Below are 57,671 nucleotides of genomic sequence, written 5' to 3'. Positions count from 1 at the left end.
GATTAGGAGGGCCGACCCATCGGTCTCGACCAGCACGTAGTTCATGTCCGGGTGCAGGGCCACGGCCACGTTGGCCGGGAGGGTCCACGGAGTGGTGGTCCAGATGACCACGCCGGCCTCACGGTCCTCGTGGCCGGGGATGGGATCAAGGAGGGGAAACTTCACGTAGATGGAGGGGGAGGTCTTGTCGTGATATTCGAGCTCCGCCTCGGCCAGGGCGGTCACGCAGCGGGGGCACCAGTGAATGGGCTTACGACTGCGGTACACCAGCCCCCTCCGGACCAGCTCGCCCAGGACGCGTATGTTGACCGCCTCGTAGGCGGGCTTCAGGGTCAGGTAGGGGTTCTCGAAATCGCCCCGTACTCCCAGGCGCTGGAACTGGGAGGACTGCCGCTCCACGAAATGCAGGGCGTAGTCACGGCAGCGCCTGCGGACCTCCATGACGTCCAGCTTTCCCCTCTCCTCTCCCAGCCTCTTCTCCACCTCGTGCTCGATGGGCTGCCCGTGGCAGTCCCAGCCGGGGACGTAGGGGCAGAAATAACCCCGCATGCTCTTGTACTTGACGATGATGTCCTTGAGGATCTTATTCAGGGCCGTTCCCAGGTGAATATCACCGTTGGCGTAGGGAGGCCCGTCGTGAAGGATGAAGGACGGCCGCCCCCGGTTCTTCTCCAGCACCCGGCGGTAGATATCCATTTCCTTCCAGAAGCGCTGTATCTCCGGCTCGCGGCGCGGCAGGTCGGCCTTCATGGGGAATTCCGTGCGGGGCAGGTTAAGCGTCGATCGGTAGTCCATGCCGTCCTCACTCCGTGTCCTCCGTTTATTTTGCTCCATTATTATCACGCGGACTGCCGTGGCGCAACAGACGTCCCGCGACCGGACGCGTGGAGCGCGGCACTTTTCTTCCGGGCTCGATACTCCGCCGCTCGAGCGCCGGCGTCCGGAAACCCGACCTGGCGCACGCAACGTGTCGACGGTCATAGAATGTGCATTATGGACCGTTCTCCATCCGTGCCGACGCTTGCTTCACCGTTTCAAAACCGAGAGGCGGACCGCTGGGGCGTATCGGATGGCCTATAATCAATCCATGGCACGAGGCGATTCTCCTCTCCGGCCTTCCAAGCGGGGTGCCCTCCTCGACTTGAGGGTGCGCCCCGGTTCCTCCCGCAGCGGGGCGGTGGAGGTGCGGGAGGGAAGGCTGGTGCTGGCCGTGCACGCGGCCCCCGAGGCCGGAAAGGCCAACCGCGAGGCGCTGAAAATACTCTCCGGGATGCTGGGGGTGGCGGCGTCGGAACTGGAGCTGGTACGTGGGGCCTCCTCCCGCAACAAGACCGTGTTGCTGAAGGGCATGACCCTCGAGGAGGCCGAAATCCGGCTTTCAAAATATTTTACTATTAAATAGTTAATATGAAACTATAGGGAAGTGCCGGTCCGCAAAAGGCTCCCCCCGTCCGCCGGGTTCTACGCTCGCTTCCGTCACCGCTCGAGGTGGAAGTCCATCTTCCCCGTCTCCGGACAACACGAAAAGCCCCCGGATGCACGCTCCCGGGGGCCATTTTGCGTCCTATCAGGCTGCAAGGGATCGTCGATGACCCACTGTCCCTCCCGACGACTCCGAGTCCTCACTCCCAGAAGAAATGCTTCTCCTTTTCCTCCCGCGACGGAGGCTCGGCCGCCGGAGGAGGCGTCTCCTCCCTTTCCTCCCTCCTGAGGGAACGCTCCAGGATCTCCATCTCTTGCTCCGGGGTCACCGCGGGTCCGGCCGGCGGGAGCTCGAAGCGCGGTTCCGGGGCCACTTCCGGTTGAGAGGCCGGTGCCGCGTAAGCGGGGGCAACCCTTTCTCCGGGAGCCGCAGGTCTCTCCCCACCGGCAGGCGCCTGCAGGGCCGCCTCCACCACCGGCGGCACGGACGGCGTTTCCGCTACTCTCCGGGCCGGCCCTTCCACCACGCCGGGCTCCGTCACGCCGGCGGGTGCGGCCATGGGCTGTACGGACGCCCCGGCGGGCTCCGCCGCGGCGGTGGGAGACCTCTCGGGGACCGGCTCCCGGATCTCGACGGATGCCAGGCGCGCTTCGTATTCCCGGATGAGTCCCTGGTTCCTGTCCAGCATCTCCCGGATGGTAGCGATGTACCGCAGCACCTGCTCCCGTATCCCGGCATAGGACTGCAGGATACGCTCCCTCTCCGTCTTGGCCTCCTCCAGGATGCGCAGGCTGCGCTCCTGGGCCTCCTTGAGCTGCGCTTCCGCCTGCATCCTGGCTTCCTGGACGATGTTGTCCGCGCTCTTCTGGGCGTTTATGAGGGCGTTCTGGAGGGTCTGCTGCATGGAATCGAACTGGGCCACCTTCTCCCGCATGCTCTCGATGAGCTCAGCCTGTTCCTGGTTGCGGTGAAGGAGCCTGTCCAGCTCGTCCGCCACCATATCCAGGAAGGAGTCCACTTCCTCCTTGTTGTATCCACCCACACGTACGGTACTGAATTCCTTGTGATGGATATCCATGGGGCCGATAGCCAATTCAACCGCCTCCTTCTTCAACCGCCTTGGGTTTCCCGTTTCCGGGTCTTCCCGATATCCCGAAAACCGCCTCTCGCCAAAAGCTTCCGAGTATCTATATCGACGCCTCGCCTCATCTAAATAACACCGAAACGACCCACTGCAGGAGGGCGATGATGCAGATGGCCACGAAGGGGGAAGCATCCAGGGCCACCCTCCCGCTCATGGGTATGGCTGGTATTATCCTTCTCAATGTGGATAGCATCGGCTCCGTGAGGTCGTAGATCAGCACCACCAGGGAGCGCAGTCCCCGCGGCCAGCGTACCGGAAACCAGCTTATAAGCACCCGGCAGACGATCAGCCACATGTAGACGAAGAGTATCCACCACAGGACCTCCCCCAGGAGCCGCAATTCACACCTCCCTGGCCCGGCGATAGGCCGCTTCCACGGCCTTGAAGAAAGCCGCCCGCACACCTCCCTCCTCCAGGGCCTCCAGAGCCATGATGGTGGAGCCGCCGGGCGAGGCCACCATATCCTTCAGGCGCGAGGGTCCGTAATCGAAGAGGCGGAGCATCTGGGCGGCGCCCAGCATGGTCCCCGCTACCAGCCTGAGGGCCAGCTCCCGGTCCAGCCCCAGCTTCACCCCGGCGTCGGCCAGGGCCTCGGCGATGAGGTAGAAATAGGCCGGTCCGCAACCGGAGAGGGCCATAGCCGCGTCCTGGTAGGCCTCATCGACGCGGTAGACGTCACCCAGCCGGCTGAAGATGTCCGCCACCCGCTCCATGTCCTCCTCGCGGGCATGCCTTCCCGGGCTGATCACCGATACCGCCGCCCCGGCCATGGCCGGGTTGTTGGGCATGACCCTGACCACCGGTATGCCCTCCGGAAGCCTCTCCTCTATGTGGCGGGTGGATTTTCCCATGGCGATAGAGATCAGCAATTGGCCCGCATGGACCGTTCCCGCTATCTCCTCCAGCACCTCGTCGAACTGCTGCGGCTTGACCGCCAGGACGAGCGTCTCCGATCCGGCCGCGGCCTCCCGGTTATACGTGGTAATCCCGACTCCGTACTCCGCTGCCAGTTCCTCGAGTCTATGCCGGTCGACGTCGGAAACCAGGACCTCCTCCCCCCGGCACCAGCCGGAGGCGATGAGTCTGGACAGCATGGCCCCGGCCATCCTCCCGCCCCCGATAAAAGCTATCCTTGCCATGCGCACCTCGTCTTGAGATCACCCAAAAACCCCGGCCAAAGCTGCGCTCAGAACCCTTGCCCTTCAGGGGTCATCGAAACCCCCCGGGCAACGGACATTAGAACTGGTTGAAGAAGCCCCTTTCCCGGAGCCAGCGTTTGTCCTCGGCGGAAACCTCCACGTTGTGCGGGGTAAGAAGGAAAACCCGGTCCGCCACGCGCTGTATGCCTCCGTCCAGCCCGTAGGTGAGGCCGCTGGCGAAGTCTATGAGCCTCTTGGCCAGCTCGGGGTCCGCCTGCTGGAGATTGATGATCACCGGTATGTCCGCCTTGAACTTCTGCCCGATCTGTTCGGCTTCGTTGAAGGACTTCGGCTCCACCATGTGTACCCTCACCTGCCGGCTGGATACCGGCTGCAGGGAGGAGACTTTGGCATCCTCGAGCAGGGCTCGCCGGGACGGAGGAGCTTCCGGAACCTCGGACTCCTCGTATTCCATCAGCTCCTCGAACTCGTCGTCCTCCACCAGCCCCAGGTAGATCAGGGCCTTGCGAAAGAACCCAGCCATGGCATACCTCCCATGAAGATTTTAACCCGAGAAGACGGCCGTGCCCACCCGGACCAGATCCGCTCCTTCTTCCACCGCGACCTCGTAATCCTGGGTCATGCCCATGCTCAGGTGATCCAGGCACGTCTCCGGGAAGGACCTCCTCAGCTCCTCCCTCAACTCGCGCAGGCGCTGGAAAAAGGGCCGGGCGGATTCCCCCTCCGCCCAGGCAGGGGCCATGGTCATCAGCCCCTTCACCCTCAATCCCGGAAGTGCGGCCAACTTCTCCAAAAGCTCCTCCGCCTCCCCGGGGGCGATGCCGAACTTGCTGGCCTCCCCGGAGACGTTCACCTGCAGGAGCACCTCCTGTACCGTTCCCAGCCTGCACGCCCGGGCGGAGACGACCTCCGCCAGCCTCAGGCTGTCCAGGGAATGGATGAGCCTCACCTTTCCCACTACCATATTAACCTTGTTGGTCTGCAGATGGCCAACGAAATGCCACTCCACGTCATCGGGAAGCGCGGCCATCTTCTCCCGCAGCTCCTGGGCCCGATTCTCTCCCAGGGACCTGTGTCCCGCCGCAAGGACCTCCTTTATCTCGCTTACCGTTCTGCCCTTGCTCACCACCACCAGCTTAACCTCGCCGGGATCCCTTCCCGCCCTTTCGGCGGCCCGGGCTATGCGTTCCTTCACCCTGAGCAGGTTGTCCCTTATTTCCATATCCCCCCTCGTCTCACGGCGAAACGTTCATTCCTCGAAACCCACCCAGGTCACGCCGGAAATTCCGCTCAGCTCGTCCACCACCTCGAGGACGTCCACCTTTCCGGAGACGGTGGCCCGGAGCAGGATGACGCATTCCCCCTCTCCAGCCCTGCAGCTTTCCATCCTCAACAGCACGTGGGGTATGCGGCGGGCATCCAGTACCTCCCGCACCTCCTGCACCAGACCCTCGCGGGGTGTGGAGCGGACGGTGAAGTACAGCCTCCTCCTCAGGAACCGGGAGATGACCCGGGATTCCACCCAGGGTAGGGCGAGGAGCACCAGGAGGATGATCCCGGTGCAGTATCCCGCGGTCACCAGGTACCCGGCCCCGGCGGCCATGCCCACCGCCGCCGTGGCCCACATGGTGGCCGCCGTGGTGATGCCCACCACGTGGGTGCCCCCGTAGATGACGATAACCCCGGCGCCCAGAAAACCTATACCCACCACTATCTGCGCCGCCACCCGTGCGGTGTCCGCTTCGGGGAAGGCGGTGAGGGAGAGCAGGGTGAAGAGGGCGGCTCCGAGGGAAACCAGTATGTAGGTGCGGAACCCGGCCGGGCGGTCCCCGCGTTCCCTTTCCACGCCGATGATCCCGCCGCAGGCGGCGGCCACCAGAAGGCGCAGAATTATTTCCGTCTCCTTCACCAGCCCATCCTCAGTAACCGTAGGTGATGCGGAAGTCCTCGAACTCCCCCCGGTATTCCTCCCAGGCCACCTCCACGTCGGTGACCCGCGAGGACGGGGAACCCTTCCAACACCATTCCACCATCTTCCGCACCGCCTCCTCCTCTCCCTCGAAGACCGCCTCCACCCGACCGTCGCGGATGTTGCGCACCCATCCCTTGACGCCCAGCCTCCGGGCAGCGTCCTGGGCGTAGGAACGGTAATAAACACCCTGAACCCGCCCGCTCACCCACACATGAGCCCTCGCCTTGGCCATCTTACCCTCTCCGTGACTTCCTTTCCCTTATCAAGACTCACTATGGACGATGTTGCGGCGGCGCGGTCCGCGCCTCCGGTCTACTTCCATCCCGGCGGGCACAACCACTAGCATTCCTCAGGGGAGCAGGAATACGAAGGCACCCTGCCTCCCCGTCACCCCCTCCCTCCGGAAGGAGAAGAAGTCCTCGTCACAACAGGTGCACCCTCCTACCCGAAGGATATTTTCCTCCCGCAGGCCCGCCCGCAACAGGTTGATGCGGTTGGCGCGGAAGAGATCCAGGCGGCGCTCCCCGTCACCCGTGACTACCCCGCTCTCCTCGCCATATTTTTCGACGAAGAGGAGGGCTCTGCCTTTATCCACGCGGTAGCAGCAGGGGCCGATGGCCGGTCCCATGACCGCGCGCACCTCCTCGGGACGCACCCCCAGGGAGCGCAACCTCCGGAGGGCCTCCCCTGCTATATCATTGAGTGTACCCCTCCATCCCGCGTGGAGCATGGCCACCCCTCGCGGGGAGGGGAACCCAAGGGCCAGGGGCACGCAATCCGCGGTCAGCGCCGCCAGCACTAGCCCGGGTCGGGTGGTGAAGAGGCCGTCGGCGGCCGGGACGACCCTCTCCCTCCGCCTTCCGCCCCCGAGCACCCGGCGTACCCGGGTCCCGTGGACCTGGCGCATGAAGACCACGTCCCGGAGCTCCACCCCGAGACGCTCCGCCACCCGGGAGCGGTTCTCCAGGACATTACGGGGATCATCCCCGTTGTTCACGGAGAGGTTTAGGGAGGCGAAGGGCGGCGGGCTCACGCCTCCCCAACGGCGGGTGAAATAAAGGGCCATGCCCTCCCCCAGAAGGCGGCCCGCTTCCAGCCAGTCCGCGTTCCCTTCCTTAATCCCCTTCCCCTCCGCTTTCCTCACGGTCCAGCACCTCGAGGAGAACCTTGGCGATGCGCCTCCCCACCACCTTCTGGGCGGTCAGCCGCAGGTTCTCGAACTCCACGGATTCCCCTTGCTTGGGAATTTTTCCCATGAGGTTGTACATGAGGCCCCCGAGGGTATCCCACTGGTGTGCCGGTAACCGGATCCCCAGCATCTCGTTGAGGTCGTCGATGGAGATGCGGGCGTCGAAGGTGTACCGGCCGTCCCCCAGGCTCTCGTAGAGCTCGCGTGCGCTGTCGTATTCGTCGAATATCTCCCCCACGATCTCCTCCAGCAGGTCCTCGATGGTCACCAGCCCCGAGGTCCCGCCATACTCGTCGAGGACGATGGCCATGTGGATGGTGAGGGCCCTCATCTCGTTGAGCAGTTCGCTCACCCGCTTGGTCTCGGGGACGAAGTAGGCCTCCCGCAGGAGGTCCCTGGGACGGGCATCGCTCTCTCCCCGCTTGAGATAGGGAAGGAGGTCCTTGGCATAGAGCACCCCCACGATGTGGTCGAAGTCGCGCCGGTAGACGGGGATGCGGGAGAAGCCGGAGCTCATGATGACCTCCAGGGCTTCCTCCATGCTCGCCCCTTCCTCCAGCATGACCATGTCCGTGCGCGGGATCATAACCTCCCTCACCAGGGTGTCTCCGAACTCGAAGATGGAGTGGATGAGTTTCTTCTCCTCCTCCTCGATGACCGCCTGTTCCTCCGCCGCGGTGACCAGGGCCTTGATGTCCCCTTCGGTCACGAAGGGTCCCTCCCGCATGGTCTTCCCACCGCACAGCCTGATCAGGCCGTTGGAGATGGCGATGAGGAACCGCACCAGGGGATAGAAGATGGCGGAGAGCACTCTAACCGCCGGGGCGACCAGAAAGGCGGTGCTCTCGGGATGGTTGGTGGCATAGGTCTTGGGGGCCATCTCGGAGAAGATGAAGATGAGAAAGGTCATCACCCCCGTGGCGATGGCCGTGGGGCCTGGCAGACCCAGTCCCAGGGCCAGCCCGGTGGCCAGGGCCGAAGCCCCCACCTGTACCAGGAGGGTGAGTATGAGGATGGTGGAGAGGAAACGGTTGGGCTGCTCCAACAGCCTCTCCAGGCGCTCCGCCCTCCGGTCTCCCTCCTCCCGCCTGGAGCGCACCCGGTAGCGGTTCACGCTGACCAGCGATATCTCCGCCATGGCCAGGAAAGCCGCCGCCAGGAGCAGTCCAACCAGCACCGCCACCCTCCAAGCAATAGCCCCGCCCGTGAGGGATGCGGCAGTCAAGGGATAGGGGGCCGCCTGGCTCACCGCCGGGCCTCCTCCTTCAAGCCCAGGATCTCCCGGGCCTTGCGGTCCATGAGCATCGCTTCTTCCTCGCTTTGGTCGTCATAACCCAGAAGGTGCAGGACGCCATGCACGGCCACCAGCTCCAGTTCCCTTCCCTCCTCCACTCCGTATCGTTTCCGGTGGCGGCGCACGAAGGCCGGGCATATAAGTACGTCCCCGAGGAGAAGGGAGCCTCCGTCGGTCTCTCCCAGGGGGAAGGCCAGGACGTCGGTGGGGCCCTCCCGGCAGAGATATCTTCGATTGTAATCCGCCATCTCCCTCTCGGTCAGGGCGGTGAGCGATACCACGCATTTCCCTCCCGCCCCCTCCGAGCGCAGGGCTTTCAGGCAGGCCCTGCGCAGGGCCTCCTCGTCGAAGGCGGAGCGGCTGCGGCGATTGACCAGGACCCGCATTTACGCCCCCTCCTCCTTCACCAGCGCCGGGTATTCCACCCGCACGTGGTACATGCCGCACAGGACGCGGGTGAACTCCCTGGTTATTTTTTCCAGATCGGCCAGGGTCAGCCCCGATTCGTCCAGCTGCCCGTCGTCCAGCCTCTCCCGGATCATGTTGCGCACCAGCTGTTCCAGCTGGACCGGGGTGGGCCGGTCGAGGGCCTTGGCCGCGGCCTCCACGGCGTCGGCCAGCATGACCACCGCCGCCTCCTTGGTCTGCGGCTTGCGTCCCGGGTAGCGGAAACGGGCCTCGGTAACCTTCTCGGCGGGGCCCTTATCCTTCAGCGCCTGGGCATAGAAATAGCGCACCAGGGAGGTCCCGTGGTGCTGGCGTATGATCTCCATCACCTCGGACGGAAGCCGGTATTCCCTGGCCAGCTCCACCCCCTCCTTGACGTGGGCGGTGATCACCAGGGCGCTGAGGTTGGGCTTCAGCCCGTTATGCCCGTTGAATCCCTCCGGCTGGTTCTCCACGAAGAAGGAGGACCTCTTCACCTTCCCCACGTCATGATAGTATGAAGCCACCCGGGTAAGGATGGGATCGGCGCCTATGGCCTGGGCGGCCGCCTCGGCCAGGTTGCCCACCACGATGCTGTGGCTGTAGGTTCCCGGGGCCTTGCTTATAAGGAGCTTCATCAGCGGGTGGTCTGGCGAGGCCAGCTCGAGCATGTGCATGGGGGTGAGGGTACCGGATATCCTCTCCATCACTGGTATGGCCCCCAGGGTAAGAAGCACGCAGAGAGCCCCGTTACCCAGGCCGATGGCGCCGGAGAGGAATACCAGGCGCAGCTCCTTGAAAAGGGAAGCGGTCAGCATGGCGGCGAGGGCCAGGAACAGCGAGATTCCCATGCCCGCTTTCAGCAGCATGTCCCTCTTCCTGAGGCGCCCGATGGCCATGGCCCCGGCCATCCCGGAGAGCAGCACGTATACCGCCAGGGGGAAATTGCCCTTGAGCAGGATGCCGCCCACGATCCCGGCCGTCACCGCCGTGAACAGGGCGGTCAGGTTATCCAGCACCGCTGCCAGGGTCAACCCCACCAGCGCCGAAGGCACCAGGTAACCCCACAGAGGGTTCTGGTCCGCGAAGAGGGCGAAGAGGCGCGCCAGGAAGACATAGGCCAGGAAGAGCAGGCAGAGGGCGGCCATGGACCTCCACTCCGCCAGCTCCGCTTCCCGGTAACGGAGAAAGAAGAAGGCCGCTCCCAGGTAGACCAGGACGGTGATGAGCGCCACCCCCACCACCTGCTGGTAGCTGCCCATGGGCGACAGGGCCCCGACCTCCCGCAGGGAGGCCAGGATGAGGGGGGTAATGATCTCCCCCTTGCCCACTATCTTCTGCCCGGCCACGTAGCGGACGTAAACCGGCGGCACGGCCCGGGCGGCCTCCTCCACGTCCCGCATAACCGCCTCCGCCGAATAGGCCGTGTTGATGGCGAGAAAAGCGGAGGCGAGTTCGGCCGCGGCCCTGCGGAACTCCTCCACCAGCGACAGGGACATGGCCTTTTCCGACGCCTCATTCCTGACCTTTTCCAGGTTGTCGTAGGAGACCGGACGGGACATGGCCTGGCTCACCAGCTGGGAAACGGAGGCGTGGAGTAATCTCGCGTCCTCCGGTGAGGAACCCAAGAGCACCTTCAGGGTACCCTCGCTCATGCCGGTACCGAACTCCTGGCGCAGGGCGGCTATTTTCTCCGCTTCCGCCGTCTCCGCGTCGCGCAGTTCGGCCACTTGCGAGAAGAAGCTCTCCAGGCGCAGCAGGGCCCGGTTGAGGGCCTCCCGGTTGACGAAGATGTCCTGGACCCTCCGTCTCTCCTGGTCACGTAAAAGCTCGGTGCCTTCCTCGTCCAGCACCTCGAAATCGCGAGGGGAGATGATCGTCTCGGTGCTCGGCTTGCCCACCTCGAAGCGTGCCGGCCTGGGCAGATATTCGAAAACCAGGACGGCGAGCAGGATAAGGAGAGCGGCGAGAGAGACCAGAAGTGACCTGACCTTTCCCGAGGCGGGAAACCTTGCTTTCCGTCCCTTCCGGGACCGTTTTGAACCTTCCTTGTCTTCCATGGCTCTTATTTTTCTATTATACACCAGTCGCAACCCCGGAACGCGTTGAGCTGGGGTCCCAGGTTCTTCCAGCGGATCGACGGAGGGTGCCGGTCACTTGCTTCCTTCCTCGCTCCTCCCGGAACGCAGGTCGTAGAGGCGGTAGGCCTTGACGATCTCCTGGACGATCTTGTGCCGCACCACGTCGCGTTCGTCCAGGTAGACGAACTCGATGCCCTCGATGCCGGTGAGTATCTCCCGCACCACGTTCATCCCCGAGGGCTGCCCGCCGGGAAGGTCTATTTGGGTGATGTCCCCGGTCACCACCGCCTTGGAGCCGAATCCCAACCGGGTCAAGAACATCTTCATCTGCTCCGGGGAGGTGTTCTGGGCCTCGTCCAGGACGATGAAGGAATCGTTGAGGGTGCGCCCCCGCATGTAGGCCAGGGGCGCGACCTCGATGATTCCTTGCTCCATGTACCTGGTGAATTTCTCTACCTCCAGCATCTCGTAAAGGCAGTCGTAGAGCGGGCGCAGGTAGGGGTCCACCTTCTGGTACATGTCCCCGGGCAAAAACCCCAGTTTCTCCCCTGCCTCCACCGCGGGCCGGGTCAGGATTATCCTCCCCACCTCCCTGGAAAGGAGGGCCTTCACGGCCATGGCCATGGCCAGGTAGGTCTTACCGGTTCCCGCCGGACCGATGGAGAAGACGATGGTGTTGTTGCGGATGGCCTCCACGTATCGCTTCTGGTTGGGGGTCTTGGGGCGGATGGCCTTACCTCTCCGGGAGATGATGATGTCCGAGAAGACCTCTGTGGGCTTGAGGTCCTCCTCCGCCAGGACCATCTCGATGGCCCGCTCCACGCTCTCGGGAGTGAGGTCAATACCCGAGGTGAGCAGCATGATGAGCTCCTCGAAGAGCTTGGCCAGGGCCTCAAGTTCCTCTTCCTCCTCGCCGGAAATGATGATCTCGTTGCCGCGTACCAGGATGCTGCTGCGGAAGGACTTCTCCACGATCTTCAGGAGCTCGTCCCTCTCCCCCAGCAGGTTGACCATGGGCTGGTTGCCCGGGACGAGTATCTTGAGCTCCCGTCTGCCACCCTCGGCTTCCCGCGTTTTGTTATCCTGCGACAAGTTCCTCTCTACCTCCTCCGCTCAGCCCGGTGGCCAGAGCATCTGCCTCCCTCCCAGGACGTGGAAGTGGAGGTGAAAAACGCTCTGCCCCGCGCCCCTCTCCACGTTGGTGAGGATGCGCACTCCCGTTCCGGCTATGCTTTCCTCCTCGGATATACGCTGGATGACCTTGAAGATGTGGGAAAGCAGATCCCCGTCCTCCTCCCCCAGGTCGAAGGCCGTGCGCAGGTGCTTGCGGGGGATCACCAACACGTGCACGGGGGCCTGGGGATTGATGTCCCGGAAGGCCACCACCCGGTCGTCGGAATAGACGATCTCGGCGTCCATTTCCCCCTCCGCTATGCGGCAAAAGATGCAGTCCTCCATCTTCACCTCCCCTTGTGCTCCCCGATGTCTCTCCTCTTGCCCTCGACGTCATAAAACGGGTGTCACTACCGCCCTGCCTCCAACGCCTTCTCGCTCCCCTATTTCTCCTTACCCACCAGACTTCCTCCTCCGCCCGCCGGTACCGCCAGTGCCCTTCCATCAACCACGCCCTCCAACCTCACCCGTACCAGGGAGCCCGGAACCGGGGCGGAGTTCTCCCGGCGAAGCAGGGCCTTCACGTAATCCTCCGTGGTACCCAAAAAGACCTTCTCTCCGTCCCGGAGGGCTTCTCCTTCAACCAGCAGGTCCCGTTCCTCCCCCAGGTGGCGGCGGATGTATTCCAGCCGCCACCGCTCGGCCAGCAGGCGGAGGTGCTCCGACCTTTTTTCCGCTTCCTCCGCGTCCACCTTTTCCCTCCTTTCCCAGGCCCGGGTACCGGGACGCGGGGAGAAACGGAAGACGTGAACCCTGGAGACGCCCGCCTTCCGCAGGACCTCCACCGTACGCTGGAAGGCCACGCGGTCCTCGCCGGGATAACCCACTATCACCTCCGTGGTCAGGGCCGCCCCGGGCCACAGGCGGCGCAGCCTACCCGCCATCTCCAGGAACTGCCAGGAATCGTAGCCCCTGCCCATTTCCCGCAGGATGCGGTCATCGCCGCTCTGCAGCGGGATGTGCAGGTGAGGGCAGACCCTCTCTTCTCGGGACCACTCCTCCAGCCATTCCGTGCGCAGGTCCTCGAGCTCGATGGAGCTCAGGCGGACCCGGAAACCGCCCTCCAGCCCGAGGATCTCCCTTACCAGGGTTCCGAGGTCGTAACCTTCATCCTTTCCATATCTTCCCAGGTTCACCCCGCTCAGCACCAGCTCGCGGCATCCCCTGTCCAGGAGACGAGCAGCGACCTCCCGGACCTCGTCCAAAGGGCGGGAACGCTCCGGGCCGCGGGCAAGGGGAACCACGCAGTAGGAACAGTTCCTCTGGCACCCGTCCTGGACCTTGATGAAGCCCCGGGAACGCCCGGCCCGGTACTCGTCCGGCTCCCGCGGAGGCGGCAGCATGGCGTGTATTCTCTCCGCCCAACCGTCCTTTTCCCGGTTGGGTATCAGGGCTACCACGCCCGGCATCCGGGAGAGCGACTCCGGATTCAACTCCGCGTAGCAGCCGGCCACCACCAGGCTGCAGGCTCCCCTCCGGGCCAGGCCCCGGATGAGCTTGCGACACTTGCGGTCGCTCTCCGCGGTAACCGTGCAGGTGTTGACCACGCACAAATCAGCCTCTGCCGGATCCCTTACCAGGCGGTGGCCGAGCCGTGCAAGTTCCATGGCCAGTTCCTCGTTCTCCGCCTGGTTTACCTTGCACCCCAGGGAATAAACGGCCACCTTTCCCATCTTCCACCAGCGTCTTCCATTCCAACCGGTCCGTTGCGGCACGGGTTTTTCAAAAAACTCTACAAGAGCCCGAAAAAGGCCCTTCCCGCGGCAAGCATGACCGCGCCCGCCGACTCCGCACGCAGGTTGTACCTGCCCAGGGTCACGGAGACGGCTCCCGCCTTGAGGAGCTGTTCCCTTTCCTCAATCTCGAATCCGCCTTCCGGCCCCACCAGCAAGGCCACCTCTTCCTCCATCCCGCGAAGCGCTTCCGCAACGCGGATACCGCCCCGCTCATCGGCCAGCAGGGTCACGGGCGAGGAGGAAACGCATCCTATCAACCCCTCCCAGGTCAGGGGCTCCTCCACCCGAGGCAGGTAAGCCCTGCCGGCCACCCGGGAGGCATCCCGGACCACCCGACGCCATCTCTCCAGCCTTCCGGGGTCCGGAAGGGGGCGCGAGCGCCGGGAGAGGAAGGGGATAACCCCGCCGACCCCCAGCTCAACGCTGCGCCGCAGCGCTTCCTCCATGCGGGAGGAGGGAAGCGTTGACTGGTAGAGGAGGAAACGCGGCCTTTCCTCCTCCTCCCGGCGTCGGTCCAGGATCTCGAGCCTGGTGCGGCGGGGCGTTATCTCGGCCACCACCGCGCGGTAGACCATCCCCCTGCCGTCCAGCAGAAGGGCCTCCTCGCCGCGCCTTAGGCGCAGGACCCGGACGTGATGATGCTCCTCGTCCTCAAGATAGACGCAGTCCGCGGTTTCCGCGAGATCCTCGAGGTAGAACCTGGCGATCGTCAATGCTGGGGCCTCATCGCCTTTCTCAAACGTTCCCGCCAGCCCTGCCCTTTGCGTTTCTCGGATTCCAATCTCTGGAATTCCCCCAGGAGCCTCCTCTGTTCCGCCGTGAGGTCGTGGGGCACCTGGACGTCCAGCACCAGGTACAGGTCGCCTCTGCCCCGGGAACGTAGGCGAGGCATCCCCTTGCCCGGGAGTCGGAAGACCTGGCCGGGCTGGCTGCCGGCGGGAATGGTGAGCTTCTCCGTCCCGTCCAGGGTGGGTACCTCCACTACCGTGCCCAGGGCGGCCTCCGCCATGCCCAGTTCCACCACCGCTCGGAGGTCGTTACCCTCCCGTTGCAGGAACTCGTGTTCCGCCACGTGCACCTCCACGTAGAGGTCGCCGGGTGGGCCTCCCAGGAATCCCGCCTCGCCCTTTTCCGGCACGCGTATGCGGTCCCCATCGTCGATACCCGCCGGTATCTCCACCTCCACGGGGTCCACGGCCTCCACCGCCCCCGATCCGCCGCAGCGGGGACAGGGGTGGGTGTTTATCTCCCCCTGGCCCCCGCAGCGCCGGCAGGTGGTAGAGGAGGTGAAGGTGCCGAAGGCGCTGCGCCGGATGTGGGTTATCCTCCCCTCCCCTCCGCACTCCGGACAAAGGTCCATGGCGTAACCGCTCTCCACCCCGGTCCCGCCACAGGAATCGCAGGTCATGTGGCGGGGGACCTCCACCACCTTGTCCACGCCCCGGTAGGCTTCCTCCAAGGTTATCTCCACCACCGCCACCAGGTCGCTTCCTCTGCGAGGGGCGTGAGCCGTGCGGGTGCGCCCCCTTCCGAAGAAAAGGTCGAACAGGCCATCGAAGGGATCTCCGAAGCCCTCGAAGCCGCGCTCGAAGACGGAGGGCGTGCCGGAGGCGTCCCCGTAGAGGTCGTACCTCCTCCTCTTGGCGGGATCACCAAGGACCTCGTAGGCCTCGTTTATCTCCTTGAAGCGCTCTGCGGCCTCGCGATCGCCGCGGTTCACGTCGGGGTGGTAGCGGCGAGCCAGCTTTCGGTAGGCTTTCTTGATCTCCTCCTGATCCGCGTGCCGGGAAACGCCCAGAACCGCATAATAGTCCTTCATGATACCCACACTTCACCCCCTCAACCCCTCAGCATCTCCAGGGTGCGGCTGAGGGATTTGGCGATGAAGTCCACAGTGGGGATCACCCTGGCGTAGTCCATGCGCGTGGGTCCCAGGACGCTGACCGTCCCCATGGTCTCCTCGCCCACCGCGTACGGGGTGGCCACCAGGCTGAAGTACTGCAGCTCCTTGAAGACGTTCTCGTCCCCGATGCGCACGGTGAGCTCCTTGGCCCGGATGACCTCTCCGAGCAGGTTGAGGAGGAAATACTGTTCCTCGAAATGCCGGAGCAGGCTTTCTATGCGGCTCCTGCCCTCCTCGTCCAGGTAGCGGAGCAGGTTGGTGGTCCCGCCCACGTAGATCTTCTCGTACTGGTCCTGGGTGAGGATGTCCCTTATGGTCTCCACCACCCTCTCGGCCAGCCGCGCGGCCCTGGGGTCGCGCATGCCCTTTCTTGCGCGGAATTCCCGCAGGTCCTCGGAGCCCTTTCCCTGCAGGTGGCGGTTCAGATATCCCTGCACCGCGTCCAGGTCCACTTCCTGTTCCCCCGTTTCCAGGTCCAGGAGCTTCTTCTCCACGCGTCCGGTGTCGGTGATGATCACCAGGAGCATAGCCTCCCCGGCCAGCCTCACCAGGTCGACATGCTTGATGAGGTTGCGGCGGAGGGTGGGGGCTATGACCATGGCCGCCGTGCTGGTTAGACGGGAAAGCAGGTTGGTGGTCTCCTGGAGCAGGTCCTCGAGCTCCTTGGTCTTGCTGGAGAAGAGGGTGAGGATGGCCTCCTTCTCCTCCTCCCGCAGGCGGGTGCGTCCGATGAGGGAATCCACGTAGAAACGGTATCCCAGGGGCGTAGGCACCCTCCCGGCGGAGACGTGGGGCTGGTAGAGATAGCCCATCCCCTCCAGCTTGTTCAGCTCGTTGCGTATGGTGGCCGGGCTGATGCCCAAATTTAGGCTTTCCGCCAGGGACTTGGAGCCCACCGGGACCCCGGTCATTATATACTTGTAGACGACCGCCTTGAGTATCTTCTGCTGCCTCTTGTCCAGCATTAGCACTCTCCTCCTTTGAGTGCTACTCAATAAATAAGTTACCCGCAGCGGCAACGGCCCGTCAAGCGCACATGAGGTCGGCGATCACCGCGTTGGAGAGCAACATCCCAGGCGGGGTGAGAAACACGCGCCTCCCGGTTCTGCGCAGCAGTCCCAGGGATTCCATTTCCGCTATCTTCTCGGTCTTCCCCAAAAGACGCTCCGGCACTCCCCTGGATGTACGCAGCCCGAGCATTATCCTCTCCTCCCGGATCTCCTTCCCCTCCAGGTTCTGTTCTTCCGCCACGGGAAGTTCTCCTTTCCGGAGGTCATTGAGGTAGCCCAGGACGCTTTCCCGGTTCCGGAAGCGCCGTCCCCTCCACAGCGAATGGGCGCCCGCTCCCACTCCCAGGTATTCTTCACGCCTCCAGTAGGCCATGTTGTGTCGGCACTCGTGTCCCGGAAGGCAGAAATTGGAAATCTCGTAATGGAGGTATCCGGCCTCCGCCAGAATTTCCCTGGCCATGAGGTACTCATCCGCCACCTCGTCCTCGTCGGGTAGGAGAACTTCCCCGCGTAGCACGGCGTCCGCCAGAGGCGTACCGGGATGGAGGGTGAGGGCATACAGGCTCAGGTGATGGGGCGAGAGCTCGAGGGCCCTTTCCAGGTCTTTCCCCAGGTAGCCGCCCCAGCCGAGTGGAAGACCATAGAGCAGATCCAGGGACACGGAAGGTATGCCGGCGCGGCGGGCATTCTTCACCGCCCTCCGCACCTCTTCGGAATCGTATAATCTTCCCAGTCGACACAGGCAACCATCCTCCATCGACTGGGCCCCGATGCTCACCCGGTTCACCCCCGCGAGCCGCGCCCGCCGGAAGTCCTCCATCCCCCAGGTGGCGGGGTTCACCTCCACGCTGATCTCCGCATTCCGCCGGAATCCGAACAACCGCCCCACCAGGGACACCAGCTCGCCCACCTCTCCGCCGGACAGGGTGGACGGCGTTCCGCCGCCCAGGTACAGGGAGCGTAAGCCGGCTCCCCGACGGATCCCACCGGCGCGTATTTCCAGTTCCTTCCTGAGAGCCACGGCGTATTCTCGCATGAGGCGACGGTTCGCCGTGCGGGCCACGAAATCACAGTACGGGCAGCGGCGGTGGCAGAAGGGCCAGTGGACATACAGCCTCATCTTGGCCTCTCCTCCCTTCCCATGCGGAGGGCGGAGATGAAAGCCTCCTGGGGGATCTCCACCTTCCCCACCATCTTCATTCTCTTCTTGCCTTCCTTCTGCTTTTCCAGGAGTTTCTTCTTGCGCGTCACGTCACCTCCGTAACATTTGGCCAGGACGTCCTTGCGCCGGGCCTTGATGGTCTCCCGGGCCACCACCCGGCTGCCCACCGCCGCCTGCACGGGCACGTCGAAGAGCTGGCGGGGGATGAGCTCCCGCAGCCTCACCACCACCCGCTTCCCGAACTCGTGGGCTCGCCCCCTCTCCACGATGGAGGACAGGGCGTCCACCGGCTCGCCGTGAATAAGGATGTCCAGCTTCACCAGGTCCCCGGGAAGGAAGCCCAGGTGCTCGTAGTCCAGGGAAGCGTATCCCCGGCTTCGCGACTTGAGCTGGTCGTAGAAGTCCACCACCATCTCCGCCAGGGGGAGGCGGCAGCGGAGTTCGACGCGTCGCCCCGAGAGGTAGGTCATGTCCTGGTATACGCCCCGCCGCTCCTTGACCAGCTCCAACACCGGTCCCACGTAATCCGGGGGAACCAGGATGGTGGCCTGTACGTAGGGCTCGCGTATCTCGCGCACCACGGCCATGTCCGGGAGCTCGGAGGGGCTGTGGATGTGGATGACTTCGCCGTTCCTCTTTTCCACCTCGTAGACCACGTTGGGCGCGGTGATCACCAGGTCCAGGCCGTATTCCCTCTCCAGCCGCTCCTGGACGATCTCCATGTGCAAAAGCCCCAGGAAACCGCAGCGGAAGCCGAACCCCAGGGCCTTGGAGTTCTCCCGGGTGAAGGTGAGGGCGGCGTCGTTAAGCTTCAGCCTCTGCAGGGCCTCTTCCAGCTCCTGGAAGTCATCGGAGTCCACGGGATAGATGCCGGCGAAGACCATGGGCTTGGGCTCGCGGTAGCCGGGGAGGGGTTCCGCGGCCGGGCGGTCGTATCCGGTGACCGTATCCCCCACCTTGATGCGGCTCACATCCTTGACCCCGGTGATGATGTAGCCCACGTCCCCTGCTTCCAGTTCCTGGCAGGAGGTCATGTCGGGGGAGAAATAACCCACCTCGTCCACCTCGGCCCGGGTTCCCGAGGCCATGAACAGGACCCGGTCCCCCTTGGCTACCCTTCCCTCCATCACGCGGATGAAGGCCACCACACCCCGGTAGGTGTCGTAGGAAGAGTCGAAGACCAGGGCCCGCAGGGGAAGCTCCGGGTCTCCTCCCGGGGGAGGGACCTCCTCTACCACCCGGCGCAGGAGCTCCTCCACCCCCTCGCCGGTCTTGGCCGAAACCCCCATGACCTCGGCGGGATCGACCCCCAGGAGGTCGGCCAGCTCCATACTTGTTCCCTCCATGTCCGCCGCGGGCAGGTCTATCTTGTTCACCACCGGAATGATGGAAAGGCCCGCCTCCACCGCCAGGTAGGCGTTCCCCACCGTCTGGGCCTCCACCCCCTGGGCGGCGTCCACCAGGAGGACGGCTCCCTCGCAGGCGGCCAGGCTCCGGGAAACCTCGTAGGAGAAGTCCACGTGCCCCGGGGTGTCGATGAGGTTGAGGCGGTAGACGTCACCCGGTTCAGGAGACCATTCCATGCGCACTGCCTGGGCCTTGATGGTGATGCCCCGTTCCCGCTCCAGCTCCATGCGGTCCAGATACTGATCGGCCATTTTCTGCCGGGGGACGGTCTCCGTGATCTCCAGGAACCTGTCCGCCAGGGTGGATTTGCCGTGGTCTATGTGGGCGATGATGCAGAAGTTCCTAATCCTGTCCCTTTCCATGTCATAAACACCGAGGTAATTATATCAGCCGTCACGCTGCGGACAGGCCCACGCCGTTCCGTCAATCCCTTTGCCAGGCACGCAGGTTGTGCTAAAATGGGCGCTGTTTGAGGAAAGGAGGAATGGCCCTTGCCCAACATCAAGCAGCAGGAGAAGCGCATGCGCCAGGCCGCCAAGCGCCGCCTGCGCAATCGTTCCCGCAAATCGGAAATCAAGACCTATATCCGCAAGTTCGAGGCCGCTCTGCAGCGCGGCGACCGGGAGGAGAGCGAGCTTTACCTCAAGAAAGCGGTGAAGGCCCTGGACAAGGCGGCGGGTGACGGCATCATCCACAAGAACAACGCCGCCAACCGCAAGTCGCGCATCATGCGCAAATTCAACCGCGCTTTCCTCAGCCAAGCGGAGGCCTGAACCGGAGGCTTCCCGAGGACCTCTTCGCCTCACCTCAAGGTGTCCCTTTATCGTAAAAGGCGGAAAGGGTGAGTCATTCTTCTGCGTGGGTTCGGCGGACGTGGGCACCGGCCTCGGGTCGGCGCAGGCGGGTTCCCAGTCCTCACAATGACCGTTCTCGCACCTTCACCATCGTATCCGGTGGACCATTTTACGCCGACGAGGGGAGGCTCACTCCATGCTCATCCGCGCCAGCCCGGTGGTCGTGGTCCTAGGGTGGCGGGTTCAGCGGAGGCGGGCGCCCAGCCTCTCTCCCAGCGCCTTCACGATCCTCTCCACGACCTGGTGGGCTTCCTCGTCCCGGAGGGTCCTGTCCAAGGCGTAGAAGACCAGGGCGTAGGCCAGACTCTTCTCTCCCTCGGCCAGCTGCCCGCCGCGGTAGAGGTCGAAGAGCCGTACCTCGCGCAGCAACTCTCCTCCCGCCTCCCGGATAACCCCCTCCACTTCCGCGGCGTCCACTTCCTCGCGCACCACCACCGCCAGGTCCATCTGCACGGAGGGGAAGCGGGGGATGTCCCGGTAGGGAGGTACCGTCCGCGCCGCTTCCACCAGGGTGGAGACGTCCAGCTCCATTACCTCTACCCCGTTCTTGATGTCCAGGGCCTCCACCAGCCGGGGGTGAAGGGTTCCCAGGTATCCCGCCACCCTGTCCCCCAGCATCACCTCCGCGCTCCTGGCCGGGTGCAGGAAGGGGTACTCGGACCTCCGCAGGGACCATTCCTCCACGTGCAGGGCACGTGCAAGTGTCTCCAGGATCCCCTTCAGGACGAAGAAATCCGCCTCCACCGGCTCCTGGTCCCAGTCCTTGGGCATCCACCTGCCGGTCACCAGGCAACCTAGGAGCAGGGGCTCACGGGGCAGGTCTCCCTCTTGTTCCGGCACGAAGACCCGCCCCATCTCGAAGAGATGGACGTCCGCGATCCGCCGGTTGAGATTGAAGCGCGCTGCTTCCAAAAGCCCGGGGAGCAGCGTGGAGCGCATCACGGAAGCCTCCTCGCTCAACGGGTTGCGCAGGCGCAGGGGATTCTTCGGCAGGCGCTTTCCCTGCGGGTCAAGCAGGTCCATCCACCAGGAGGGGATGAAGGCCCAGGTGATGGCCTCGTGCAGACCGCAACCCACCATGATCCGGGCTATCTCCCGGCGCAACCTCTGCTCCCGGGTGAGGAAGCCCACGTTGTTGGGGGTGCGGGGCAGGGTGGCGGGTACCCTCTGGTAGCCGTAGATGCGGGCCAGCTCCTCCACCAGGTCGATCTCCCTCTCCAGGTCCGGCCGGAAGGTAGGCACTTTAACCTGCAGGACCTCCCCGCCTCCCGCCGTCCCGGCAACATGCGGGGGAAGCGAGGACCCTTCCTTTTCCCCGCCGGCGGAGGCCTCCCCGCTCTCCTCCCCCGGGTATACCTCCAGCTCCAGCGATTCGAGTATCCTGCGGGCCTCGGACGCGGAAAGGGATATCCCGATCAGCCTTGCGGCCCTTTGTACCCTCAGGCGCAGCTCCCGCAGGGCCAGCACCTCCGGCCTGGCCACCACGTCCACCGCCCCGGGACGTACCTTGCCTCCGGCGATCTCCCGCATGAGGAAGGCGGCGCGGTCGGCGGCATAGAGGCAACCCGCGGGATCGACCCCTCTCTCGAACCGGTAGGCGGCCTCCGAGGAGAGGTCGTGCCTCCGGGAGGTAAGCATGATGCCCGGGGCGCTGAAGTGGGCTGACTCCAGGAGAACCTTCACCGTGCCCGGGTTTACCTCGGTGTTCTCCCCGCCCATCACCCCCGCCAGGGCTACCGGGCCATCGGGGTCGCAGATGAGAAGGTCCTCGGGGTGGAGCTCCCTCTCCACCCCGTCGAGGGTGGTGAGGCGTTCGCCGTCCCGCCTGCAGCGGACGATGATATGCCCCTCCCGCAGGAGGTGATAATCAAAGGCGTGCAGCGGCTGCCCCAGCTCGAGCATCACGTAGTTGGTGACGTCCACCACGTTGTTTATGGGGCGCATTCCGGCGGCGCGCAGCCGGTTCCTCATCCACCAGGGCGCGGGGCCGATCCTCACCTCCTCGATGAGCCGGGCCACGTAGCGCGGGCATCTCTCCGCTTCCAGGATCTCCACTTTCACCTCGGCGGCGGTGGGCTCGCCCTCTTCGACCAGGCTGAACTGCGGCCGGCGGACCTCGCGCCCGGTGAGGGCAGCCACCTCCCGAGCCACGCCCAGCATGCTCAGGCAGTCGGGCCGATTGGGAGTTATTTCCAGGACGAGGACGATGTCCTCCACGTCCAGGGCCTCGGAAAGGTCCCTTCCCGGCTCGAGCCCCTCGTCGAGCTCCATGATGCCGGCGGCGTCGTCGGATATGCCCAGCTCCCTCTCCGAGAGCAGCATTCCGGAGGAGACCACCCCCCGTATCTCCGCTTCCCCGATGGCCGTCCCGTCGGGCAGCCTGCTGCCAGGGAGGGCCACCGGGGAGATCATCCCCGGCCGCACGTTGGGGGCGCCGCAGACGATGTCCCTGGTCGCTCCCCCCACGTCAACCCGGCACACGATAAGGCGGTCGGCGGAAGGATGAGGCGAAACCTCGAGAATCCTCCCCACCACGCACCCCGTCCATCCTCCGCTCACCTTCTCCACTCCCTCCACGGAAGTACCGGAAGCGGTGAGGAGTTCCGCCAGCTCCTCGGCGTCCAGAACCAGGTCCACGTACTCCGCAAGCCACTTCAAGGGAACGCGCATCCATCTCCACCCCCTCAGTACTGCCTCAGCAACCGCAGGTCGTTGTCGAAGAAGTAGCGGATGTCCGGCACGCCGTACTTGAGGAGGGCGATGCGTTCCACGCCCATGCCGAAGGCGAACCCGCTCCACTTCTCCGCATCGTATCCCACGTAGGCGAAGACGTTGGGGTCCACCATACCGGCGCCCAGGATCTCCAGCCATCCCGTTCCCTTGCACACCCGGCACCCGGCTCCCCCACACATGTTGCAGGACACGTCCACCTCCGCGCTGGGCTCGGTGAAGGGGAAGAAGTGGGGACGGAAGCGGACCTCCCGGTCCTCCCCGAACATCCTCTTGGCAAAGGTTACCAGGGTACCCTTGAGGTCCCCCAGGGAAAGGCCCTCGTCCACGGCCAGTCCCTCCACCTGGTGAAACATGGGAGAGTGGGTGGCGTCCGGGACGTCATGCCGATAGGCCTTGCCGGGGGCGATGATATAAATGGGGGGTGGGGTGGATTCCATGACCCTTATCTGCACTGGCGAGGTGTGAGTGCGCAGGAGCACGTCCCGCCGCTCGCTCCCGGGGACCTCCACGTAGAAGGTGTCCTGCAGGGACTTGGAGGGATGCCAATCCGGGGTATTGAGGGCCTCGAAGTTGTAATAGTCCAGCTCCACCTCCGGCCCTTCCGCCACCCGGTATCCGAGGCCAATGAAGATGTCCTCTATCTCCTCGATGATGGAGGAAAGGAGATGACGGGTGCCGTAGGGTATGCGTCTCCCCGGAAGGGAGATGTCCAGCCTTTCCCGGCGCAGGGATTCCTCCATCTCCGCCTCCCGGATGCGTTCCAGACGGGAGGCCAGCTCCTCCTCCAGCCCCTCCTTGAGCAGGTTGCCCAGCCGACCCGTGCTCCGTCTCTCCTCGGGGGGCAGGTCCTTGATGCCCTGCAGCACGGCGGTGACCGCGCCCTTCCTGCCCAGGTAGGCGACCCTTATTTCCTCCAGGCTTCGACCGTCCGCCGCCCTCGCCAGGTCTTCCTTCAATCTCCTGTACACCGGCCCCAGGCGGGGATGGGCCAGCATCTCCTCCTCCAGCTCCTCGGGGATCATGGCTTCACCTCTCTTGAGAAAACTCGTTACAACGAATTCATCTCCACCTCTTGCGCAGTATCTCGTAGAGGATGACCGCCGTGGCGGCGGCCACGTTGAGGGACTCGGCCCGGCCGGTGATAGGCACCCTCACCCGGCCGTCCGCCATCTCCTCCTCCTGCTCCGGAACCCCCCAGGCCTCGTTCCCCATCACCAGGGCCGTCCGCTCCGGCCATTCCACCTCCCAGACCACCGTGCCTTCCCGGGCATCGGCCACCACCAGGGCGTATCCGGCTTCCTTCAGCGACTTGAGCACCGTTTCCGCTTCCAGGCCCACGCATACCGGGAGGTGAAAGATGGAACCCGCCGTGCTGCGCACCGTCTTCGGGTTGTAGAGGTCCACGCTCTCGGAGCAGACGATCACTCCTCCCGCACCCGCGGCATCGGCGATGCGCACCATGGTTCCCAGGTTGCCGGGGTCCCGCACCCGGTCCGCCACCAGGAGCACGGGCGGCCCGTCGGCCAGGAATTCCTCCAGGGGCTGGTGCAACATGGGGCATACGGCGACCACTCCCTGGGGGGTGACCGTGGAGGTGAGAAGCTCCATGACCGCAGGGGCGGCCTGGAAACAGGGGACGTTCCTCTTTTGCAGGTAGTCGGAATAGGCTTCCAGGGCCCGCAGCCCCTTTTCATCGCAGATGATACATTCGGGAGGAAGGGAAGCCTCCAGGGATTCGGCCACCGCCTTCATTCCCTCGGCCAGGAACCGTCCCTCGCGGTAGCGGAAGGTACGCTTGAGCAGGCGGCGGTAACGCCTTATGCGTTCGTTCTTCGGGCTCTCTATGATTCCCGCCAGGCGAACCCCATCAGGCACTCGCCTCCTTCGCCTCCGTTTCGCTCTCCAGATGCTCCCTGGCTATCCTTACCAGCTCGGAGAAGGAGGCGGGATCGTTCACCGCCAGGTCCGCCAGCACCTTGCGGTTCACCTCTACCTCCGCCAGCTTCAACCCCCGGATGAAGCGGTTGTAGGACATGCCGTTCAACCGGGCGGCGGCGTTGATGCGGGTTATCCACAGCCGGCGGAAGTCCCTCTTCCTCGCCCGCCGATCTCGGTAGGCGTACTGCAGGGAATGCATGACCTGCTCGTGGGCGCTGCGGAAGGTGCGGCTGCGCGCCCCCCGATAGCCCTTGGCCATGGCCAAGATCTTCTTCCTTCTCTTCCTCCTGGCTACGGAGTGCCTGGTTCTGGACATGGTCCACCATCCCTTTCCAAATGAGATCGGGTAGAGGCCGCCGCCCCTCAGCCCAGCCGCAGGAGCTTCCTCACGTTGAAGGCATCGTGCGGAGAGACCTCCTGCTTCACGCGATAGGTGCGCTTTCGCCGGGAACTCTTCTTCACCAGCAGGTGGCTTCCGTATCCCTTCCGTCGCCTTATCCTGCCGCTCCCGGTTATCTCGAAGCGCTTGGCGGCGCCCCTGTGGGTCTTCATCTTGGGCATGTTCTCCTCACTTCCTTCTTCCTATATCTCTCATCCGTTCCGGGGGCACGAGGGCTCATCCCTTCCTGGCCGGATTCACCGGGGCCAGGATCATCTGCATGTTCCTCCCCTCCAGCTTGGGCTCCGACTCTACGGTGCCCAGCTCGGACACCTCCTCGGCTAGCTGCTGGAGGAGCCCCAAGCCCTTCTCGGTGTGGGTCATCTCCCTTCCCCGGAACATCACCGTGACCTTCACCTTGTGGCCGGCCTTCAGGAACCTCTCGATGTGCCTCTTCTTTATCTCGTAGTCATGGCGGTCTATCTTGGGGCGCATCTTCATCTCCTTGAAGCTGACCACGGCCTGCTTCTTGCGCGCCTCCTTCATCTTCACGGTCTGCTCGTAGCGGTACTTCCCGTAGTCCATGATCTTGCAGACCGGGGGATCCGCCAGGGGGGCCACCTCCACCAGGTCCAGGTCCATCTCCTCGGCCAGGCGCAGGGCTTCCTGCAGCGGCTTTATCCCTATCTGTTTTCCGTCCGGTCCCACCACCCGGACTTCCCTGGCCCGGATCCCGTCGTTCACGCGCACGTGTTTTTCTATAGGACATCCCTCCCGCGCCAAACGAAAAGGATAGCGGTTTCCCCGCTATCCACGGGCTCTCCCAAACCCTGTGAGCCGGTGGCCCAGGGTGAGAAGCGAAACCGCTTCTACTTGCATCTTCTGTTGTTCGAGGCAAAAGTATAGTTTATCCTTTCCCCCAAGGCAACAGGCATTTAGCCCCGGGTCATGAAAAATCCGAAGGCGTACTTCCTGGACCGGGAACCAAGCGCCTGCCTTCACCAGGAACACGGGGAGGATCCACGGAGATCGGCTTGGAATGCATCCGGATGAGGCGCATTCTCCTCTTTTTCCCGTAAGGGGAGTAAGCGTAGTAGGTGTAGCCGGAGAGGGGGTGCCGGCGCTTTACGATCCCGATTCGCCCGTCCCCTCCCGTCCCGTCTCCGCCTTCACCGGATTCGCCCCATCCCATAAGGGTACGGTGAACTTGAAGGTGGTGCCCTTCCCCTTCTCGCTCTCCGCCCACATCCTGCCCCCCTGGGCGGTGATCAACTCCCGGGATATGGAAAGACCCAGCCCGGTACCGCTCTGGTGACGCGTGGACGAGGAATCCACCTGGTAGAACTTGTCAAATATCCTGGGCAGGTCCTGGGGGGATATACCGATACCGGTGTCCTCCACCTCCACCAGGCATTCACCGTCCATCTCCCGGGCCCGCATGTGAACCTTGCCCCCGGAAGGGGTGAACTTCAGGGCGTTGTGGATAAGGTTGGTGAAGACCTGTCTCAGGCGCTCCGGGTCCCCGGCGACGGGCGGGAGCCCTTCGGGCATCTCCAGGTACACCTCCACTCCCTTCTCGCGGGCAAGGTTCTCCAGCCCGATCATCACTCCCTCCGCCACCCCGCGCAGGTCCACCTTCTCCCTGCGCACCTCGATTATCCCTGCCTCGATCCTGGACAGGTCCAGCAGGTCCTCGATGATCTTGGTCAGGGATTCCGTCTGCTGAAGCACTATCTCCAGGTAACGGCGCTGCTTCTCGTTCACCGGCCCCACCCTGCCGGCATCCAGCAGGCGCACGAAACCCTTGATGGAGGTCAGGGGCGTCTTGAGTTCATGGGACACCATGGAGATGAAGTTGGACTTCATGCGGTCCAGCTCCACGAAATCGGTCACGTCGTGGAGGATGACCACCGCCCCGATGACACCGCCCGTTGAATCGCGGAGCGGAAGCCACATTACCTGGAAATATATGGCGCTCTCGGCCTTGAGGACCATCTCGTTCTTCACCTGCCGGCCCTCGAGCAACACCGAGCGAAGGGCCTCCTCCAGCCCGACCTCCCGGAACTCGACCTCTCCTTCCGCCCGCCTCAAGGTCCTCCCTATGGGCTCCTCCGGGGCTCCAGTCCACAGCCCGAAGAGGCGCAAGGCGGTGGGGTTGGCCAGCACCACCTTCCCTTCGCGGTCCAGCACCAGGAGGGCGTCGGTCAGGCTGTTGATGATGGTCTCGATCTTGCTCTTGTCCTCCAGGGTGGTCCTGTACAGCCCGGCCTTCTCCAGGGCCAGCGCCGCCTCGCTGGCCAGGGTGAGCAGGACCCGCGCGTCGTCGTCGTCGTAGGCCTCTTCCAGCCGCGAGAGGCAGGCCAGGACCCCGATCACACTGCTGCTGGCGAAAAGGGGCACGCAGATCATGGAGGAGAAACCCACCTCCCTCATGTAAGGGTCGAAACGGGGATCCTCGTCGGCCCGGGTGATGGTCACCGGAAGGACGGCCGAGGCGGCCACGTACAGGGGGTTGGCCTCCGGGGGATGGGAGAGGAAGGCCTCGCCGTCCCGGAGGTTTCGGGAGGAACGCAACCGAAGGACCTCCCCTCCCTCGTAAAGGCAGACCAGCATGGCGTCGGCGGGGACCAGGTTGCCCGCCTTCTCCTCCAGGACCTCGATTATCTCCTCCGGGTTCAGGGTGGAAGCGAAGCGGATGGAGGCCGCGTAGAGCTCGGAGAGTTCGCGGTTCTTGCGGTCCGCCCGGTCGATGATGTCCGAAAGTTTTTTCTTTTCCCTTTCCTGCTCCCTGGCCTTGCTGATGACGAAGAAGCCGCTGAGGGCGATGAGGAAATACACCGGCACGGACATGGCCATCTCCTTCAGGGTGGCGAGATCCATCCTCTCGTAGAGGAAGGGCGCGAAGTAGACGGCGGAGGTTACGGCGGTGAAAAGCAGGGTCTCCAGGAGGTCGAAGTAAGCGGAGGAGAAGATGATCACGGTCAGGTAAAGCAGGGACAGGCCGCTCCGGCTTCCTCCCGTGAGGTAGACCATCATGGCCACCAGGGCGTCGGTGGCCAGGAGCAGGAGGGAGAAGGCCCAGGGATGGTATCCCTCGTAGGGGAAGAAGCGGTGTCCCAGGTAGACGACGATGGACATGGCCACGAACCAGGGGAACACGGGCGAGGTGTTGCGCTCCGAATAGGGAAGGACGAAGAGCATGGTGGCCACCACGATGGTCAACCAAAAGAGGGAGGCCACGAAACGGGTGGAGGTCAGAAGGAGCCGGACCTCCACCCGTCCCACGTGACCCCCTCTCCGCGCCAGGGGCCGCAGGGCCATGCGTCTTCCTTGCACCGTCCTAACCTCCGCTTTCGGCGCCACGCTCCGGGTCACTCCCTTCTTTCCAGCCGGCGCCGGGCAACGGGCCGGAGGCGGCCCACCAACCAGGAGCCGCCGGGCGGGATCTCCGAGGCGTTCCTTCCGCCGTTCCCCTGGCCCGGCTTCCCCGCGCCCCCGGCTCGCGCTCCCCGTTCCGCTCCGCAGCCGGGTCCACTACGCTCCGGATTCGTCCCTCCTTCCGCCCCGCCGGGGATCAGTCCCGGCGGCGCCGGTCGAAGATGAAGTTGCTACCCGGCATGGTCTTCACGTATTTCTTAAGCTCGGCGGCGATCTGGGCCACCTTTCCCGGGTGGTCCAGTTCCCGGTAGGTGTTGTGCACCACGGCTATGCTTATGGACATGATGGGAAAACGCTGCACGTTACCCCGCCGGTCCGTGCTCACGATGTACCCCCTCTCCCGGTCCTCATCCTCGTAGTGGCAGGGGATACGGGAATCAAAGAGGCGGATTATCTCCTGGGAGATCAGGGGAGCCCTCTCCATCTCGGTGACCACGATGAAGTCGTCCCCACCTATGTGGCCCACGAAGTCGCTCTCCTCCCCGTACTTGTCCAGGGCCTCCAGAATGCACTGGGCGGTCATCTTGATGACCTCGCTCCCGGCCACGAAGCCGTAACGGTCGTTGTAGGCCTTGAAGTCGTCGAGGTCCACGTAACATACGGCAAACTTGCACCTCTTCAGGATACGGTCCTCGATGACCTCCTCGATGGCCCGGTTGCCGGGCAGTCCGGTCAGGGGGCTGGCCTCACCGTCGCGGATGGACCTCCTGAGGTGCATGTTGATGCGGGCCTCCAGCTCCAGGGGATCGAAGGGCTTGGTGATGTAATCGTCGGCGCCCGTCTCCATGCCCCTGATCTTGTCCTCGAGCATCCCTTTGGCGGTAAGGAGGATGATGGGAATGTGGCTGGTGAGAAGTTCGTTCCGCAGGCGGAGGCACACCTCCAGCCCGTCCAGGTCGGGCATCATCACGTCCAGGACCACGATGTCCGGTCTCTCCCGCTCGCAGAGCTCGAGGGCCTCCTTCCCGTCCCGCGCCTCCAGGGGGTGGAAGCGTTCGGTGTTCAGCGTCTCCACGATGAGTTCGCGAATGTTGGGGTCGTCGTCCACCACCAGCACCTTGAACTTCCTCCCCCCATCCTGGTCCCGGGAGGAATCGCCCCTCAGGATTTCATCGAACAAAACTCCGTCACCTCCCCATGCCGCCCGTTTCCCGGGCCGCACCGGCCTTCTCCTCCGGCGTCCCCACCGCCGGCAGCCGCCCCCCGCTCCCATCCCCCCCTGGGGGCTCTTCCCTGGGGATGGGATCGCCGCCGTGCCTGTCCAGGATGCCCAGGAAGACCTCCACCACCCGAGGATCGAACTGGGTGCCCGCGTTGCGCACCAGCTCCCTTCGGGCCTCCTCCAGGGGAAGCGCCTTGCGGTAGGGACGGTCGGAGCGCATGGCCTCGAAGGCGTCGGCCACGGAGAGGATGCGGGCACAGAGGGGTATGTCCTCGCCCTTCAGCCCGTCCGGGTACCCCTTCCCGTCATAACGCTCGTGATGGTGGAGGATGATGGGCCTGGGTTCCTGGAGGAATTCCACCGGCTCCACGATGCTGTCCCCCAGGATGGGGTGGGTCTTCACGTGGGTGTATTCCTCCTTGGTCAAGGCTCCCGGCTTGTTGAGCACCCTCCCGGCGATGCCTATCTTGCCGATGTCATGCAGGGTGGCGGCATACTTCAGCTTCTGCTTCTCCCTCTCGTCGAGACCCATGGCCTCGGCGATCATCAGGGCGTAGGTGGTCACCCTCTCCGAATGTCCCCGGGTGTAGGGGTCCTTCACCTCGATGGCCTTGGCCAGGGCCTGCACGGTGGAGAAATAACCCCGCTCTATATCCGCGTACAGGGAGGCGTTCTCCACCGCCAGGGAGGCCTGGGCGGCCACGGCCTCCGCCAGCTGTCTTTCCTCCCAGGCCTCCTCCTCATCCAGGCGACCGGTGTGAAAGAGGGCCAGAAAGCCGACCGTCTCGCCCCGCGCGCGCAGCGGCTGCAGGAGTACCTCCTCCACCCCGTGCTCGGCGAGGATGTTCCCGGAGAGGAGATTCCCCACCTCCCCGACCGGAAGGGTGACCGCCCTTCCTTCCTCGAGGGCCCGCCTTCCTTCCTCGCCAAGGTCGGCAAGGCTGACGCTGTCGCCCCTATCCCGTCCCCTCGCGAACTCCTCGATGAACCCCCGCCAGGCCCGGGGACGGAAAACGCCGTTCTCGCCCAGGTAGGCGGCGCACAGGGTCACCGGGCAGACCTCCACCACCATCCCCACCACGCGGTTTAGGATCTCCTCCAGGTCCAGGGTGGAGCCGACCACCCTGGCTATCTCCAGGAGGGCCAGAGTCTCCCGGATCTTTCTCTGCTCGCGCTCGTGCAGCCGGGCGTTCTCCAGGGCCACGGCCAGCCGCCCGGCGAACCTTTCCGCCGTTTCCAGATCCAGGAAACCGCCGTCCCCCGGCCCCTTCGACATGACGCGCCCTAGGAGGAGCCCCCCGGTGACCCGTTTCCGCACCACCAGGGGAACCAGGGCGCCTCCCTCCCATCCCTCCCCCAGCTTCCGTCCCCCGCATTCCTCCAGCAGCCCGACGCTTATCGTCCCGCGCCCCTCCAGGAAGCGAGCGGCCGCCTCCCCGTCCAGCTCGACCGGGCCGGCTATACCGGCCGTATCACCGGCCACGGGGACCATGTGGCCTCCACGGTCCAACTCCAGTAGCGCAGCCCTCTCCAGGCCCAGCAACGTTTTCAGGCGCTCCAGCCCCTCCCTGGCCAGGGTCAGGGGATCGACCACCGCAGCCAGGGTATCCGGGAAGTCTTCGATCTGCCGCCACTTCTCCGCCATGAACCGCAGCCTGCGCTCGCAGCCTCGGAGGCAGGCCTCCAGGAAAAGGCACTTTACCTCCAGGAGCGCCTTTTCCACTTTCAGGCGCGCCTCGGTGGAGGAAAGGACCTTCATCTCCTCCCGGAGTGAAACCTCGGCCTGCGCGCGGAGCTCTTCCATCCACTCCCGGGCCCCGGGATCCCGTCTCGTCCATTCTTCCACCAGGGAGGCGAGCTCCTCCGGACGCCCTTCATCTCCGCTCAGGCGTGCCCGGACCAGCTCCATGTACCGGGCCAGGAAGAGCTCGGATGCCGATTCCCGGGCACGGACCCCGCCGAGGTCAGGAAGGGCGCATTCCGGCTGGATGGCCTTCCGCATCTCGTCTTCAGGTTCACGCGCCTTTTCCCAGGTGAGTTCGCTCGCCAATCCCGTCCTCCCGGGGGTCCTCGACCAAAAAAGGGCCGCCGTCTTCATTTATCGGCAGCATGATGCGCCCCTTTGAGCAGGGGGAGAGCACGCTCCGGGGAATCCGGGAAGGAGGAGCTGCACGGGGGACATCAAACCCCGCGAGGGTATCCACAGGAGGGAGAGAGGAGTGAAAGGCAGTGGTTGAGGCGGCGCTCGAACGCGGGTGAGCAGGAAAGGTAGTGAGAAAAGACCCTGGGCAACCTGGAGCCTCATGGGATGGAGCAGGACGGGGAAGATGCAGGAGGCTGAATCCAACTCGCAAGAAGAGGGTTACACAGCCTCTCGAAGGCCAGCCGCGGTAAATCTCTATCTCCAGCCTCGCATGGCGTATGAAGACGGCGCGGGAAGCCCGGGACGGCAGGGGATATGGCAGAGCAAGGCGTCATGGGGGTGGATATCCTTCCCTCACCCGGTCTCCCCAACCAGGCAGTTCCCAGGAACGGGGAAAGGTATCACGGGCCTGCTGGGCCGGATGCCCTGAGAACGTATTTCAGGAGGGGATCTCCTTGAGCAGGTTGGCCATCTCCACCGCAGTGAGCGCCGCCTGCCAACCCTTGTTGCCCTGCTTGGCGCCCGCCCTTTCCACCGCCTGCTCGATGCTGTCCGCGGTGATGATGCCGAAGGCGGCGGGGACCCCCTTCTCCAGGTTGACACGGGCTATTCCCTTGGAGACCTCCGCAGCCACGTACTCGAAATGCGGGGTGGAACCGCGGATCACCGCCCCCAGGCAGATGATGGCGTCGTACCTCCCGGACTCCGCCAGCCGGGAGGCCACCAGGGGGATCTCGAAGGAACCCGGCACCCAGGCCACGTCCACCAGGTCCATGTCCGCGTCGTGGCGCTTGAGGGCGTCCAGGGCGCCGTCCAGGAGCCGGGTGCTTATGAACTCGTTAAAGCGACTGACTACGATGGCGAACCTCAATCCCCTGGCCACCAGGTGGCCTTCGTAACTGGCCATATCCCTTTCTCCTTTCCTCGCTCGTTCCCTCAGATATCCAGAAGGTGGTTCAGCTTCTCCTTCTTTGCCTTCAGGTAGGCGTAATTCTCCTCGCAGGGCTCCACCACCAGAGGTATACGCTCCACCACCTTCAGGCCGTATCCCTCCAGCCCCACCCTCTTGGCCGGGTTGTTGGTCAGGAGGCGCATGGTGGTCAACCCCAGGTCCTGCAGTATCTGTGCGCCGATGCCGTAATCCCTGGCGTCGGGAGGGAATCCCAGCTCCAGGTTGGCCTCCACGGTATCCTTCCCCTCCTCCTGCAGCTCGTAGGCGCGCAGCTTGTGAGGAAGGCCGATCCCCCTCCCCTCATGCCCGATGATGTAGAGAAGCACCCCCCGCCCTTCCTCCTCTATCATCTGGAGGGCCTTGCGCAGCTGCAACCCGCAGTCGCAGCGCAGGGAACCGAACACATCCCCGGTCAGGCATTCCGAATGCACCCTTACCAGCACATTCTCCTGCCCAGCCACCTCGCCCTTCACCAGGGCCAGGTGGCACCTGCCGTCCACCAGGGACTCGTAGCCTATGGCCGTGAACTCGCCGTACTGGGTAGGCATGCGCACCTCGGCCACCCGGCGCACCAGCTTCTCCTTGCGGTTACGGTAGCGGATCAGGTCCTCGATGGTGATCATCTTCAGGCCGAAGCGCTTCTTTATCTCCACCAGCTGGGGCACGCGGGCCATGGTCCCGTCTTCGTTCATGATCTCGCAGATCACACCGGCGGGATACAGCCCGGCCAGGCGGGCCAGGTCTACCGCGGCCTCGGTGTGCCCGGCACGGCGCAGTACCCCGCCCTCCCGCGCCCTGAGGGGGAAGACGTGACCCGGCTTGGAGATGTCCTCCGGGCGGGTGTTGGGGTCCAGGACCGTTTTGATGGTGACCGCCCGGTCGTAGGCGGAGATGCCGGTGGTTATCTTCCCCTTGGCGCCGATGGACACCGTGAACGCCGTCTCGTGGGTGGAGGTGTTGTCGGCCACCATGGGGTGGATGTTCAACTCGTCCAGCCGGGAGGCGATGCAGGGCATGCAGATCAGGCCCCGGCCGTACTTGGCCATGAAGTTGATGGCCTCCGGGGTGACCTTCTCCGCGGCCATCACGAAATCGCCCTCGTTCTCCCGGTCCTCGTCGTCCACCACGATGATGATCCGGCCCGCCCGGATCTCCTCGATGGCCTCCTCTATGGTGTCGAAGGGTCTCTCCTCTCTTTCTTCCTCATCCGCGATCACGGTCTCGCTTTCCCTCTTCTCCATCGCCCGATTCCTCCTTCTCGTGCTTCATGGGGTCTCGATATCAGATGAAACCGCCTTCCACCAGCTTGCGGTAGAGATCTCCGCCCCCGGACCGCGCGTCCCCCTCCCCCGGCGAGGACATTCCCCGCTCCAGGTAGGAGCGCACGTACTTGGCGATGATGTCCACCTCCAGGTTCACCGCGTCCCCCACCCGGCGTCGTCCCAGGTTGGTGACCGCCAGGGTGTGGGGGATGACCGCCACGCTGAAGCTCGTCCCCCGCAGCCCGCTAACGGTGAGGCTTATACCGTCCACGGCCACCGATCCCTTCTCCACCAGGTAGACGGATATATCCTCGGGTGAGCCGATGAAGAAGGTGCGTCCCCTGCCCTCCTCCCGTATCTCCTCTATCCTGCCCACCCCGTCCACGTGCCCCTGCACCAGGTGCCCGCCCAGGCGGGAATCCAGGCGCAGGGCCCTCTCCAGGTTGACCACCTCCCCGTGGCGCAGGCCACCCAGGGTGCTCCGCTGCAGGCTCTCCGGGGAGACGTCCGCAGCGAAGGTGCCTTCACGGGTGTCCGTCACCGTAAGGCACACCCCGTTGACGGCCACCGACTCTCCCAATACCAGTTCCTTCCATAAACCTGGGCAGGAGATGCGCAGGGTCCCCCCCTGGAGGGAGAATGCGGCCTCGACTACCGTGCCCGTTTCCTCGATGATTCCCGTGAACATGGCTCAATCGCCTCCTCCCGCCGCCTCCGCACCTCCCGGCTTCACTACCTCCGCCTCCAGCAGGAGGTCCTCACCCACGCGCCTCTGGCGCGTCCACCGGAGGGGTAACCCCCGCGAGGGATCCTCCACCCGCAGCCCCTCCACCCAGGACCGGGCCTCGCGGTCACCGAAGACCCGGGGCGCCAGGAAGAGGGCCAGCCGGTCAGCCAGTCCCTCCCGCATAAAGGAGGCCAGGAGAGAGGGCCCTCCCTCCACCAGGAGGTGCGCTACCTCCGCCCTTCCCAGGGCCTTCAGGAGTTCCAGGAGGTCCACGCCTCCATCCGGGGAGGAATCAAGGACCCAGACCTCCACCCCCCGCCGGCGCAATTCCTCCGCCTTCGCCGCGTCGTGTTCCCGCGTGGTGGCCACCACCACCTTGGGGATGCCCCCGCGGGCCAGCTTGCGGTCCAGGCTCATGGAGAGGCGCGAGTCCACCACCACGCGCAGCGGGTGGTGGGCTCCCCGCAGGGGCACGTGCCGCACGGTCAGCTCCGGGTCATCGGCCTCTACGGTCCCCCGCCCCACAAGTACCGCGTCGCTGGCCCGCCTCATCTCGTGTACCAGGCGGCGGGCCGCCTTCCCGGTTATCCAGCGTGAAAGGCCACCCCGCGCGGCCACCTTGCCGTCCGCCGTCGCGGCCACCTTCAAGGTGACCAAGGGAAGGCCCGTGGTCACGTACTTTACGTAGGCCGCGTTCAGTTCCTCGCTCTCCTTCTGCAAAACGCCCGTAACGACCTCAACTCCTGCGGAGCGCAGCCTCTCGGCTCCGCCTCCCTTCACGCCGGGGTTGGGATCGGGGGCGGCGATCACCACCCGGGCCACCCCTGCCCGCAGCACCGCCTCCGTGCAGGGCGGCGTCCTCCCGTGGTGGTTGCAGGGCTCCAGGGTGACGTAGAGCGTCGAGCCAGCGGCCCTCTCGCCCGCCTCGGCCAAGGCCACCACCTCTGCGTGAGGGGTGAAGGGGCCGCGATGGTAACCCTTGCCCACCACCTTGCCGTCCCTGACCATCACCGCGCCCACCATGGGGTTGGGATGGGTCATGCCCCTACCCCGGGCTGCCAGGGACAGGGCCAGCCGCATGTACCTTACGTCCTCCTCAGTGCCTGGATGGGACACCGTTATGAATACACCTCCACCGGGGCCAGGTTCCCGGCCACACCTCCTCCCGGGTGAGGGTGGTTCCTTCTTCCTGCCGGCGCCTTCCCCTTCCTCCGTCACCCGCATGTCGTGGGAGCACAATAAAAGGCGCCGGGAGAAAACCCGGCGCCCGCTTGCGGACACCGCCAGGCCTTCTCCCATCCGGACTATCACCGTCGGTGCCGGAATTCCACCGGCTCTGCCCTGAGGCTCGCGGACTTTCACCGCCGGTCGGGATTTTCACCCTGCCCCGAAGACCTCGCTGGAAAAATTATATTTCCTTCCCGCCTTCTTGTCCATGAGGGATAGGGACTCAGTCGTCCAGGAGGCGGCGGATCTCCTCCGCCGCCCGGCGGGGATCGGGGGCCGCGTAGATGGAGGAGCCCACCACCACGATGTCCGCCCCCGCTTCCTTGACCCGGAGTAGGTTCTCGGTCTTCACCCCTCCATCCACCTCCACCTCCACCTCCAGGCCCAGGCGGGCTGCCTCCCTTTTGATCTCCCCCACCTTTTCCAGGGTCTCCGGTATCATGGCCTGGCCCCCGAAGCCCGGCATGACCGTCATGACCAGGACGTAATCGCAGAGCTCGAGGTACTCGAAAACGCGTTCCGCGGGAGTCTGCGGATTGATGACCATGCCGGCCCTCTTCCCGAAACCGCGGATCATTCCCAGAATTTCCCCGGGATACCTGGTCACCTCGGCGTGGAAGGAGATCCAGTCCGCCCCGGCCTCCACGAAATCCTCCACGAATTCGGCGGGGTGGGCGATCATCAGGTGCACGTCCAGGGGAAGCTGGGTGATCTCCCTCACCGCCCGCACCACCAGGGGGCCGAAGGTGATGTTGGGCACGAAGTTGCCGTCCATCACGTCCAGGTGGACCGCGTCCGCCAGCCCCTCGATGTAGGACACGGCCCCGCGAAGGTCGGCGAAGTCGGCGTTGAGGAGGGAGGGGGCCAGCTTAATTCCGGTCACGGCACTACCTCCCCAGTTCGAACCGCCTCAGTGGCACGTAGGTGGGGCCTTCCGCGGAGAGTATGCTACGATAGAGGGTTATATCTTCCACTCGGAAGTCCATCTCCTCCAGCCCGGCGAGGTCCTCCTCGAGAGAGGCCAGCCAGGAGGAGCAATCCGCGGGATTCCTTAGCCGTGCCAGGGTGAGGTGGCCCCGGAAAGGGCGCGTCTCCCTCTTCACCCCCGCCTTCGCCAGGCCGGCGTCTAGCTCGGCGGCCAGGGCGGCCGCCTCCTTTTCCCCCTTCTCCATCCCCACCCAAATGACGCGAGCCCTACCGGGGGAGGGAAAACCACCGCAACCCCTCAGGGAAGCCGTGAACGGCTCTTTTTTCGCCGTCTCGCCCTCCACGATGGTCACCAGTTTCTCCACCTTCCTCCCGGGATATTCTCCGATGAATTTCAAGGTCAGGTGCAGGTTTTCCTTCCTCACCCAGCGGGCCTGGGGAAGGAGCCCGGCGTGCTTTCTCGCCGCCGTCACGATCCTCTCCCGCACCTCCTCCGGAAGGTCTAGGGCTACGAAGAGCCGTATCCTTTCGCCTTCCTCCGCCTTCTTTCCCATGCTCCGCGATCCCCGCCGTCGCTCTTCGATGCCCGGCCCCGGACCCCCGCGTCCTCAACGCAGCCTTTCCACCTTCACGCCCCGCACCCGGAAATAGGCAAGGGCCAGGGCGATGTTGGCGGCGAAGGTGCGCACCATCTCCCGGTTCCCGGGAAGGCGGTACTTGAAGGCCGAGGTCTCCTTCCCATCCACGATGGCCAGGGCCACCGTGCCCACCGGTTCCCTCTCCCCTCCCTGGCCCGGGCCGGCCACCCCGGTCACGGAGAGGCCCAGGTCCGCGCCCAGCCTCTCCCTTACTCCCCTGGCCATGGCCGCGGCCACCTCCTCGTTGACGGCCCCCTTCTCGCGCAACAAAACGGCGTCCACGCCCAGAAGTTCCTCCTTGGCTTGATAACTGTAGGCCACCACCCCGCCCCGGAAATAGTCCGAGCTTCCCGACACCCGGGTTATCCTCTCCCCGATCATCCCGCCGGTACACGATTCGGCCACCGCCAGGGTCAGTCCCCGCTCCCGCAGCTCACGTCCCAGGTTTCCCTCCAGGCTCTCCTCGCCCTCCGCCACCACCCAGTCGCCCAGCACTTCCCTTACCCTCTTCATCCCCTCCTCCACCAGGCTCCCGTCCTCCGCGGTGAGGCGCACCTCAACCTGCCCGGTCAGGGCCCGGTAGGATACTTTCAGGCCCTCCAGTTCCCCGAGGACCTCGCCCACCAGTTCCCCCACCTCGGACTCCGGGCGGGCGGCCACCAGGAGAACGGCGGCGGCCATCTCCCCTCCCGGATACCTTTCCCTCAGGCGAGGAATCACGTCGTTATCCAGCATGTCCCGCATCTCCCGCGGAACCCCGGGGAGCAAAACGATGATCCTGCCGGATTCCTCTATCCACTGCCCCGGCGCCGTCCCCAGGCGGGCGTGCAGCCACTCCGCTCCCCGCACCCGGTCCGCCTGCCTGGCGTTGGAGGGCGACATCTCCCTACCCATGGTGGAGAAGAAGGAGCGCAGCCTCTCCTCCACCTCGGGGTCCCTCTCCAGTTCCCGCCCCAGGGACCGGGCCACCGCCTCCCGCGTCAGGTCGTCCCCGGTGGGACCCAGCCCTCCGGTCACCACGAGGAGGTCGCAGGCCTCCAGGGCGAAGGCCACGGTGGAGGAAAGTGTTTCCAGGTCATCACCCACCTCCGCGCGCAGCACTACCTTCCACCCCAGGGGCAGGAGACGGGAGGATATGAAGTCGGAGTTGGTATTGGTGATCCTGCCGTCGAGGAGCTCATCGCCCACGGCCAGGAGGGCACACCTCTTCACGCCTCACCCTCCTTCCGCAGGAGGCAGATAGCGCCTGGCCTTGAGCATGTAATCCAGCCCGGAATAGACGGTGAGGGCCACCGCCCCGGCCACAGCGGCATCGCGCAGCGCTCCGGGCCTCTTCCCCTGTTCCTCCATTATCACCGCCAGAAGGGCCAGAAGCTGTGAATTGGTCTTCAGTTTTCCCCATACGCTCGCCGGCACCGAGCCCCCCCGGCTTCCGGCGTACACCCGGAAGAGGGTGATCAGGGCCTCGCGGCCGATGATCACCCCCGGGACCCAGCCGGCGAGGCGGCCGCGTCGAGCCAGCATGACGAAAACGGAGGAGATGCATATCTTGTCCGCGAGGGGGTCCAGGAACTGCCCCAGCCTGGTTTCGTTACCCTGTCTCCGAGCCAGGAAACCGTCCAGGAAATCGGTGAGGGCCGCCACGCCCAGCGCCGCCGCCGCCAGGCGGTTCCTGCGGCGGCTTTCCTTCAGGAGAAGGGCCACGATCAGCGGGGAGATCAGGATACGCGACAGGGTAAGGGCATTGGGCAGGTTCCATTCATCCGCGCCGGAAACCCCCACCTTCTCCTTCCACTTGGCAATAACTGGTATGGGCAAGGAAACCTTCCTTTCACCGAGAACCCCGCGGGGCCTGCTCTCCTTCACCGGCCGGGACGAATCCCCTCCCGGTGTTCTTTGCATCCCTATCGGCCGGGAGGGGTATCGTCCTCTCCCGTTCCTCGAGTCTTCCCCTGGGGACGGCGATGACGTCGATGCCCTCCGCGGCGGTTATCCGGACCTCGCACCACTCGCCGGCCTTCAGGTCCCCACCGTGGGGTATGAAGACCACTCCATCCACCTCGGGCGCTTCTCGATAGGAGCGGGCCTCCCAGTAACCGGGCGCCTCGTCGCTCTCCCCCTCCACCAGCACTCGAAGGTCCCTCCCCACCGCCTGCTGCGCCCTGTCCCGCATTATCTCCTCCTGGAGCAGGGAAAGCTTCCGCAGGCGATCCCCTTTAACCTGACGCGAAGAACCCTTTCCAAGGGGATAGGCCGGGGTACCTTCTTCCTGAGAATAGCCAAAAAGACCCAGCCAGTCAAAACGAGATTCCTCCACGAAACGGTACAGCCGCTGGAAGGAAGAGGCATCCTCGCCGGGAAAGCCGACCATGAAGGTGGCCCTCAAAGCCGCCTCCGGGAACTCCCGGCGTATGGTCTTCACCAGTCTGCGGCAGGAATCGAGGTCACCCCTTCTGCCCATGGCCCGCAGCACCACAGGGTCCACGTGCTGGAAGGGCAGGTCGAAGTAGGGATAAATCCTGGGGTGGTCCATGGCTTCCAGGAGGGGTTCTTCCACGCCGTCAGGGTGCATGTACATGACCCTGATGCGGAAATCACCATTCAGCGAGGAGAGCTCCTTGAGGAGCGAGGGAAGGCGACCCTTTCCTTCCCGATCCCTCCCGTAGGAGGTGGTATCCTGCCCCACCAGGACTATCTCCCGCGCTCCCCGGCGGAGAAAGAAGGATACTTCCTCGATTATCTCCCCCTCGGGGCGAGAGACCAGGGGCCCCCGTATGCGGGGTATGGCGCAGTAGGAACAGTGGCGGTGGCATCCCTCGCTCACCTTCACGTACACGTAACCCCTGTGCAGGGTGGAAGAGTAGGCACGCGCCGCAGTTTCTCCGGGCCGTTCCTCCGCCTCCGCCATCGGAGAGGGCCTGGTGTGCTTGGTGGAGGTGCGCGCTTCCACCTTTCCGGTTCGCTCCCGCGCCGGGTCATGCCGTCCTTCCAGGATGGAGAGAACCCGAGGATATTCGGCCGGGGAAAGAAAAAGGTCCACCTCCGGCAACAACCGGGCCAGCGTCTCCGGCCCGTAGCGGGACACCAGGCACCCCGCCACCATCAGCAGGCCGCCTCCCTCGCGCGCCTCCGCCAGCTCCAGGACCGCCTCCACGGACTCCTCCACCGCGGGCACGATGAAGGAGCAGGTGTTCACGATGACCAGGTCCGCCCGGGATGGATCTTCCTGAAATTTCCATCCGGCCCTCAGGAGCAGGCTGGCCAGGTAGTCCGAATCCACCTGGTTCTTGGGGCACCCCAGGGTGGTCAGGTGAAAATACATGGTACTCGTGCACCTTCCCCGCAGGGGTAAGGGAACCGCGGTTTCCGGAAGTGCGCCAACAGGTGGCGGGTACATGGGTCCGCGCCGCGGCCTGGGGTCAAATCCTCAGGGACTTGATCTTTTCGGCCACCCCGCTGCCCACTTCCCGGCCGGAGAAGAAGGAGACCGACCTCTCGATCTTTTCCGCAAGTGCCGGGAGATGCTCCATGGTGAGCTCGTCCGGTGTGGTCCCGATAAGTTCGCAATTCTTCTTCACCGTGGCCTTGGCGATGAAGTCGCCCACCGCCGCGGAGAGTATCTTTTCCACCTCCATAGCCAGCTTGTTGGCCAACTCCCCCTCCCGTTCCCCCATGAAAATTGTCCTCGCCTAAGAACCGGTTACCTCCAAATATGTTCGGCGACGGTCCCCGATATCGATTATAGCAAACCTGTCGAGCTGCTCCTCAATGCCTCCCCGTTACGCGTTCCAGCAGCAACGATGTATTTTCGCTCTTCCGCCTTTGGTCCGGATTTCCATTCTTTGTCTGAAGGCGACCCGGAGCCTCCACGTCGAACCACAAGCTCGCGGTCCCTTTCCGTGCCCGCAGGGTGACCGCAAAGGCCCGCCTACGCAAGGCTCCAATTTAATTTCTGTTCCCAACCTCCGGCAGCCTTAAACCGGGCGTGCACACGGTTTTCGCACCGGTCAGGCAGTCCTCTCCCGGTAATGGCCGTAGGCTGCGGGTTCCTTGCCAACGTCGACATCAACATCGTCTTCCCGGAGAGGGTCTGTCTTCTCGAAAGGTAGAAAAGGGCTGGAGAGGCCAGGTGATACATAATGGCCGGGGAGGCTAGGTGATGCCGCCTGCCGTGGAGGGCTCGCCCCCGGCTTCCCGAGACCTCTCCCGGCGGCGCTTCATCTCCTCCAGCTCCTCCTCGGTCATCAAGACGGCACGGGGCTTGCTGCCCTCGAAACCGCCGACGATACCCAGGTCCTCCATGATGTCCACCAGCCGCGCGGCGCGAGCGTAGCCCACCCGGAGCTTCCTCTGCAGAAGGGATGCGGAGGCCATCCCGGAGCGCACCACGATCTCGATGGCCTCGTCCAGGAGTTCGTCCTCGTGTTCCTTCTCCCTCTTCTCCCCTCCCGCCTCCTCCATGATGTCCTCGCTGTACTCGGCCCGTTTCTGGCGCTTGATGTACCCGGTTATGGCGGCGATCTCCCTCTCCGAGACATAGGCGCCCTGCACCCGCAGGGGCCTGGAGGTCCCCGCGGGGAGGAAAAGCATATCGCCGTGCCCCACCAGCTTCTCCGCCCCGCCCACGTCCAGGATGACCCTGGAATCCGCCTGGCTGGCCACGGTGAAGGCAATGCGGGAAGGCATGTTGGCCTTGATCAGGCCGGTCACCACGTCCACCGACGGGCGCTGGGTGGCCACCACCAGGTGAATCCCCACCGCCCTGGCCATCTGAGCGATGCGGGCGATGGAGTCCTCCACCTCCGCCGGGGCGACCATCATGAGATCCGCCAGCTCGTCAATGACCACCAGTATGTAGGGCATGGCCGGGAAGAGCGGCTGGCCGTTCTCGTCCCTTTCCCGGCTCAGCCCTTCCTTCAGGGCCGCCAGATAGGCCACGATGTTCTTAACCCCCGCCCTGGAGAGCACCTGGTAACGGTACTCCATTTCCCTCACCACCCAGGCCAGGGCGCTGGAGGCCTTCTTGGGATCGGTAATCACCGGCGCCAGAAGGTGCGGGATACCGTTGAAATGGCTCAGCTCGACGTACTTGGGATCCACCAGAATCATGCGCACCTCGTCGGGCGGGGCGGTCATGAGCACGGAGGCGATTATGGCGTTGATACAGCAGCTCTTGCCGGTTCCCGTGGCCCCAGCCATCAGGAGGTGGGGCATGTCCCGCAGGTCGATGAGCACCGGATGCCCAGAGACGTCCATACCCAGCCCCACCCGCAGGGGGGAATCCGGCTTCCTGGCCCGGGGAGCGGATAGGATGTCACCCAGGGTCACCAGGTCGCGTTCCCGGTTGGGAATCTCGATACCTATGGCCGACTTCCCCGGAATAGGAGTGATGATGCGTATATCCGGGGAGGCCATGGCATAGGCGATGTCATCGCTCAGGTTGAGCACGCGGTTAACCTTGACCCCGGAGCCCAGTTCCACCTCGAAGCGGGTCACCGTAGGTCCCCGCGTCACCCGGGTCACCGCGGCATCCACGCCGAAGTCCCTCAGGGTGCGCTCCAGCACCGCTATGCTCTCGTTCACGCTCTTGTGGGAGATGGAAGATCTTTCCGAGCGCACCAGGAGCTCCAGCGGCGGCAGCCGGTAGGGCTTGCCCGGCTCCTCCCTGACCTCCAGGGCCACCTGGCCGCCCTCCTCGATCACCAGCGCGGGAGGGGTAATCTTTTCCGGGCGCGGTCGCGGGGGGCTGACTTCCCCGGGTACCGTTTCCTCCGCCGCTCCCACCTGTACCGGCGCCGGAGCCTTTTCCTCCGCCGGCGGGGGAACGGGTGCCTTTCCCTTCTCCGCACCCTTGGGCTTCAGGGCGGCGCGCCGCATTCGCCTGGCCTTCAGCCTCTTCTCCACCCTCTCCTGAAGGTACTGGGAAAGGGTCAGGCCGGTGAGGAGCAGGAATCCCACCATCAGCATCCCCACCACCATAACGTAGGCCCCTGGCCGGCTCAGCAGCTTGACCAGCGGCCAGGAGAGAGCCGCCCCCACCAGTCCGCCGCCGTGAAAGAGGTTGTCCAGAACGAACATCTCCTCCGGATCACCCACCCGGAGGTGAAATAGGGCACAGGCCCCCATGAGCAGCACCGAGGCCCCCGCCAGCTCCACCCAGGTCACACTCCATTTCCCCTCCTTTGCCCTCTCCATATCCCCCAGCCGCCCGAGCAGCAGGGCAAGCCCTACTCCGGTCACCAGGAAGGGTACCGGGAAACGCATGTAACCCAGGATGTAGGAGAAGAACCACTCCAGGCCCCTGCCCACCGGGCCCAGGGCGGAGAAAAGGGCCAGGAGGAGGAGAATCCCCGCCACGATCAGGGAGACCCCGTATATCTCCCGGAGGTTGCGGGGCAGTCCTTCCTGCCGCCCGCGCTTGTTCCGGCGCCTCGAGGGTGCGGCCCTTCGGGCCCCGGAGGCTTTCTTTCTCCCCTTCCTGCCGTGTGAACCGGACACTTTCACCTCCGGCCCGGAAAAACGGGCATCCCGACAGTTGATCCCACGCAAGATCTCCGCGTGCAATCTAATACAAAATTAACTTCCACCACCGACACCTTCATACCTTCCGTCCGCGCCGCCTTCCAGTACGTTGCGAAATCGTCGTAGCAGGCGAAATCCTTGGAAGGCGAACCTTTCCGCGAGGAGCGACGCGGGTCCCTCGCCGCCCCGCCCTCCCCGATAAGCGGACCTCCGGGCGCGCTCGCGGACTTGAGTAAGCCGGATTGTGGAAACACCGTGCAGGTCAACGACCTCTTCCAGCCCCGTGCCGCACCGGAAGGGTACCCGCCCTGCGCGCGGCCGGCAATACCCGGGTATCGACTAAAGGTCCATGACCTTTTCCAGCCCCAGGACCAGGCCGGAAAGGGCACCCACCTTGCGCACGGCCAGCAGCACCCCCGGCATGAATGAGGTGCGGTCCAGCGAATCGTGGCGTATGGTGAGCACCTGCCCCTTCCCCCCGAAGATGACCTCCTGGTGGGCCACCAGTCCGGGAAGTCGCACGGAGTGGATGCGTATCCCGCCCACGGACAGTCCCCGCGGGCCCTCCTCCCTCTCCTCCACCTCCCGCTCTCCCCGTGCCTCGAGCACCAGGCGCGCGGTGTTCCGGGCGGTGCCCGAAGGAGCGTCCAGCTTGGCCGGGTGATGCAGCTCCACTATCTCGCATTCCTCCAGGTACCGGGCGGCGCGCCGGGCGAAGTCCATCATCAGCACCGCGCCTATCGCGAAATTGGGAGCCACCAGGCATCCCACCCCTCCCTCCGCGGCCGCCCGTTCCAGCTCCCCCAGGTCCTGCGCGGTGAACCCCGTGGTCCCTACCACGCATGGGATACCCTCCCGCAGAACCCGCGGCAGGTTGGCGCGGGCCGCCTGCGCCACGGTGAAATCCACCATCACCTCCACTCCGGCCTCCGCCATGGCCCCCACATCTCCCCGGACCAGAAGGTCGGTATCCAATCCGGGGACCAGCTCCGCGAGCCTCTTCCCCTCGAAGGCCGGGTCCACCGCGCATACCAGATGGAGGTCCGCCTCGTCGCTAACCGCCCGGCAGACCTCCCTTCCCATGCGACCCCCCGCACCGCACACGCCAACCTTCATGACCTCTTCCCTCCTACCAACGTCCCGGCATTCGACACATCCTGTCCTTCCTCAAAGTACGCTGATTACCCCGGTGAAAGTTGCTAAATACCGAACCCCTGCGGTTGTGGTCTTTCGCTCCGTCTTCCTGCCCGCGCCGCCGGGCACCCGGTTACCCAAGTCGTGCAGCGCCGCCGGCCGGGCGTTGCCCCCTCGTCGCCCACGCTTCAGCGGGACTCCCTACTGGCCCTCAGAAGAGGTGGGCCTGGAATTCCCGGTCCCCGAAGGGACCGATGATCACGGCTACCAGCCGCCGGGAGCCGAAGAGTTCGTGGGCCAGCTTCTGGACGTCGTCCACGGTCACCTCTTCCACCCTCCGCAGCAGCTCGTCCAGGCTCAATATCTCGCCCCCGCTTATCTCTGCCTTTCCCAGGCGGGTCATGCGGCTTCCGCTGTCCTCCAGGCTGAGGACCAGGTTCCCCTTGATGTGGCCCTTGGCGCGTTCCAGTTCCTCCCCGGTGATCCCCTTCTCCAGCAGCAGGTCGATCTCCTCCTTGATCAGCTCCATGACCGCGGGGGCGTTCTCCGGGCTGGCGCCGGCGTATATCGCCACCAGGCCCGTCTCCACGTACATGGAATGGTAGGAGAAGATGGAATACACCAGGGACCTTTCCTCCCTGATCTTCTGGAAAAGCCTGGAACTCATCCCTCCTCCCAGGATGTTGTCCAGGACGGCCAGGGCAAAGCGGGACGGGTGGCGCCTCGGGAGCCCCTGGGTTCCCATGACGATGTGGGCCTGCTCCGTGGGCCGGTCGTAGACCACGGTATGGGGCCTTACCTCCGGGACCACGCAGTGGCGGACATGCCGGCCGCGTCCCCCATCCACGGCCATCAGCCCCTCCACCATCTCCACGATGTCCTCGTGTTCAACGTTCCCGGCCACGGCCACCACGATGTTCTCCGGGTAATAGTACTTGTCGAAGAAATCCCTTATGTCCTCGCTATGCAGGGTGCGTATGACGTTCTGGTTGCCCAGCACGCTCTGTCCGAGCGGATGGGACTCCCACAGCGCGGAGACGAAGAGGTCGTGGATGATGTCGTCGGGCGAGTCCTCGTGCATGGCTATTTCTTCCAGGATGACCTTGCGCTCCGCGTCGACGTCCCGAGGAGAGAGGCGCGAGTGCAGGAGCATGTCCACCATGATGTCCATGGCCTGCCCCAGGTTTTCGTCCAGTACCTTGGCGTAATAGCAGGTGTACTCCTTGGCCGAGAAGGCGTTCAGCTCCCCGCCAATGGCATCGAACTCCTCCGCTATGCGCCGGGCGGAGCGCCTCTCGGTGCCCTTGAAAAGGAGGTGTTCGATGAAATGGCTGATGCCGGAGAGTTCCTGGGGCTCGTCCCTCGAGCCCACCCCCACCCAGAAGCCGGTGGTTACGCTCCGCAGGTGGGGCATCTTCTCGGTGAGGATGCGTATGCCGTTGGCGTTCTCCGTGCGCAGGTACCCGGTTTCCCTCATGGAGGCAGCGGTCCCCTTACCAGTTTCTCCTGTCCTGCTTGAACCGGTTGCCCTCCCCCTTGCCCCGGTTGCGCGGGGACTGCCGGCCCTGGGAACCCGGGGAATGGCGGGGCTGGGAGCGGGTATCCTTGAACCCCTTGGGCTTTCCCTCCTCCCTCGCGGCTCCCGCCACCACGGTCTCCTCCGGAACCTTCAGGTCTAAACCGCGCAGGTTCACCCGACCCAGCTTGTCTATCTCCATGACCTCCACCCGGATCTTGTCACCCACGTTGAGCACGTCCTCCACGCGGTCCACGCGCCTGTCGGACAACTTGGAGATATGAATGAGACCCTCCTTTCCGGGCAGGTACTCCACGAAGGCGCCGAAGCTGGTGGTCCGGGTGACCGTTCCCTCGAACTGCTCGCCCGGCTGGGCCTCGCGGATGATCTGTTCCACCATCTTCTTGGCCGCCTCCGCGCTGGCCAGGTCCTTGGCGGTGATGAATACCCTGCCGTCGTCCTCTATGTCCAGCTCCACGTCGTGCTCGGTGATGATGCGGTGGATGACCTTGCCGCCGGGGCCGATGACCTCGCGTATCTTGTCCACTGGGACCTCGAAGGATATCACCCGGGGGGCGTAGGGGGAGAGCTCGGCCCGGGGTTCGGCGATGGTCTCCCGCATCTTCTTCAGGACGTAGAGACGGGCTTCACGGGCCTGTTCCAGTGCCTTTTCCAGGGTCTCCACGGAGATGCCGCGAATCTTCATGTCCATCTGGAGGGCCGTTACCCCATCCTCGGTGCCGGCCACCTTGAAGTCCATATCCCCGTACTTGTCCTCGATGCCCTGGATGTCGGTGAGCACCACCGTGCGGTCCTCCTCCTTGATCAGCCCCATGGCGATGCCCCCTACCGCCTTCTTGTCCTTGACAGGCACGCCGGCGTCCATGAGAGCCAGGCTGGAGGCGCATACCGAGGCCATGGAGGTGGACCCGTTGGAGGAGAGGACCTCGGAGACCAGGCGTATGGTGTAGGGAAACTCCTCTTCGTCCGGGATGAGGGTGACCAGGGCCCTCTCCGCCAGGGCCCCGTGCCCGATCTCCCTTCGCCGCGGACCCCGCAGGATGCCCGTCTCCCCCACGCAGAAGGGCGGGAAGTTGTAATGGTGCATGAAGCGCTTGCTCTCCTCGGGGGAGAGGTCGTCGATGCGCTGCATGTCGCTTATGGGCCCCAGGGTGAGGAGGGTAAGCACCTGGGTAAGTCCCCGGGCGAAGAGGCCCGATCCGTGGGTCCGTGACACCAGCCCCACCTCGCAGGTGATGGGCCGAATATCCTCCGGGCGCCTGCCGTCCACCCGCAGATCTTCCTCCACGATCATGCGGCGCATGGCCTTTCCCACCAGCTGGTCAAAATATTCCTTGAGGGAGGCCAAAAATTCCTCAGTGGTTCCTTCGATCTCCGCCGCCAGCGTGAACTCGTTAAGGAGATTCTCCAGGGCCTTGTCCCTCTCCGGCTTCTCCAGCTGGTTGCGGGCAATCTCCCGCAGGAGGTTCTCCACCTTGGCCCTCATGTCCGGAAAGCGTTTCTCCACCGCCTCGAAGTCGTACTTGCGCAGGTTCACCTCCCGCTTGGGCTTGCCCACCTCCTGGATCATTTGCTGCTGGAGGCGGATCATCTCCCGTATGCCCTGTTTAGAGAACTCCATGGCTTCCACCAGGTCGGCCTCCGAGACCTGGGAGGCCCCCGCCTCCACCATGATGATGTCCACCTCGTTGCTCTCCGGGTCCAGGACCCCGGCCACCACCAGGTCCAGGGTGCTCCTCTCCATCTCCGGGATGGTTGGGTTGATGGCCAGACCCTCCGGGAAGAGGCCCACCCTGACCGCGCCTACCGGCCCGTTGAAGGGGATGTCGGAGATGCAAAGGGCCGCCGAGGCCCCGTTAACCGCCAGCACGTCGGGGTGATTTATCTGGTCCACGGAGAGGATGGTGGCTATAACCTGCACCTCTATGCGCATCCCCTCCGGGAAGTTGGGCCGCAGGGGGCGGTCGATAAGCCGTGCGGTCAATATGGACTTTTCCGAAGGGCGGCCCTCCCGGCGGAAGAACCCCCCGGGGATCTTCCCCGCCGCGTACATTCTTTCCTCTACGTCCACCACCAAGGGAAAGAAATCGCGGTCCACCTCGTTCTTGGAACCCATGGCGGTCACCAGGATGTCCGTTCCTCCGCAGGAGATCACCACCGCTCCGTCGGCGAGGCTGGCAAGTTTTCCCACCTCGAAACGGACGGTCTTGCCGAACAGTTCGGCCGAGAACCTCTTCACTTCTCCGTTGGTCATTCTCTTCTCATCTCCATTCGTAAATAAAGTCCGGTCCGGCGCGTGGCCGTCCGCGGGCTACCGCCGAAGCCCGAGCCGTTCGATCAGCTGCCGGTACCTTTCCACATCCTTCTCCCGCAGGTAGTTGAGCAGCCTCCTCCGCTTGCCGACCATCTTCAAAAGTCCCCGCCGGGAATGATGGTCCTTTTTGTGCACCTTGAGATGCTCGGTGAGCTCTTCGATGCGCTTGGTGAGGAGAGCTATCTGGACCTCCGCGGAGCCCGTGTCCTTTTCGTGGGCACGGAATTCCTGGATGATGGACTGCTTCTCCTCGCTGGAGAGGGTCATGCCTTTCACCTCCTCGATCCCCGTAGGCCCAAGAAGGGGGCGGCAACCGCCCTCCCTAGGCCTAGGTTCGAGCGGGGCGTGCCCGCCCAACCGCTCAAACTTCCTTACATCTACTCGATGATAGCACAGCGGCGGGAGGCGGGTAAATCGGGAGGGACCCGTGGCGAAGGAGGGAGCGGGGATCGGTCCCGACCTCGCCAAGGTAGCCGCAAAGCGATTCCGAGGAGCGAAGGGGTCTTTCGGAGAAGGTCCATGGGAGGCTCCTCGTTGACCGGCACGTCCAACAACCATCGTGGAGAAGAGAAGCGATCCGTTGGGAAAGCATAACGGCCGTCCTCGCCTATCCCCTCATGGCCTCTCGGACATCCCTGGCTATCTGCTCCCGGAGGGCCTCCGGGCTCTCGAAGGTCATCTCCCCCCTCAGCCTCCTGCGGAAGGAGACGCCCAGGTAGCGCTGGTAGAGATCCTCGCCCTTCCAACCCGGCATGTGCACCTCTACCCTGCGCCGGGAGTCGGGGTGGGCGAAGGTGGGCGCCCGGCCGATGTAACTCACTGCGGGCATGACCCTGCCCTCCAGGTGGGCTTCGCCCGCGTACACCCCGTTGGCGGGGATGCAGCGGTCGTCATGGATCTCGACGTTGGCGGTGGGGAATCCCAACCTCCTGCCCCTTCCGTCCCCCCTAACCACCACGCCCTCCACCAGGTAGTCCCACCCCAAACGACGGGCGGCCTCCTCCACCCTTCCCTCCTCCACCAGCCGGCGGATGGAGGTGCTGGAGACCACCTCTCCGTCCACCCGGAGCAGGGGCACCGGGGTCACCCCTATCCCGTAATGCGCCCCCAGGGACACCAGGAGGGATATATCCCCCTCACCCCCCCTTCCGAAGCGAAAGTTCTCCCCCAGGACCACCTCCCGCGCATGGAGCTTTTCAGCCAGGATCTCGGAGACGAACCTCTCCGCGGTGATGTCCGCGAAGGCCCGGTCGAAATGGACCATGAGCACCAGGTCCACGTCCATCTCCTCCAGGAGGCGCAGCTTCTGGGCGCTGGAGGAGAGGAGCCGTGGGTGCTTGCCGGGACTGAGGGTCTCCAGGGGGTGACGGTCGAAGGTGAAGACCACGCAGCGCAGCCCCAGCTCCCGGGCCTCCAGGTGGGCCATCTCGATGATGCGCCGGTGCCCCAGGTGCACGCCGTCAAACATGCCGATGGTCACCACTGTCTCGCCCAGGTCCGAGGGCACGGCTTCCAGGCCGGGGATTATCTCCATGACTACCTTTCGTACCCCACCTCGACGTGCTTCCTTCTTACTTCATACCTCACGCCCGGCGGCGTTAAAAACCTCGAAAAACCTCGAGGCGACCTCCTGGCCCGCCACCTTCATGCCTTTCGCCACCGACTTCGGAAAAAGGGCCTTTTGCCTGCCTCAAGCCATCAGGCGCTTGGGGCGCAGGCGGGGCGGGTTGGTATGGGCTTCATAGACCCCTATCAGCTCCCCCCGGTAGGTCACGGCCAGGACCTCTCCCCCGGCCCACCCTGCTCCTTCCTCCAGAAACTCCGGCGCCAGGGGAGCTCCGTGAAGCGCCGTCCGCAAGCCCTCCCTTTTCAATTCCACCCTTCCGTATCCCCTAAGGGCCTCCAGCGGGGAAAGCACCGCGGGTTCTCCCCTTTCCAGCCGTAGGGCCAGTTCCTCGAGCGTCACCGCCTCCTCCAAGCGGTAGGGCCCCGAGGCCAGCCGCCTGAGGCCCGCCAGCGTCCCCCCGCATCCCAGCCGTTTCCCTAAGCGCTGAGCCAACTCCCGCACGTAGGTCCCGGGGGAGCAGTATACCCGGAAGTCCACTTCCGCCCTTTCTCCGAGGCGGCAGGCCAACACCTCCGCCTCGTAAACCTCGACCCGCCGCGGCCTGCGGGGAACCTCCTCTCCCCTCCGGGCATAATAATACAGGGGCTTTCCCCCGTGTTTCACCGCCGAGAAACGTGGTGGCAGCTGTTCAAAGCTCCCCACCAGGGAACGCACCGCTTCCCGCACCTGCTCCTCGCTTCCTCGGAAGGGTCTCTGGGAGACCACCTCCCCCTCCAGGTCCAGGGTATCGGTCTCCAGCCCCAGGATAACCGTCCCCTCGTAGACCTTGGGGTCGCCGGGCACGAAGGGCACTAGCCGGGTGGCCCTGCCCGTGAGCACCACCAGGAGCCCGGAGGCCTGGGGGTCCAGCGTTCCCGCATGTCCCGCCTTCCTGGCGCCCACCCTCCGCCTCAACTCCTGGACCAGGTCATGGGAGGTGGGTCCCGGCGGCTTGTCCAGGAGAACCAGGCCGTCTACGTCTCCGTCAGCCATGGCGGGCTCTTCGCAGGACCTCCACCAGGCGGGCCAGGCTACCCTCCAGGTCCAGGTCGGAGGTGTACCCCGCGGCGCTGGCGTGTCCACCGCCTCCCAGGGCCCTGGCCACGGGCCCCACCTCCGCCCCGTCGCGGGAGCGCAGGCTGACCCTTACCTTGCCGTCCTCCAGCTCCTTGAACAACGCGGCCACCCTGGTCCCCCGTACCGCCCGGAGGTGGTCGATGAGGTCCTCCGTCTCCGGAAGGGAGGCCCCCGTCTCCTTCAGGTCGCGCTGGGTGATGTAGCTGTACACCAGGCCCAGGTCCTCGAGGACCTCCGCCCTCTCCAGGGCGCGTCCCACAAGCCGGGTATAGGAAAGGGACTGGCTCTCGTAGACCTCCCTAGAGATCAAGGCTAGGTTCGCCCCCGCGGCGGCCAGCTCGGAGGCCACCGCCAGGGCTCCCGGACCGGTGTTGCGGTGCTGGAAGCGGCCGGTGTCGGTGACCAGCCCGGTGTACAGGCAGGTGGCCACCTCAGGCGTCAATTCCCAATCCCCGCTGCGCATAAGGCGGTACACCAGCTCGGAGGTGGATGATGCTTTCGGATCCACCAGGTCGATATCCCCGAAAAGGCTGTTGTCCTCGTGATGGTCCACGTTCACCAGCAACCCCGCCGCCTCGGCCCGGGACCTCAGCCCCTCCAAGCGCTCCGGATTGCTGCAGTCCAAGGCTATGAAGAGGTCCGCGCTCTCCGGCAGCTCTTCCGGGCTGCACAGCGAGTCGCGCCCGGGAAGGAACAGGTACTGGGGAGGAAACTGCTCGGGCCTGGGGAGGGCGGAATATACCTCCTTGCTCAGCGCGCGCAGGACCAGGGTCAGACCCAGGAGGGAACCCAGCCCATCCCCGTCGGGGTTCACGTGCGAGGACAGGCATACCACGCCGCTCTCCTCCACCGCACGAACGGCGGCTCGCAGCTCATCCTTGCTCATGACGCCTTCCAGCCCCTCAAGCCCGTAAACCACCGTTCGATCCCCGTTTCCCGTGTTTCACGACCTCGTTTCCCTCTGGTCGCCCACTGCCGCGACCGTCCTTCCCGCACCGCGGGCGGCCGCTTGACCCTTAACCGGATCCTCCGGCACCGGACTCACCTTCCTTTCCACCGGTGCTGCCCTTTTCCCCCTCCTGGAGGTGATGAAGGATGCCCTGAACCCTCTGGCTGGTCTCCGCTCCGCGATCCTGGTGAAGGATCAGCTCCGGGGTATACCGTAGGCGCACCCTCCTTCCCAGTTCCCGGCGCAGGAAACCTCTGGCCTTTCTCAGGGCCTGCAGCGAGGCCTCCGATTCCTCGGCCGTGCCCAGGAAGCTCAACCAGACCCTGGCTACGCGCAGGTCGGGCGAGACCTCCACCCTGGTCACGGTGACGAATCCCACCCGGGGGTCCTTGAGCTCCCCCTGTAGTATCTCGCCCAGGGCTTCCTTGCAAGCCTCATTGACCCTCTTCATGCGTTCGGGAATCACGGGTATCCACCTCGCGGGCCGACCTCGCCGCCGGGCTATCGCGCCCTGAGACGGCGTTCAGGGAGTGAAGATGGTTATTGGGGAGTCCAGGACCTCGGCCTTTCCCAGGGAGCGGACGGCGCGATCCACGCGGTTGAGGGTCTCCCGGGCGCTGTATTCGCTGTTGCTCACGCAGGTTATCCCCAGGCTGCAGACCTGCCACATATCGTGCTTGTCCACCTCGGCCACGGCCACGTTGAAACGGCTCCGGGTGCGATCGATGATGCTCTTTACCACCTGCCTCTTCTCCTTGAGGCTGCGGCATTCCGGCAGGTACAGCTCCATCCTCAAGGCCCCAACGTACACGGCGGCGACCTCCTCAGGAAACCGACGCCCCCTCCTCCGGCGGTTTTTCCCGCACCTCGATTACCTCTATTATGTCTCCCTCCTTGATGTCCTGGAAGTTCTCCAGCCCCACCCCGCACTCGTAGCCTGCGGAAACCGATCTCACGTCGTCCTTGAAGCGCCGGAGGGAAGCCACGCCTCCTTCGTAGATGATGACCCCGTCCCTCACCAGGCGGACCCTGGAGTTTCGGGTGATCTCCCCCTCCTTGACCAGGGCGCCGGCCACCGTGCCCTGGCGGGGTATGCGGAAGGTGGCCCTCACCTCCAGGAGGCCCGTCCTCACCTCCTCGTATTCCGGCTTGAGCATGCCCCGGAGGGCCGCCTCTATATCTTCCAGAAGCTGGTAGATGACCCGGTAAGTGCGTATCTCCACCTGCTCCCTTTCCGCCATCTCCTGGGTCTTGGAATCTGGGCGCACGTTGAAGCCCAGGATAACCGCCCCGGAGGCCTTGGCCAGCATGACGTCGTTCTCGTTTATGGCCCCCACGCCGGCGTGGATGATCTTCACCGTTATGTCCCCGACCTTCAGCTTGAGCACCGAGTCGCGGACCGCCTCCACCGAACCCTGGGTGTCTCCCTTGATTATGAGGTTGAACTCCTGGGCCTCCCCCTCCTGTATCTGCCGGAAGAGGTCCTCCAGGGTCAGGGTGCGGGCCGGTCGCCGTTCCTCCTCGGCCCTTTCCCTGGCCAGCCGCGCCTCCACCAGGGCCCGGGCCTTCTTCTCGTCCTCCACTACCACGAACTGGTCACCGGCCTCGGGGACGGTGTTCAGCCCCAGCACCTCCACGGGCATGGATGGTCCGGCCTGGTCGACGTTCCTGCCGCGGTCGTCGATTAAGGCCCTGGCCCTTCCGTAGGCCTTTCCGGCCACCAGGGCGTCCCCCCGCCTTAGGGTACCCCTCTTGACCAGCACGGTGGCCACCGGACCCCGCCCCTTATCCAGGCGGGCCTCGATGATATATCCCCTGGCCGCGGCGTCGGGATTGGCCCGGAGGTCATGAATTTCCCCCAAGAGGAGTATCATCTCCAGGAGATGGTCCAGGTTGGTCCCCTCCTTGGCCGAGACGTCCACGAATACGGTGTCCCCTCCCCATTCCTCGGGGACCAGGTTGAACTCCGTCAGCTGCTGCCTCACCCGGGTGGGATTGGCCTCCGGCTTGTCGATCTTGTTCACCGCCACCATGATGGGCACCCCGGCCGCCCGGGCGTGGTCGATGGCCTCTATGGTCTGGGGCATGACCCCGTCGTCGGCGGCCACCACCAGGACGGCCAGGTCGGTCACCTTGGCTCCCCTGGCCCGCAGAGCGGTGAAGGACTCGTGGCCCGGGGTGTCGATGAAGGTTATCCTATGCCCCTGATACTCCACCACCGAGGCCCCGATGTGCTGGGTGATACCCCCCATCTCGCGGTCGGTGACGTTGGTCTTGCGGATGGCGTCCAGAAGTGAGGTCTTCCCGTGATCCACGTGCCCCATCACCGTCACCACGGGGGGACGGGGTCGCAGGGATTCCGGCGCGTCCTCCTCAAGGGTTATCTCCTCGGTCATCCTGGTCTTTATCTCCAACTCTATACCCAGTTCCACCGCCAGCAGCTGCAGGTAGTCGTCGGGTATGGGGCGGTCCACGTCAGACCTCTCTCCCAGGCCGGCCAGGAGGCGTAATATTTCCACCGGCCTTTTTCCCACCCTCTGCGCGAATTCCTTAACCGTTATCCCCGATGGCACGCGGAGGGCCTTGCGCATGGGCTTGGTTACCGGCTCCCGCACCGCCCTCTCACGAGCCGCCTTTTCCCTTTCCCGGACCGGGTGATGCCTCGGCGCAGCGACTTCGGGCTTCCCCCGGTTTCCCGGCGCCTCGCGCCTTTCCTTTGGAGGTACGGCACGGGGACGGGCTTCCCGGCGGACACCCGGGGCCTCCGTGGTCGCCGGGGGTTGAGGCGTCGCCTTGGTGCCCGGCTCCTTGGTCTTGGCCCCGGAGGAAACGGCGAGTGGGCGTTCCCCGACCTTCTCCCCGGCGGCAGCACCGGGCTCCTCTGCCCCGGTCTCCCTCACCGCGGTCCCCTTGGCGGGGGCGGGAGCCGCCGTTTTTTTCGCCTGCTTCCTCTCCCTCTTCTCCTCCTTCTCCTTGGCCGCCGCTGCTGCCGGTTTGGCGGGAGACTTCTTGCGGGCAGGGGCCGCCTTCTTGCCCTCGACCTTCTCCTTGACCGCCTTTTCCAGCTCCTCGTTCACCGCCGAAAGCGGGTTCTGGATATCCTGCCCCATGGACTGGAGGACCTCCAGGAGCTGCTTGCTGGTGATACCCAGTTCCTTGGCCAGCTGGTGAACCCTCTTTCCCGCCATTTCTCTTCCTTCCCGGCGAAACAAGCGCCCTCACGTGGCCGAATGGTCCTCAAGTTTCCGAACCGCCACAGATCACAGATATATCATAAACCAAGACCGGCATATCGCCTCATCCCTCGTCCACCGCTTCCGGCCGTTCCGCTTCGGAGCCCGTTTCCGCTTCCGGTCCGCCTTCCGCCGCCTCCCCTTGCATTTCCGGTTCCGCCTCGGCGTCCGAAGCCCTCCAGGCCTCGCTCGGCTTTCCCGCCTGGGCCACGAAAGCCTCCTCGCCCTCACCCGCCTGGGATTCGCTGCGGATGTCGATGCGCCAACCGGTGAGCTTAGCCGCCAGGCGTGCGTTCTGTCCCTCCCGGCCAATGGCCAGTGAAAGCTGGCTGTCAGGGACGATGACCTCGCACATCTGTTCCTCGGGATGATAAATGACCTTCTTCACCGTAGCCGGGCTCAGGGCATTGGCCACGAACTCCTCCGGTTTCGGGCTCCAGGGGACGATGTCCACCTTCTCGCCCTTCAGCTCGTTGACCACCGTGCGCACCCGTGAGCCCCTTGCGCCCACGCAGGCTCCCACGGGGTCCACGTTGCGGTCGTTGGAAACCACGGCTATCTTGGAACGGTGGCCGGGCTCCCTGGCCACGGCCTTGATCTCCACGTATCCGTCGGCTATCTCTGGAACCTCCAGCTCGAAGAGGCGCTTCAGCAGTCCCGGGTGGGTACGGGAGACGATAATCTGGGGACCCTTGCTCGAGCGCCTCACCTCCACCACGTACACCTTTATCCTCATGCCGTGGCGGTATCTTTCGCCGGGCATCTGCTCGGAATGGGGGAGGAGAGCCTCCACCTTCCCGAGGTCCACCAGGGTGTACCGCTGCTCGGACTGCTGCACGATGCCGGTGACGATATCCCCCACCTTCTCCTGGTATTCCTCGTAAACCAGGTCCCTCTCCGCCTCCCGTATGCGCTGCAGGATGACCTGCTTGGCCGTCTGGGCGGCGATGCGCCCGAAGTCCCGGGGGGTCACCTCCTCCTCTTGTACCTCCCCGGTCTCCTCGTCCTCGCGGCGGGCGAAGACATGAATGCTGCCCGTCTCGCGGTTGACCTCCACCCTGGCGTCCTCCGAGTGAGGGTAGTTCTTCCTGTAGGCGGACAGCAGGGCGGCCTCGAGGGCCTGGATGATCAGCTCGGCGTCGATGCCCTTTTCCCTCTCGATCTGGCGCAGGGCCTCAAGCCAGTCCTGATTCACCGGCATCCACTCCCTTTCCGCTTTCCGGCCCTCACCAGGGAGGCTCGAAGTAGAGCCTGGTCCTCTTGAGGGCCTGGTAGGGGAAGACCAGCTCCTCGTCGTCCACCCGCACCGTTATCCCTTCCTCGTCCGCTTCCAGCAGTAGACCGCGCAGCTTCTGCCTTCCCTCGAAGGGCTGCCTGAGCAGAAGCTCCACCTCCCGGCCGCGGAAGCTGCGGAACTCCCTCGGCTTGCGCAGCACCCTCTGCAGGCCGGGGGACTCCACCTCCAGGTTGTAGCTCTCCTGGATGATGCCCTCCACGTCCAGGTGGCGCCCTATGACCTCGCTCATCTCGGCGCAGGTGTCCACGTCTATTCCCCCTTCGCGGTCCAAGCAGACGGTCACCACCAGGCGCCGCCCCCTCCTCTCCACGAAGACGGAGATTAACCTCACCCCGCTGCCCTCGAGGCATGGCTCGATGATGTCCTCCAGCCTTTCCTCCATCTCCTCGAAGGGCGAAGCGTGCATTCCTACCCCTATCGCCAAACAAAAAGTGGGCGCTCGCCCACCTCGGCTTCCGCTCTCGTTTCGGCATCTATTGTATCATACTCAATGTGCGTCAACAACAGAGATCCTCTCGCACGAATCCCCTCCACGGACGTGG

At 64.7% G+C, this 57,671-nt stretch carries 54 protein-coding genes and 1 riboswitch (1 of these 55 running past the window's edge); of the genes, 2 read left to right on the top strand and 52 right to left on the bottom strand.

Features of this window, described 5'->3' with window-relative positions:
• Window positions 1-795, bottom strand: the start of a protein-coding gene (ileS, locus tag QME84_01545) for an isoleucine--tRNA ligase (GenBank protein MDI6872959.1). Its footprint begins 1,971 nt before the window's first position; the window shows 795 of its 2,766 coding nt (coding positions 1-795); its start codon is at window positions 793-795; its stop codon lies beyond the left edge, outside the window.
• A 292-nt stretch (window positions 796-1,087) separates the two neighbouring features.
• On the opposite strand from ileS, the gene QME84_01540 reads away from it, so the two are divergent.
• Window positions 1,088-1,402: a DUF167 domain-containing protein gene (locus tag QME84_01540; protein MDI6872958.1), complete on the top strand. Its 315-nt coding sequence runs from the start codon at window positions 1,088-1,090 to the stop codon at window positions 1,400-1,402.
• A 220-nt stretch (window positions 1,403-1,622) separates the two neighbouring features.
• Here QME84_01540 and QME84_01535 read toward each other — a convergent pair whose 3' ends face one another.
• The 19 genes from QME84_01535 to lepA all read right to left on the bottom strand — a co-directional run bounded on the left by QME84_01535 (window position 1,623) and on the right by lepA (window position 19,442).
• Entirely contained in the window at window positions 1,623-2,516 is an 894-nt protein-coding gene (locus QME84_01535; protein MDI6872957.1) for a DivIVA domain-containing protein, read from the bottom strand.
• A 112-nt stretch (window positions 2,517-2,628) separates the two neighbouring features.
• Window positions 2,629-2,907, bottom strand: a complete 279-nt coding sequence (locus QME84_01530; GenBank protein MDI6872956.1) for a YggT family protein — start codon at window positions 2,905-2,907, stop codon at window positions 2,629-2,631.
• A 1-nt stretch (window position 2,908) separates the two neighbouring features.
• Complete coding sequence (proC, locus tag QME84_01525) at window positions 2,909-3,706, bottom strand: pyrroline-5-carboxylate reductase (protein MDI6872955.1); 798 nt, start codon at window positions 3,704-3,706, stop codon at window positions 2,909-2,911.
• A 97-nt stretch (window positions 3,707-3,803) separates the two neighbouring features.
• Window positions 3,804-4,250 carry a cell division protein SepF gene (gene sepF / locus QME84_01520; GenBank protein ID MDI6872954.1) on the bottom strand — a complete coding sequence of 149 codons (447 nt, stop codon included), beginning with the start codon at window positions 4,248-4,250 and terminating at the stop codon, window positions 3,804-3,806.
• Window positions 4,251-4,271: 21 nt separating this feature from the next.
• Window positions 4,272-4,949: a YggS family pyridoxal phosphate-dependent enzyme gene (locus QME84_01515; GenBank protein MDI6872953.1), complete on the bottom strand. Its 678-nt coding sequence runs from the start codon at window positions 4,947-4,949 to the stop codon at window positions 4,272-4,274.
• A gap of 27 nt (window positions 4,950-4,976) precedes the next feature.
• A complete protein-coding gene (locus tag QME84_01510) occupies window positions 4,977-5,636 on the bottom strand; it encodes an MgtC/SapB family protein (GenBank protein ID MDI6872952.1) in 660 nt (219 codons plus the stop codon).
• Between the two features lie 10 nt (window positions 5,637-5,646).
• Window positions 5,647-5,931 carry an acylphosphatase gene (locus QME84_01505; GenBank protein MDI6872951.1) on the bottom strand — a complete coding sequence of 95 codons (285 nt, stop codon included), beginning with the start codon at window positions 5,929-5,931 and terminating at the stop codon, window positions 5,647-5,649.
• A 117-nt stretch (window positions 5,932-6,048) separates the two neighbouring features.
• On the bottom strand, window positions 6,049-6,843 hold the full coding sequence (gene pgeF, locus QME84_01500; GenBank protein MDI6872950.1) for a peptidoglycan editing factor PgeF: 795 nt from the start codon (window positions 6,841-6,843) through the stop codon (window positions 6,049-6,051).
• The gene (locus QME84_01495; protein ID MDI6872949.1) at window positions 6,815-8,065 is read right to left on the bottom strand and encodes a hemolysin family protein; all 1,251 of its coding nucleotides are present in this window, start codon (window positions 8,063-8,065) and stop codon (window positions 6,815-6,817) included. The genes pgeF and QME84_01495 overlap by 29 nt, the downstream gene beginning before the upstream one ends.
• 68 nt (window positions 8,066-8,133) lie before the next feature.
• Window positions 8,134-8,568, bottom strand: a complete 435-nt coding sequence (gene ybeY / locus QME84_01490) for an rRNA maturation RNase YbeY (GenBank protein ID MDI6872948.1) — start codon at window positions 8,566-8,568, stop codon at window positions 8,134-8,136.
• A complete protein-coding gene (locus QME84_01485) occupies window positions 8,569-10,668 on the bottom strand; it encodes an HDIG domain-containing protein (GenBank protein ID MDI6872947.1) in 2,100 nt (699 codons plus the stop codon).
• A 93-nt stretch (window positions 10,669-10,761) separates the two neighbouring features.
• The gene (locus tag QME84_01480; GenBank protein MDI6872946.1) at window positions 10,762-11,703 is read right to left on the bottom strand and encodes a PhoH family protein; all 942 of its coding nucleotides are present in this window, start codon (window positions 11,701-11,703) and stop codon (window positions 10,762-10,764) included.
• 99 nt (window positions 11,704-11,802) lie between these two features.
• Window positions 11,803-12,147 carry a histidine triad nucleotide-binding protein gene (locus tag QME84_01475; GenBank protein MDI6872945.1) on the bottom strand — a complete coding sequence of 115 codons (345 nt, stop codon included), beginning with the start codon at window positions 12,145-12,147 and terminating at the stop codon, window positions 11,803-11,805.
• A 98-nt stretch (window positions 12,148-12,245) separates the two neighbouring features.
• Window positions 12,246-13,526, bottom strand: a complete 1,281-nt coding sequence (mtaB, locus tag QME84_01470; GenBank protein ID MDI6872944.1) for a tRNA (N(6)-L-threonylcarbamoyladenosine(37)-C(2))-methylthiotransferase MtaB — start codon at window positions 13,524-13,526, stop codon at window positions 12,246-12,248.
• Between the two features lie 68 nt (window positions 13,527-13,594).
• The gene (locus QME84_01465; GenBank protein MDI6872943.1) at window positions 13,595-14,311 is read right to left on the bottom strand and encodes an RsmE family RNA methyltransferase; all 717 of its coding nucleotides are present in this window, start codon (window positions 14,309-14,311) and stop codon (window positions 13,595-13,597) included.
• Window positions 14,308-15,417, bottom strand: coding sequence for a molecular chaperone DnaJ (dnaJ, locus tag QME84_01460; protein MDI6872942.1), 1,110 nt, complete (start codon window positions 15,415-15,417; stop codon window positions 14,308-14,310). The genes QME84_01465 and dnaJ overlap by 4 nt, the downstream gene beginning before the upstream one ends.
• Before the next feature lie 20 nt (window positions 15,418-15,437).
• Window positions 15,438-16,466, bottom strand: coding sequence for a heat-inducible transcriptional repressor HrcA (gene hrcA / locus QME84_01455; GenBank protein ID MDI6872941.1), 1,029 nt, complete (start codon window positions 16,464-16,466; stop codon window positions 15,438-15,440).
• Window positions 16,467-16,527: 61 nt separating this feature from the next.
• Window positions 16,528-17,631 carry a radical SAM family heme chaperone HemW gene (gene hemW / locus QME84_01450; GenBank protein MDI6872940.1) on the bottom strand — a complete coding sequence of 368 codons (1,104 nt, stop codon included), beginning with the start codon at window positions 17,629-17,631 and terminating at the stop codon, window positions 16,528-16,530.
• Window positions 17,628-19,442, bottom strand: a complete 1,815-nt coding sequence (lepA, locus tag QME84_01445; GenBank protein MDI6872939.1) for a translation elongation factor 4 — start codon at window positions 19,440-19,442, stop codon at window positions 17,628-17,630. Before lepA ends, hemW begins: the two co-directional genes overlap by 4 nt.
• A 129-nt stretch (window positions 19,443-19,571) precedes the next feature.
• On the opposite strand from lepA, the gene rpsT reads away from it, so the two are divergent.
• A complete protein-coding gene (rpsT, locus tag QME84_01440) occupies window positions 19,572-19,853 on the top strand; it encodes a 30S ribosomal protein S20 (GenBank protein MDI6872938.1) in 282 nt (93 codons plus the stop codon).
• Between the two features lie 264 nt (window positions 19,854-20,117).
• Here rpsT and pheT read toward each other — a convergent pair whose 3' ends face one another.
• From pheT to QME84_01280, 32 genes are all read right to left on the bottom strand, one after another.
• Entirely contained in the window at window positions 20,118-22,604 is a 2,487-nt protein-coding gene (gene pheT / locus QME84_01435) for a phenylalanine--tRNA ligase subunit beta (protein ID MDI6872937.1), read from the bottom strand.
• A 14-nt stretch (window positions 22,605-22,618) separates the two neighbouring features.
• A complete protein-coding gene (gene pheS, locus QME84_01430) occupies window positions 22,619-23,662 on the bottom strand; it encodes a phenylalanine--tRNA ligase subunit alpha (protein MDI6872936.1) in 1,044 nt (347 codons plus the stop codon).
• Window positions 23,663-23,726: 64 nt separating this feature from the next.
• On the bottom strand, window positions 23,727-24,542 hold the full coding sequence (locus tag QME84_01425) for an RNA methyltransferase (protein MDI6872935.1): 816 nt from the start codon (window positions 24,540-24,542) through the stop codon (window positions 23,727-23,729).
• A complete protein-coding gene (rplT, locus tag QME84_01420) occupies window positions 24,535-24,921 on the bottom strand; it encodes a 50S ribosomal protein L20 (GenBank protein MDI6872934.1) in 387 nt (128 codons plus the stop codon). The genes QME84_01425 and rplT overlap by 8 nt, the downstream gene beginning before the upstream one ends.
• 47 nt (window positions 24,922-24,968) lie before the next feature.
• Complete coding sequence (rpmI, locus tag QME84_01415) at window positions 24,969-25,166, bottom strand: 50S ribosomal protein L35 (GenBank protein MDI6872933.1); 198 nt, start codon at window positions 25,164-25,166, stop codon at window positions 24,969-24,971.
• Between the two features lie 55 nt (window positions 25,167-25,221).
• Window positions 25,222-25,767 carry a translation initiation factor IF-3 gene (infC, locus tag QME84_01410; GenBank protein ID MDI6872932.1) on the bottom strand — a complete coding sequence of 182 codons (546 nt, stop codon included), beginning with the start codon at window positions 25,765-25,767 and terminating at the stop codon, window positions 25,222-25,224.
• Window positions 25,768-26,109: 342 nt separating this feature from the next.
• Window positions 26,110-28,320, bottom strand: coding sequence for an ATP-binding protein (locus QME84_01405; protein MDI6872931.1), 2,211 nt, complete (start codon window positions 28,318-28,320; stop codon window positions 26,110-26,112).
• 238 nt (window positions 28,321-28,558) lie between these two features.
• Window positions 28,559-29,542, bottom strand: coding sequence for a response regulator (locus QME84_01400; protein ID MDI6872930.1), 984 nt, complete (start codon window positions 29,540-29,542; stop codon window positions 28,559-28,561).
• Between the two features lie 7 nt (window positions 29,543-29,549).
• Window positions 29,550-31,634 carry an HD domain-containing protein gene (locus QME84_01395; protein MDI6872929.1) on the bottom strand — a complete coding sequence of 695 codons (2,085 nt, stop codon included), beginning with the start codon at window positions 31,632-31,634 and terminating at the stop codon, window positions 29,550-29,552.
• 532 nt (window positions 31,635-32,166) lie between these two features.
• Window positions 32,167-32,634 (bottom strand): 6,7-dimethyl-8-ribityllumazine synthase, encoded by a 468-nt coding sequence (gene ribE / locus QME84_01390; GenBank protein ID MDI6872928.1) that lies wholly within the window; start codon window positions 32,632-32,634, stop codon window positions 32,167-32,169.
• A gap of 29 nt (window positions 32,635-32,663) precedes the next feature.
• Window positions 32,664-33,920, bottom strand: a complete 1,257-nt coding sequence (locus QME84_01385) for a bifunctional 3,4-dihydroxy-2-butanone-4-phosphate synthase/GTP cyclohydrolase II (protein ID MDI6872927.1) — start codon at window positions 33,918-33,920, stop codon at window positions 32,664-32,666.
• 40 nt (window positions 33,921-33,960) lie between these two features.
• A complete protein-coding gene (locus QME84_01380; protein MDI6872926.1) occupies window positions 33,961-34,629 on the bottom strand; it encodes a riboflavin synthase in 669 nt (222 codons plus the stop codon).
• 3 nt (window positions 34,630-34,632) lie between these two features.
• Window positions 34,633-35,784 carry a bifunctional diaminohydroxyphosphoribosylaminopyrimidine deaminase/5-amino-6-(5-phosphoribosylamino)uracil reductase RibD gene (gene ribD, locus QME84_01375; GenBank protein MDI6872925.1) on the bottom strand — a complete coding sequence of 384 codons (1,152 nt, stop codon included), beginning with the start codon at window positions 35,782-35,784 and terminating at the stop codon, window positions 34,633-34,635.
• Window positions 35,785-35,951: 167 nt separating this feature from the next.
• Window positions 35,952-36,067: riboswitch (FMN riboswitch) on the bottom strand.
• Window positions 36,068-36,118: 51 nt separating this feature from the next.
• Window positions 36,119-36,778, bottom strand: coding sequence for a ribulose-phosphate 3-epimerase (gene rpe, locus QME84_01370; protein MDI6872924.1), 660 nt, complete (start codon window positions 36,776-36,778; stop codon window positions 36,119-36,121).
• A gap of 4 nt (window positions 36,779-36,782) precedes the next feature.
• On the bottom strand, window positions 36,783-37,376 hold the full coding sequence (thpR, locus tag QME84_01365; GenBank protein ID MDI6872923.1) for an RNA 2',3'-cyclic phosphodiesterase: 594 nt from the start codon (window positions 37,374-37,376) through the stop codon (window positions 36,783-36,785).
• Between the two features lie 54 nt (window positions 37,377-37,430).
• Window positions 37,431-38,672, bottom strand: a complete 1,242-nt coding sequence (locus tag QME84_01360; GenBank protein ID MDI6872922.1) for a competence/damage-inducible protein A — start codon at window positions 38,670-38,672, stop codon at window positions 37,431-37,433.
• Window positions 38,673-38,675: 3 nt separating this feature from the next.
• The gene (gene pgsA / locus QME84_01355) at window positions 38,676-39,278 is read right to left on the bottom strand and encodes a CDP-diacylglycerol--glycerol-3-phosphate 3-phosphatidyltransferase (GenBank protein MDI6872921.1); all 603 of its coding nucleotides are present in this window, start codon (window positions 39,276-39,278) and stop codon (window positions 38,676-38,678) included.
• 13 nt (window positions 39,279-39,291) lie between these two features.
• Window positions 39,292-40,782, bottom strand: coding sequence for a 30S ribosomal protein S12 methylthiotransferase RimO (rimO, locus tag QME84_01350; GenBank protein MDI6872920.1), 1,491 nt, complete (start codon window positions 40,780-40,782; stop codon window positions 39,292-39,294).
• Between the two features lie 97 nt (window positions 40,783-40,879).
• Window positions 40,880-41,134 carry a hypothetical protein gene (locus QME84_01345; GenBank protein ID MDI6872919.1) on the bottom strand — a complete coding sequence of 85 codons (255 nt, stop codon included), beginning with the start codon at window positions 41,132-41,134 and terminating at the stop codon, window positions 40,880-40,882.
• A gap of 478 nt (window positions 41,135-41,612) precedes the next feature.
• Complete coding sequence (locus tag QME84_01340) at window positions 41,613-43,958, bottom strand: DNA translocase FtsK (GenBank protein MDI6872918.1); 2,346 nt, start codon at window positions 43,956-43,958, stop codon at window positions 41,613-41,615.
• Between the two features lie 363 nt (window positions 43,959-44,321).
• Window positions 44,322-45,098, bottom strand: a complete 777-nt coding sequence (dapB, locus tag QME84_01335; GenBank protein MDI6872917.1) for a 4-hydroxy-tetrahydrodipicolinate reductase — start codon at window positions 45,096-45,098, stop codon at window positions 44,322-44,324.
• Between the two features lie 229 nt (window positions 45,099-45,327).
• Window positions 45,328-46,593, bottom strand: coding sequence for a pitrilysin family protein (locus QME84_01330; GenBank protein ID MDI6872916.1), 1,266 nt, complete (start codon window positions 46,591-46,593; stop codon window positions 45,328-45,330).
• 16 nt (window positions 46,594-46,609) lie between these two features.
• Entirely contained in the window at window positions 46,610-48,907 is a 2,298-nt protein-coding gene (locus tag QME84_01325) for a polyribonucleotide nucleotidyltransferase (protein ID MDI6872915.1), read from the bottom strand.
• A 57-nt stretch (window positions 48,908-48,964) separates the two neighbouring features.
• Window positions 48,965-49,234 carry a 30S ribosomal protein S15 gene (gene rpsO, locus QME84_01320; GenBank protein ID MDI6872914.1) on the bottom strand — a complete coding sequence of 90 codons (270 nt, stop codon included), beginning with the start codon at window positions 49,232-49,234 and terminating at the stop codon, window positions 48,965-48,967.
• 340 nt (window positions 49,235-49,574) lie between these two features.
• Window positions 49,575-50,501: a bifunctional riboflavin kinase/FAD synthetase gene (locus QME84_01315; protein MDI6872913.1), complete on the bottom strand. Its 927-nt coding sequence runs from the start codon at window positions 50,499-50,501 to the stop codon at window positions 49,575-49,577.
• Between the two features lie 156 nt (window positions 50,502-50,657).
• Window positions 50,658-51,566, bottom strand: coding sequence for a tRNA pseudouridine(55) synthase TruB (truB, locus tag QME84_01310; protein MDI6872912.1), 909 nt, complete (start codon window positions 51,564-51,566; stop codon window positions 50,658-50,660).
• On the bottom strand, window positions 51,559-52,569 hold the full coding sequence (locus tag QME84_01305; protein ID MDI6872911.1) for a DHH family phosphoesterase: 1,011 nt from the start codon (window positions 52,567-52,569) through the stop codon (window positions 51,559-51,561). Before QME84_01305 ends, truB begins: the two co-directional genes overlap by 8 nt.
• Window positions 52,570-52,666: 97 nt before the next feature.
• Window positions 52,667-53,065 (bottom strand): 30S ribosome-binding factor RbfA, encoded by a 399-nt coding sequence (gene rbfA, locus QME84_01300; protein MDI6872910.1) that lies wholly within the window; start codon window positions 53,063-53,065, stop codon window positions 52,667-52,669.
• Between the two features lie 57 nt (window positions 53,066-53,122).
• On the bottom strand, window positions 53,123-53,410 hold the full coding sequence (locus QME84_01295) for a DUF503 domain-containing protein (protein MDI6872909.1): 288 nt from the start codon (window positions 53,408-53,410) through the stop codon (window positions 53,123-53,125).
• A 13-nt stretch (window positions 53,411-53,423) separates the two neighbouring features.
• A complete protein-coding gene (gene infB / locus QME84_01290; GenBank protein ID MDI6872908.1) occupies window positions 53,424-55,787 on the bottom strand; it encodes a translation initiation factor IF-2 in 2,364 nt (787 codons plus the stop codon).
• Window positions 55,788-55,896: 109 nt separating this feature from the next.
• Window positions 55,897-57,027, bottom strand: coding sequence for a transcription termination factor NusA (gene nusA / locus QME84_01285; protein ID MDI6872907.1), 1,131 nt, complete (start codon window positions 57,025-57,027; stop codon window positions 55,897-55,899).
• A gap of 31 nt (window positions 57,028-57,058) precedes the next feature.
• Window positions 57,059-57,535 (bottom strand): ribosome maturation factor RimP, encoded by a 477-nt coding sequence (locus tag QME84_01280; GenBank protein MDI6872906.1) that lies wholly within the window; start codon window positions 57,533-57,535, stop codon window positions 57,059-57,061.
• Window positions 57,536-57,671 lie beyond the last annotated feature (136 nt).

Source organism: Actinomycetota bacterium (assembly GCA_030019255.1).
Classification (GTDB): Bacteria; Actinomycetota; Geothermincolia; order Geothermincolales; family RBG-13-55-18; genus Solincola_A.
The sequence above is the reverse complement of the archived record's forward strand: the minus strand, read 5'-3'. Positions and strand labels throughout refer to the sequence as shown.

What these genes read in the sequence shown, in the direction of transcription:
- QME84_01540 (MDI6872958.1), top strand. Translation starts at nt 1,088, where the DNA reads ATGGCACGAGGCGATTCTCCTCTCCGGCCTTCCAAGCGGGGTGCCCTC.
- proC (MDI6872955.1), bottom strand. Translation starts at nt 3,706, where the DNA reads ATGGCAAGGATAGCTTTTATCGGGGGCGGGAGGATGGCCGGGGCCATG.
- sepF (MDI6872954.1), bottom strand. Translation starts at nt 4,250, where the DNA reads ATGGCTGGGTTCTTTCGCAAGGCCCTGATCTACCTGGGGCTGGTGGAG.
- QME84_01515 (MDI6872953.1), bottom strand. Translation starts at nt 4,949, where the DNA reads ATGGAAATAAGGGACAACCTGCTCAGGGTGAAGGAACGCATAGCCCGG.
- QME84_01505 (MDI6872951.1), bottom strand. Translation starts at nt 5,931, where the DNA reads ATGGCCAAGGCGAGGGCTCATGTGTGGGTGAGCGGGCGGGTTCAGGGT.
- ybeY (MDI6872948.1), bottom strand. Translation starts at nt 8,568, where the DNA reads ATGCGGGTCCTGGTCAATCGCCGCAGCCGCTCCGCCTTCGACGAGGAG.
- QME84_01485 (MDI6872947.1), bottom strand. Translation starts at nt 10,668, where the DNA reads ATGGAAGACAAGGAAGGTTCAAAACGGTCCCGGAAGGGACGGAAAGCA.
- QME84_01480 (MDI6872946.1), bottom strand. Translation starts at nt 11,703, where the DNA reads ATGGTCAACCTGCTGGGGGAGAGGGACGAGCTCCTGAAGATCGTGGAG.
- QME84_01475 (MDI6872945.1), bottom strand. Translation starts at nt 12,147, where the DNA reads ATGGAGGACTGCATCTTTTGCCGCATAGCGGAGGGGGAAATGGACGCC.
- dnaJ (MDI6872942.1), bottom strand. Translation starts at nt 15,417, where the DNA reads ATGAAGGACTATTATGCGGTTCTGGGCGTTTCCCGGCACGCGGATCAG.
- hrcA (MDI6872941.1), bottom strand. Translation starts at nt 16,466, where the DNA reads ATGCTGGACAAGAGGCAGCAGAAGATACTCAAGGCGGTCGTCTACAAG.
- hemW (MDI6872940.1), bottom strand. Translation starts at nt 17,631, where the DNA reads ATGAGGCTGTATGTCCACTGGCCCTTCTGCCACCGCCGCTGCCCGTAC.
- lepA (MDI6872939.1), bottom strand. Translation starts at nt 19,442, where the DNA reads ATGGAAAGGGACAGGATTAGGAACTTCTGCATCATCGCCCACATAGAC.
- pheT (MDI6872937.1), bottom strand. Translation starts at nt 22,604, where the DNA reads ATGCGCGTTCCCTTGAAGTGGCTTGCGGAGTACGTGGACCTGGTTCTG.
- pheS (MDI6872936.1), bottom strand. Translation starts at nt 23,662, where the DNA reads ATGCTGGCCCATCCCCGCCTGGGGCCGGTGTACAGGAGATTGAAGGAA.
- rplT (MDI6872934.1), bottom strand. Translation starts at nt 24,921, where the DNA reads ATGTCCAGAACCAGGCACTCCGTAGCCAGGAGGAAGAGAAGGAAGAAG.
- rpmI (MDI6872933.1), bottom strand. Translation starts at nt 25,166, where the DNA reads ATGCCCAAGATGAAGACCCACAGGGGCGCCGCCAAGCGCTTCGAGATA.
- ribE (MDI6872928.1), bottom strand. Translation starts at nt 32,634, where the DNA reads ATGGCCAGTTACGAAGGCCACCTGGTGGCCAGGGGATTGAGGTTCGCC.
- QME84_01385 (MDI6872927.1), bottom strand. Translation starts at nt 33,920, where the DNA reads ATGGAGAAGAGGGAAAGCGAGACCGTGATCGCGGATGAGGAAGAAAGA.
- QME84_01380 (MDI6872926.1), bottom strand. Translation starts at nt 34,629, where the DNA reads ATGTTCACGGGAATCATCGAGGAAACGGGCACGGTAGTCGAGGCCGCA.
- thpR (MDI6872923.1), bottom strand. Translation starts at nt 37,376, where the DNA reads ATGGGAAAGAAGGCGGAGGAAGGCGAAAGGATACGGCTCTTCGTAGCC.
- rimO (MDI6872920.1), bottom strand. Translation starts at nt 40,782, where the DNA reads ATGTATTTTCACCTGACCACCCTGGGGTGCCCCAAGAACCAGGTGGAT.
- QME84_01345 (MDI6872919.1), bottom strand. Translation starts at nt 41,134, where the DNA reads ATGGGGGAACGGGAGGGGGAGTTGGCCAACAAGCTGGCTATGGAGGTG.
- dapB (MDI6872917.1), bottom strand. Translation starts at nt 45,098, where the DNA reads ATGAAGGTTGGCGTGTGCGGTGCGGGGGGTCGCATGGGAAGGGAGGTC.
- QME84_01330 (MDI6872916.1), bottom strand. Translation starts at nt 46,593, where the DNA reads ATGAGGGAAACCGGGTACCTGCGCACGGAGAACGCCAACGGCATACGC.
- QME84_01325 (MDI6872915.1), bottom strand. Translation starts at nt 48,907, where the DNA reads ATGACCAACGGAGAAGTGAAGAGGTTCTCGGCCGAACTGTTCGGCAAG.
- rpsO (MDI6872914.1), bottom strand. Translation starts at nt 49,234, where the DNA reads ATGACCCTCTCCAGCGAGGAGAAGCAGTCCATCATCCAGGAATTCCGT.
- QME84_01315 (MDI6872913.1), bottom strand. Translation starts at nt 50,501, where the DNA reads ATGGAGATAATCCCCGGCCTGGAAGCCGTGCCCTCGGACCTGGGCGAG.
- truB (MDI6872912.1), bottom strand. Translation starts at nt 51,566, where the DNA reads ATGGCTGACGGAGACGTAGACGGCCTGGTTCTCCTGGACAAGCCGCCG.
- infB (MDI6872908.1), bottom strand. Translation starts at nt 55,787, where the DNA reads ATGGCGGGAAAGAGGGTTCACCAGCTGGCCAAGGAACTGGGTATCACC.
- QME84_01280 (MDI6872906.1), bottom strand. Translation starts at nt 57,535, where the DNA reads ATGCACGCTTCGCCCTTCGAGGAGATGGAGGAAAGGCTGGAGGACATC.